We start from the raw sequence: 57,671 nt of genomic DNA, 5'->3' as shown, positions 1-57,671 counted from the left end.
TCGAACGGCTCGGGGTCGACGCCGCGCTCGCGGAGCCCCGCGATCGCGGCGCGGTTCTCCTCGCGGTCGAAGAACGAGCGGATCGACCCGGCCACTTCGGGGCCGACGTCGTCGACCTTGCGGAGGGCCGCCTCGTCGGCGTCGAGGAGGGCGTCGAGCGTCCCGAAGTGCGCGGCGAGCGCCCGCGCCGTCGTCGCGCCGACGTCCGGGATCCCGAGTCCGGCGAGGAAGTCGTCGAGCGGCGGGTCGCGGGTGGCGTCGAGCTCGGCGATCAGGTTCTCGGCGCTCGTCTCGCCCCACCCTTCCAGTGCGGCGAGATCGGCGGCGGTCAGGTCGTACAGGTCCGGCAGCGACTCGACGAGGCCGGCCTCGCGGAGCTGTTCGACGCGCTCCGGGCCGAGCCCCTCCACGTCGAGCGCGTCGCGGCGCGCCCAGTGTTCGACCGCCCGCTCCAGCTGCGCGGGGCAGCCGAGCCCGCCGGTACAGAACGCGAGCGGGCCGTCGCGCCCGACCGCGGCGCCGCAGACGGGGCAGTTCTCGGGGAACTGGTAGGTCCCCTCCGACCGCTTCTCGACGACCTCCGGGACGTAGGGGATCACGTCGCCCGCGCGGTAGATCCGGACCCGGTCGCCGACGTTCACGCCGAGCGCCTCGATCTCCGCGGGGTTGTGGAGCGTCGCGCGCGAGACGGTGACCCCGCCGACCGCGACGGGGTCGAGCTCGGCGACGGGCGTGAGCCGTCCGGTGCGGCCCACCTGGACCGTGACGCCCTCGACCGTTGTCGTCGCGGTCCGCGGCGGGAACTTGTGCGCGAACGCCCACCGCGGCGCGCGCGACGTGCTCCCGAGCGCCTCGCGGTGCGCTTGCGCGTCGACCTTGATCACGACGCCGTCGACCGCGTAGTTCAGCTCGTCGCGGGCGGCGAGGATCTCGTCGCGGTAGTCGATCGCGGCCTCGACATCGTCGACGACTTTCACGCGGTCGTTCCGCCGGAGGCCGAGCGACGCGAACGCGTCGAGCGCGTCGCGGTGGCGCGCGGGGCGCCCGGGGCCGTCGTCGCCCGCCTCCCACGCCAGCACGTCGAAGAAGAAGACGTCGAGGGGGCGCTCGGCGACGACCGCGGGGTCGAGTTGGCGGAGCGTCCCGGCCGCTGCGTTCCGAGGGTTCGCGAAGGGCTCCTCGCCCCGCTCCATGAGCGCCTCGTTGTACGCCTCGAATGCGTCGCGGGGCATGTACACCTCCCCGCGGACCGCGAGGCGCTCGGGGTGGTCGTCGCCCCGGAGCCGCGCGGGGACCGATCCGATCGTCCGGACCTGCTCGGTCACGTCGTCGCCCTCGCGCCCGTCACCGCGCGTTGCCGCGCGGACGTACGCGCCGCCTTCGTACAGCACCTCGACGGAGAGCCCGTCGAACTTCGGCTCGCAGACGTACGCGAGGTCGCCGGGGTCGAACCCGGGGAGGTCGCCAGCGTCGGCCGCGTCCGCCAACCCCTCGCGGACGCGCTCGTCGAACTCGCGGACGGCGTCGGCGTCGGTGTCGTTGTCGATCGAGCGCATCGGCGCGACGTGCTCGACGCTCTCCAGCTCGTCGAGCGGTTCGCCGCCGACTCGGCGCGTCGGCGAGTCCTCGGTCGGGAGGTCGAACGCCGCTTCGAGGTCCGCCAGTCGGGCGAACAGCCGGTCGTACTCCTCGTCGGTGACGAGGGGGGCGGCCTCGACGTAGTACCGGTGGTCGTGTTCGCGGACGGCCGCCCGGAGCAGGGCGGCCTGTTCGGCGGCCTCGTCCTCGGAGAGGTCGGCGGCCGGGTCGAAGTCGGTCGGCGGGTCTTCGACGTAAGGGTTCTCGTCCGGGTCCGCGTGCCGGGTCGACGAGGTCGTCATCGGTCGATCGTCGGGGCGCGACCCGGTAAAAAGGCCGGTTCGCGAGCGGCAGTCGGACGGTGTCCGGGTCGGCCGTCAGGCGACGCGCTCGCCGCGGGCGAACACCGCGTCCGGGTCCCGCCACGCCTCGACGTCCTCGGTCGGGTCGGCGTCGAGGACGACGAGGTCGGCCCGATACCCCTCGGCGACGAGCCCCACGTCGTCGAGTCCGAGCAGATCGGCGGCGTTAACCGTGGCGGCCTCCAGCGCGCGCTCCGGCGAGAGCCCGTAATCGACCATGTACCCCATCTCCTGCGGGATCTCCTCGAAGAAATTGAACGGCGTGCCCGCGTCGGTCCCCATCGCGATCGGGACGCCCGCGTCGAGCGCGTGGTCCCACGCGTCGCCGAAGCGCTCGGCGGCGTCCTCGGCCTTCGCGACGGCGTCTTCGGGGATCCCGGCCTCGATCCCGTTGTCGACGATGCCGCGGAGGGCGCTCGCGGTCGGCACCCAGTAGGTGCCGCGCTCGGCCATCATTTCGGCGGCCTCGCGGTCCATGAATGTCCCGTGTTCGATACTAGAGATGCCGGCCTCCACCGCGTTCTTGATCCCGACCTCGCCGTGAGCGTGGGCCGCGGTCGGCGTGTCCGTGGGCGCCGCGGCGTCGGTGAACGCGGCGAGCTCCTCGGGCGTCAGTTCGGGCGCACCCGTCACCGCGCCCTCGGTGAGCACACCGCCGGTGGCCATACACTTGAGCACGTCCGCGCCCGCCTTCAGCTGCTCGCGGGCCGCCTTCCGCACCTCCGCGGGGCCGTCGGCCTCCCGACCGAACCAGTTGCCGTGGCCGCCGGTCATGATCACGTTGCGGCCGCAGGCGAGCACGCGCGGCCCGTCGATGTCGCCGGCCGCGATCGCCTCGCCGGCGTCGAGCGCGAGCGTCCCGCGGCTGCCGAGGTCGCGGACGGTCGTGACGCCCGCTTCGACCGCGGCCTCGAGGTTGCTCGCGGCCCGGTAGCTCGCCGCGTAGTCGCTGTCGGAGACCGCCGTCGAGACGTCCGGTCGCCCGTCCATCATCGCGTGGACGTGCGCGTCGATCAGTCCGGGCGAGACGACCCGCCCGTCGGCGTCGACCTCCGTGACCTCCCCCGCGTCGCGCTCCGCGACCGCGTCGTCGACCGCCGCCGGCTCGCCGACCGCGACGATATCGCCGTCCGCGACCGCCACGTCGGCCTCGCGGGTCCCCTCGGCGTCCGCCACGCGACCGCCTCGCAGTACGTACATGCCACCACGAGGGAGCGTCAGGGTCGTAAACGCTCGGGTCGCGGTAGTCGGGGAGGCGAGCGCGCGCTCGTGTCAATCGCCACTACATATAACCGGCTAGCCGGAGTCAGCCGTCATATGGCAACAGATGACAAACAAGACGGCGGCGGACTGTACCGGCGGCGAATCGGCACGCCGACGACGACCGACGAGGTGAACGGCTACTGGCTGTTCGGCTTCGGCGTGCTGCTCGGCCTCGCCGGCGTCGCGGTGTTTCTCCTCACCGAGTCGGCGACCGTCGCCCGCGGTGTCGGGTACGCGCTGGCCGCGCTGGCCCCGCCGTTCGTGATGCTCGGGGCCGTGATCCGGTTCCCGCTCCGGCGGACCGGGACGTACCTCGGCTACCTCGGCACGGCGGTGAGCGTCCTCGGCGTCGTGTGGTTCGTGAACGTCTTCCCGGACGGGTGGCTCACCGCGTCGGGCGACCCGGCCGTGATCACCGTCTACGGGGTCGGGCTCCTCCTGATCGGGGTCGCGGGGACGGTCGTCCCCCTGCTCTCGGACCCCGTCTACGAGGACTACGAGCGCATGCGCGACGAGGCCGCCGCGGCGACCGCGACGGCCGAGAAGGCGGGTGAGGAGCTGGCGGTGACCCGCGGCGAACTGGCGTCGACGGAGTCTGAGCTGGAGGCGGCCCGTGAAGATCTCTCGGAGACAGAGGCCGACCTCGAAGCGACCCGTGACGAGCTGACGGCCGCGGAGGCCGTCGTCGCGTCGCTGCGCGAGAGCAAGGCCCGGTTCGAGCTGTTCGAGGACGCGAGCGGGAAGCCGCGCTGGCGGCTCCGCCACCGCAACGGCAACGTCATCGCGACCGCCGGACAGGGGTACAGCAGCCGCGGGAAAGCCCAGCAGGGCCTCCACAGCGTGCGCCGGAACGCGCTTGGCGCCGGCTTCCTCCGGATCGAGACGCCGGTCGAGGAGGCGGCGGCCGTGGCCGACGACGGCCCGGAGCCGACCGACGCGACGGACCCGGACGTGGCCATCCCGGACGAGACGGAGGGCCCGGAGAGCGACGCGACGTTCGAGCTGTACGCCGACGCCGCCGACGAGTGGCGCTTTCGGCTCCGCCACGACAACGGCGAGATCATCGGCGACTCCGGCGAGGGGTACGCCTCCAAGTCGAACGCGAAGCGCGCGCTCTCGAAGCTGCGCGACCACGTCGCGGCCGCGGACTACCTCCGGATCGACCCCGCCGCGTTCGAGGTGTTCGAGGACGCGGCCAGCGAGTACCGCTGGCGGCTCGTCCACCAGAACGGGAACGTCATCGCCGACTCCGGCCAGGGGTACGCCTCCCGGCCGAAGGCACAGCAGGGGCTCGACAGCGTCAGGTCCAACGCGGGCGGCGCGGGGCTCGAGTTCCCGGACGACGAGGAGTCGGAGGGCCGGGCGGGCGACGGCGAGAGCAAGGCGACGTTCGAAGCCTACGAGGACAGGGGCGGCAAGTGGCGCTGGCGGCTCGTCCACGACAACGGGAACATCATCGCCGACTCCGGCCAGGGGTACGCCTCCGAGTCGAACGCGACGGACGCGGTCGAGCGCGTCGGCGAGTACGCCCCCGACGCGAGCGCGCTGGCGGCCGGCGGGGCGGCGTTCGAGATATACGAGGACGCCGCTGACGAGTGGCGCTGGCGGCTCCGTCACCGCAACGGCAACGTCCTCGCGGACTCAGGCGAGGGGTACGCCTCCCGGTCGAACGCCGTCGAGGCCGTGACGGGCGTGAAGGCCAACGCGCCCGGGGCGGAGACGGTCGAGCAGTAGACCGGGCGGTAGAGCCGTGCGGTCCGTCGCGCGTTTTTACCCGGATCAGGTCGCCGCGAGGAGCTTCAGCCGCAGGTCGCGCTCGTCGACCTCGTACTTGAACGCTGGGTGGCCGTCGACCAGCACGTAGGGGACGCGCTCGCCGTACTCGTCGGCCAGTTCCGGGTCGGTATCGACGTCTATCTCGTCGATATCGACCGTCACGGGGTCGAGGTCGGCGGCGACCGACTCGATCGTCTCGCGGGCGACGACGCACAACGAGCAGTTCTCGCGGGTGTAGAGGGTGACCGGGACGGTCGTCGGGCCGTCGTCGGCCGAGGCTTCGTCCCCGGTCACGGCTCGGAGGAGCCGTCCGCGTCGTCGGCCGGTTCGGCGGGGTCGTCCGCGTCGCCGGTCAGCTCCTCGGCGACCGTCGCGGCGTCCAGCAGTTCGGGGCCGACCGCGAGGTCGGCGACCGTCGCGACGAACTCCGGCAGCGACCGGCTCGCGTACGTCACGATCTGGACCTCCGGATTCTTTTCTTTCGCGACCGGGATACCGGTCGCTTCCTCCACGTCGGTGAGGACGAAGTACGCGGCGTCGGCGATGCCGGCCTCGGCGAGCGCGTCGGCGGTGACGAGCCCCTCGATACGGTTGATCGCGACGCCGCACGCGGCGAGCTCCTCGCCGAGCCCGTGCTCGTCGGGGCCGGCGACGACGGCGAGTGGTTGGTCCGTCATCACTCGTACTCGATCGTCGCGGGCGGCTTGTGGGTCACGTCGTAGACGACCCGCGCCACGTTCTCGTTCTCGCCGGTGATCCGGCTCTGGATCCGCTGGAGCGTACTCCAGTCGAGCTCCTGCGCGCGGGCGGTCATCCCGTCACGGCTCTCGACGGAGCGCACGGCGACTACCCAGCCGTGGACGCGGTTGTCGCCCTTGACGCCGGTCGCCTTGCCGAGGACCGCGGCGAACGCCTGCCACGGGTCGTACTCCGCTAACTCCTCCTCGACGACGTGGGTCGCCTCGCGGGCGACCGCGGCCTTCTCGGGGGTCACCTCGCCGACGATCCGGACGGCGAGCCCGGGCCCGGGGAACGGCATGCGCTCGGAGATGATCTCCTCGAGGCCGAGCTCCCGGGCGACCTCGCGCACCTCGTCCTTGTAGAGGTCGCGGACGGGCTCGACGATCCCCTCGAAGTCGACGACCTCGGGGAGCCCGCCGACGTTGTGGTGCGACTTGATGTTTCCCTCCGACTCGATGCGGTCGGGGTAGATCGTCCCCTGAACGAGGTAGTCGGCGTCCACGTCGCGCGCGACCGCCTCGAACTCGTCGATGAACCCCTCGCCGATGACGTGGCGCTTCTCCTCGGGGTCGGTGACGCCTTCGAGCCGGTCAAAGAATCGGTCCTGCGCCTCGATGACGCGCAGCGACTCCATGAAGTCGAACGTGTCGCGTATCTCCGCGGTCTCCCCCTTCCGCATCAGTCCCGTGTCGACGTAGACGGGGGTGAGCTGGTCGCCGACCGCCTCGTAGGCGAGCGTCGCCGCGACCGAGGAGTCGACCCCGCCGGATAAGGCGATCACGGCGTTCGCGTCGCCGATCGCCTCCCGTATCTCCGCTTTCGCCTCCGCGATGAATTCCTCCGTCTCGACCATCTATAGCCTCACGTCCGCGTTCCGCTCGGTTGTGTCCGTCGATCCCAGCGCCGCCTCGACGAGGGAGACGAACGGCGGGCTCGCGCGGTCGGGCCGCGACCGGAACTCGGGGTGCGCCTGCGTCCCGAAGAAGAACGGGTGGTCCGGGCGTTCGAGTATCTCCATCCGGTTGTCGGCGCGCCCCGAGAAGACGAGTCCGTCGGCCTCCAGATCGTCGATGTACTCGGGGTTCACCTCGTAGCGGTGGCGGTGGCGCTCGGTACAGGCGTCGGCGTCGTACACCCGGGCGGCGAGCGTGTCGGGCTCGATGTCGGTCTCGTGGGCGCCGAGCCGCATCGTCCCGCCCATGTCCTCCGTCTCGTACTGCTCGGGGAGCAGGTCGATGACGGGGTGCGGCGTGTCGGGGTCGATCTCCGCGGAGTGGGCGCCGTCGAGCCCGAGGATGTTGCGCGCGTGTTCGACGACGGCCATCTGGAAGCCCAAGCAGAGCCCGAGGAACGGCACGCCGTTCTCGCGAGCGTAGCGGATCGCCTCGATCTTCCCGTCGGTCCCGCGGGAGCCGAAGCCGCCGGGGACGACGACCGCGTCGGCCTCGGCGAGCCGCTTCTCGTGTTCGGCCTGCGTCTCGTCGGCGTCGACCCACAGCACGTTCACCTCGGTGCCGGTCTGGATGCCGGCGTGTTTCAGCGCCTCGTGGATCGACATGTACGCGTCTTCAAGCGCGTACTTGCCCACGAGCGCCACGTCGATCTCCTCGTCGCGGTCGCGGGTGACCAGCTCGCGCCACTCCGTCGACCGCTCTTCCTTCGGGAGCGCCTCGTCGGCGAGGCCGAGCCGCTCCATCACGTACTCGTCTAATCCCTCGTCTTCGACCATCAGCGGAACGTGGTAGATGTCCTCGACATCGGGGTTCGAGAAGACGGCGTCCGTGGGCACGTCACAGAAGAGCGCGATCTTCTCTTTCGTCTCCGGGTCGAGCCGGTCCTCCGAGCGGCCGACGAGGATGTCGGGCTGGAGGCCGATCGAGCGCAGCTCTTTCACGGAGTGCTGGGTGGGCTTCGTCTTCTGCTCGCCGTTCTTCGAGTACGGGACGAGGGTGACGTGCGTGAAGAGGATGTCATCGTCGTCCTCCTCGTGGGCGAACTGGCGGAGGGCTTCGAGGAACGGCATCGACTCGATATCTCCGACCGTCCCGCCGATCTCGACGAGACAGACGTCGCTCCCCTCGGCGGCCTCCCGGATGCGACGCTTGATGTCGTCGGTGACGTGCGGGATGATCTGGACGGTCTTGCCGAGGTAGTCGCCGGCGCGCTCGCGCTCGATGACGTGCTGGTACGTCTTCCCCGTGGTAACGTTGTGGTCGAACGTCATGTCGGTGCCGAGGAAGCGCTCGTAGTTGCCGAGGTCGAGGTCGACCTCGCCGCCGTCCTTGAGGACGTACACCTCACCGTGCTCGTACGGGTTCATCGTCCCGGCGTCGACGTTGAGGTACGGGTCCACCTTGACGGCGGTGACGTCGAAGCCCGCGTTGGCGAGAAGGCGCCCGGTGCTGGCGGCGGTGATGCCCTTGCCCAGCCCGGACATCACTCCGCCCGTGACGAACACGAACTTCCGACCCAGCGAGGGGTCGTACCCCGTGTCGGGATCTGCTGGCATATCGACCGTCCGGCAGGCCGGGGCAAAACCGTTTCGGACCCCGCGGTTCGCTGGACGTTCGTGTCGTTTCGGGACGTGTCGGATCACCGTGGAGAACTGTGTGGTGGCGAGGTGATCGAGGCCGTCAGGTCGACCGCTTGTTCGGAAGTCGGTGACCGTGGATCATCGGCGAACATCGCCAAAGCCCCGGTCGCGAGGACTCGCGCGACTCGCTGTGGTCCTCAGTCGCTCACTCCGCTCGCTCCCTGCGGTGTTTGTTCGTCGTGCTTCGCCGTCGCGACCGCCCGTTTGAGTCCCGCCCCACACAGCAACCGCACCTCGCGCCTCCCCGGCCTCGTCAGTCGTCCTCGCTTCGCTTCGGACGACTGACTCCAGCGAGGGACCGAAGGTCCCTCTGGCAGCCGATTTGACAGAGCAGTCGCTCGCGGCGTTCGAGTGGATTTTGCGAGGGAAGAGCGCTCCGAGAGCGTCTTCCCGCATCACGGGGGGAGGACCCCGGCGATGCGAGGGGAGGGATTTGAACCCACGGACCTCTACAGGAGCGGAGCTTGAATCCGCCGCCGTTTCCGGGCTTGGCTACCCTCGCACGCGGACTGGCGTTGGATCGGCCTCCTCTTTATCCCGTCGGTTCCGCACCGACCAGCGTCGCCCGGAAGCCCCCCTCTGGGGACTCGTCGACTTCGAGCGTCCAGCCGTGCGCGGCCGCCACGTGCTCGACGATAGCGAGCCCGATCCCGGTCCCGCCCCCAGGAGAGACGCCAAAGTCGGTCAGTTCCACCCGGTCGCGCTCGTCATCCGGGAGCCCAGGACCGTCGTCGGCCACGTACAGCCCGCGGTCGTCGACGCCGACTCGAACCGTGGGGGCGTCCCCGCCGTACTCGAAGGCGTTGCCGATGAGGTTCCCGACGGCGCGCCGGAGCAGGGTCGGGTCGCCGGTGACGGCGCCGGCGTCCGCGACGACGAGGTCGGCGTCAGCGGGGATCTCTCCGAAGTCGCCCGACCCCAGGCAGTCGGCCGCGAGGTCGGCGAGGTCGACCGCGGCGTCCTCCGTCTCGATCGCGTCCGGATCGCGGGCCATTACGAGTGCCTCGTCGATCATCGACTCGATCCGACCGAACGCGCTCTCGGCGGCGGCTAACTGCTCGGTGTCGCCGGTCTCGCGCGCGAGGTCGATGTACCCCCGCGCGACCGACAGGGGGTTCCGGAGGTCGTGCGAGATGAACCCCGCGAGCCGTTCGAGCCGCTCGTTGAGGCGCTCCAGTTCGCGCTCGCGCTCGACCCGCGCCGTGACGTCGCGGATGACTCCCACCGCGCCGACGACGGCGCCGCCGCGCTCGATCGGCGTCAGCCGCGTTTCCGTCGTCACGTCGCTCCCGTCGTCGAGCGTCGTCGTGAGCTGGACGCGCTCGTCGTCGGCTTCGCCCCCGAGGACGCGCTCGACCGCGGCGCGGTAGCGCTCGCCCGCCTCCTCGCTCCAGCGCCCCTCCGCGACGAGTCGCTCGGGGTGTTTCGCGTGGAGAACCGCCTCGTCGAAGCCAGTCACCTCGCGGAGGCGGTCGTTGACGAACACGCGGTTCCGGTCGGCGTCGAGGACGTACGCGCCGTCGCCGAGGGCATTCACGATCGACTCGGCGTGATCGATCGGGACCGACTCCGGCGGAGTTTCCATACGGCCCGTACGGGCCCCAGAGACAAGTGTTACTCGGGTAGCGGCAGGCGTGGCGGCGAGCGGCCGACCGCGTCAGCCGGCGATCATCGCGACGCCGGCGACCGCGAGGACCGCCGCGGCGAGCCGGAGCCGGAAGTGCCGCTCGCCGAGCAGCACGCCCCCGAGGACCACCGCGACGATCGCCTGCGTGTTGATCACGGGGGAGGCGACGCTCGCGGGCAGCGCCGCGAACGCGACCGTCGTCAGGTGCTCGCCGAGCGCGACGAGCCCGCCGGCCGCGAGGAACTTCGGGAGGTCCCGCCGGGTGACCGCGAACGGGCTCCGGAGCGCCGCCGGAAAGAGGACGACCGCGACGCCGGCGAGCAGGAGCGGCACCCACAGCGTGCCGGGGATCGAGAACTCCTGGAGCGCGACCCGCTTGCCCACGTCGGCGACCGCGTAGCAGGCCGCGCTCGCGAGCGCCAGCTGCGCCGGCCGGGAGCGCGCGGCCCGCGCGAACGGCGCGAAGAAACCCCCCGGCTCGTAGTTCGCGACGTACACCGCGAGGGTGGTGACGACGACGCCGGCGACCTGGACCGGCGCGAGGACCTGCCCGAGCAGTCCGACCTCCAGCGGGAGGACGAACATCGGGACGATCTTGTTGATCGGCGCGACGTACGACACCGCCCCCTGGTCGATGGCGCGCAAGAAGAGGACGAAGGCGGCGGCCGTCCCGAGGGTCGTGACGGCGACGACCGCGGCCCGACGCGGCGCGACGAGCCCGGACACCCCCGCCGCGGCGTCGCCGAACCCGACCGTCAGCCCGGTCCCGGCGAGGAACCACGAGACCGCCGCGACGTTGATCGCCACCGTCAGCGCGGCGGGCGGGTATCCGGCGAAGGCGCGCTTCAGGACGAAGAGGTACGCGCCCCAGACGACGGCGGCGGCGACCGCGGCGAGGAGTCCGGCGTCCATGCGGTCGACCCGAGCGCGAGCGGGGGAAAGAAGGGTTCGGTTCGCGGGCCGGTCGGCTTCGCCGCCGGCGCCGCGAAACGGTTAGGTCGCTGCCGCGTGAACGGCACGCACATGGACGACCACACTCGGGACCCCGGCGTCGCCCCGCCGCTCGGGAACCCGACCGGATGGCACGCGGGCGACGAGTCGCGCGCGGCGTCCGGAGAGGCGGAAGCGTCGTCCGGCGACGCGGACGCGTCATCCGGCGACGCGGACGGGCTGCCAGACGCACAGGCGGTCGGCGGGTACTGGGAACACGCGACGCTCCGACGCGCGACCGAACACGGCGTGCGGCTTTTCAACGACGGCGCCTACCACGAGAGCCACGACTGCTTCGAGGACGAGTGGTACAACTACGGCAGCGGCACGGCCGAGAGCGCCTTCCTCCACGGGATGGTCCAGGTGGCCGCGGGCGCGTACAAGCGCGTCGACTTCGAGAACGACGCGGGGATGCGGTCGCTGTTCGAGACGGCCCTCCAGTACCTCGACGGGATCCCGAGCGACTTCTACGGGGTCGACGTCGACGACGTGCGAGAGACGCTCCGGGCCGCGCTCGACGACCCCGCCGCGGTCGACGGGTGGCAGATACCCCTCGACGGCGCACGTCAGCCGGCGTACCCCGCCGACTACGAGTACACTGAGCGCGTCGACGAGGGGCACTGAGCCCGGGCGTTGCCTGACGCACGGGGATCGGACCGCTCGCCGCGGATCCGAACGCCACTTATTCGCCGCCCGTCAGGGTGTGGTATGGAGATCCACGATCTGGGCGACGGGGAGCCCGAGGTCGCCGTCATCGGCGCGATCCACGGCGACGAGCCCTGCGGCGCCCGCGCCGTCGAGCGCCTGCTCGACGCCGACCTCGACCCCGAGCGACCGGTCCGCCTCGTCACCGCAAACGAGGCGGCGCTCGACGCGGGCGAGCGCTACCTCGACGCCGACCTCAACCGGGCGTTCCCCGGAAACCCCGACGCGGAGGCCCACGAGGTCCGGCTCGCGGCCGAACTGGTCGACGCGCTGGAAGGGTGTACGACCCTCGCGATCCACTCGACGCAGTCGTACGCGGAGCCGTTCGCGGTCATCGACTCGATGGACGAAGTGACCCGCGCTGTCGCGCCGCACCTCCCCGTGGACGCGGTGATCCAGACGGACGCGTTCACCGAGGGCCGACTCATCGAGCACCCGCACACGCTCGAAGTGGAGGCGGGGCTCCAGGGCTCCGAGGCGGCCGCTGACAACGCCTACTGGCTGTCGCGCGCGTTCCTCGCCGCGACCGGCGCCATCTCCGCGCCCGGCGCCGACGACGTGCTCGACGCTGGCGGTCGGGAGGACGTGTCGGTGTTCCGACTCCGCAAGCGGATCCCGAAGCCGGAGGCGGAGGCGTACGAGGTGTTCGCGCGCAACTTCGAGCGCGTCGAGCCCGGCGAGCGGTTCGCGGCCGCCGACGGCGAACCGCTGCTCGCCGACGAGCCATTCTACCCCGTACTGTTATCGCCGAACGGCTACCGCGACCAGTTCGGCTACGTCGCCGACCGCGTCGGCACGCTGGAGTAGGTGCCCGCCTCGCGGCGCGCGAGGCCGAGCCCGGACGCCCGCTACTCGACGAGTTCGATCGCGTCGTCGCCGTTCGGCACCGCACAGATGAACGCGCCGGGCTCGTCGCGCTCGTTGCGGTACCAGTGTTCGACCCCCGGCGGGATCAGGAGAGTGTCGCCGGCCGACACGGTGCGTTCCTCGTCGCCGATCCCGACGACGTACTCCCCGGCGAGGACGTACTGCTCGTGTTCGATCGCGTTGGTGTGGCGGGGGACCTCGGCGCCCGGTTCGAGCTCGAACCGGCGCATCGCGAAGGTCGGCGCGCCGTCCGACTCGTCGAGGAGGACGCCCTTCGAGAGCCCCTCGGCGGCCTCGACGGGCTCGTACGCGATGTCGTCGCCGCGCTTCACGACCGACTCGGCGTCGCCTGCGTCGCTCATACGCGACCGTGACGGGAGGCGCGTATTTAATTGCTCACCGCCCGGTCCCGGCGGCTCGAACGTCGACCGACCCCTGTGACTTAACCGCTCACCGGCCGAACGCGATGGCATGCGTGGAATCAAGATCGGGAGCGCGTTCGGGATTCCGATCCGGCTCAACTGGACGTTTCTGATCGTCTTACCGCTGTTCGCGTACCTGATCGGGTCGCAAGTCGGGATGATCGCGGAGGTGATGAACGAGACGGCCGGTCTCGGGATCGACGCGACCGCGGTCGCGAGCGGCACCACGCCGTGGGTACTCGGGCTGTCGGCCGTGATCGGGCTGTTCGTCGGGGTGCTGCTTCACGAGTTCGGCCACTCGCTGGTCGCCATGCGATACGGCTACGAGATCGAGTCGATCACGCTGTGGCTGCTCGGCGGCCTCGCCAGCTTCGCCGAGTTCCCCGAAGACTGGAGACACGAGTTCTGGATCGCGATCGCCGGCCCGCTCGTCAGCGTCGCGGTGGGGATCGCCTGCTACGGGGTCGTCCTCGTCGCGCCCGTCGGCTCGAACGCCGTCCTCTTCGTCTTCGGCTACCTCGCGCTCCTGAACATCGTCCTCGCCGTGTTCAACATGCTGCCCGCGTTCCCGATGGACGGCGGGCGGGTCCTCCGGGCGCTGCTCGCACGGAACCAGCCACACGCGCAGGCGACCCAGCGGGCCGCCTCCGTGGGGAAGGTGTTCGCGTTCCTGATGGGGATCTTCGGCCTGTTCACCTTCCAGCTGCTGCTCATCGTGCTCGCCTTCTTCGTCTACATCGCCGCCTCGGGCGAGGCCCAGCAGACGACCCTGAAGGCCGCCTTCGAGGACGTGACCGTCGGCGACGTGATGACGCCCCGTGAGGGGCTCCACACGGTGACGGAGGACACCTCGGTCGGCGACCTGATGAGCCGGATGTTCGAGGAGCGCCACACTGGCTACCCCGTCCTCGACGGCGACGAGCTCGTCGGGATGGTCACCCTCGAAGATGCCCGGTCGGTCCGCGAAGTCGAGCGCGACGCCTACCGCGTCGACGACGTGATGGTGACCGACCTCGTCGCCGTCGACCCGGACGCCGACGCCCTGACCGCCCTCCAGACCATGCAGGAACACGGCGTCGGCCGCCTCCCCGTAGTCGATGCCGACGGCGAACTCGTCGGCCTCATCTCGCGGTCGGACCTGATGACCGCGTTCAACATCATCCAGACGGGCGGGACGCCGGGCGTCATCAGCGGCCGGCGACAGCAGGCCGGCGAAGAGCCCCGAATCCTCTGACCGCTCGCTCCCGCGGCGGCGGTCCGCGACCGCCCCCGGCGTGGGGTATATACGCGGCAACGACCTACTCGGGATGTGACAACCCGGACCATCCGCGCCCGCGACCGGCCGGTGTTCGGCGTCGACGTCCACAGCGGCGACGTCCGCGGCGACAGCCCCTCCTACGCGCTGGTCATCCTGGACCCCGTCGACGAGGACGACCCGGACGCCCCCGACGCCGACGGTCCGATGGCCCGGATCACCCGCGACGTGGTCTCGTTCCGGAAGCTCTGCCGGCTGATCGACGACCGCGAGCCCCTCTACGTCGCCACCGACAACGCCTACGAGCTGGCGGCGGACAAGGGGGAGCTCGTCAACTTCCTCCGGTCGCTGCCGGACGGGACCCGCCTCGTCCAGGTGACCGGCGCGGAACGGCCGGAGCCGCTCTCGCGGGTCGCCTCCCGGCACGGCATCCCCTACGGCAAGAAGCCGATGAAGGAGGCGGAGGCGTCGGCGCGGCTCGCCGCCGCGAACGTCGGCCACGAGGTGACCGCGTTCACCGACGAGACGACCGTCAAGGTGTCCCGCGGGCGCTCGACCGGAAATGGCGGGTGGAGTCAGGACCGCTACACGCGGCGGATCCACGGTAACGTCCGCAAGCGGACGCGCCAGGTCCAGTCGAAGCTGAAGGATGCGAACCTCGACTTCGAGCGGGACGTGACCGAGAAGTACGGCGGCTACGCGAACGCGACGTTCACCGTCGAGGCCCGCCCCGAGGATATCCCGGTGTCGAACTCGCGGGCGGGCGACGTGCGCGTCGAGGTCGAGCGGGAACGCCGCGACGGGATCGAGTACGAGCCGCTGGTGAAGCGGCGCGACCGCGTCATCGTCGGGATCGACCCCGGGACGACCACCGCGGCCGCGGTCGTCGGCCTCGACGGCACGGTCCACGCGCTGTACTCCTCCCGCACCGGCGATACCGCCGAGGTGACCGAGTGGATCGTCGAGCAGGGGCGACCGATCATCGTCGCCGCCGACGTGGAGCCGATGCCGGAGACGGTCGAGAAGTTCCGGCGCTCGTTCGACGCCGCCGGGTGGCGGCCGACGACCGACCTCCCGGTCGATGAGAAGCTCCACCGCACCCGCGAGGCGAGCTACGCGAACGACCACGAGCGCGACGCGCTGGCGGCCGCGCTGTACGCCTACGACGACCACGAGGACCAGTTCGAGCGGATCGCGGCGAAGACGCCCCCGCGGCTCGACCGCGGGGCGGTGATCGCCGGCGTCGTCGCGGGCGGCTCGTCCGTCGAGGCCGTCATCGAGGACCTGAGCGAGGACGACGGCGGAGACGGAGACGAGGACGACGCGGACGAGGCGGACCCCACCGAGCCCGACCGCACCGAGGAGGAGGAGACGATCCGCCGGCTTCGCGAGCGCGTCGACCGGCTAGAGTCGCACGCCGAGTCGCTGGAGGAGGACTTAGAGGAGCGCGACGACCGGATCGCTGAGCTGGAGGGCGAGCTGGAGGAGGCGAAACGCGAGGAGCGCATCGAGGCGCGCTCGCGGCGCGCGGTCTCGCGGCTCGAACGCGAGACGGACCGGCTGGAGCGCGAGCGCGACGAGGCAGAAGAGCGCGTCGCCGACCTCGAACGCAAGGTGGAGACGCTGAAGGAGCTGTGGCGGCTCGACCACTCGAACTTCGGCGACGTGGCCGAGGGGCGGGGGCTGGTGAGCGTGAAGGTGGTCGAGCAGTTCACGCTCGACGCGCTCGACGCCGCGGACGACGCCTACGGGCTCGTCGCCGGCGACGTGGTCTACCTCCGGGACGCGTCGGGCGCTGGCCGGCGGACCGCAGAGCGGCTCGCGGAGGCGGAGCCGCGGGCCGTGATCCGCGGCGAGGGGAACCTCTCGGACGTCGCCGACGAGGTGCTGTTCGAGCGCGCCGTCCCCGTGGTGCCGGCCGACGCCGTGCCGGTCCGCGAGGTGGACGAGCTGGCGGTCGCGAGCGAGGAGGACCTCGCGGCCGCCGTCGAGGACTGGGAGGAGCGCGCCGAGCAGCGCCGGCGCGACGAGAAGGCCGAGCGGATCGACCGGATCATCTCCGAACACCGGGCGGGGCGGACGCTGCCCGAGACGGAGGAGTGAGCGCGCCCGGGGACGACCGGAACGCGAGTCAAAGCGGCCGACGGGCGCGCTGGCGGCGCTCCGCGTGAGTCGTCGGCACGCATCCAGAAGTCATATGTCCGGGAACGCACACTCGGAGGTATGGACGCTCACGAGCTGATCACCCGGAACGCGGCCGAGGTGGTCACCGAGTCGGAGATCGAGGCGCTGGCCGACGACCCCGAAGGAAAGCGGGCGTACGTCGGCTACGAGCCCTCGGGCGTGCTCCACATCGGTCACATGCTCACCGCGAACAAGCTCATCGACCTCCAGGAGGCGGGCTTCGAGGTTACGGTCCTCCTCGCGGACGTACACGCCTACCTCAACGACAAGGGGTCGTTCGAGGAGATCCGCCACACCGCCGAGCGGATGCGCGACCAGTTCATCGCCTACGGGCTCGACGAGTCGAACACGCAGTTCGTGCTCGGCTCGGACTTCCAGCTCGACGACGACTACACGCTCGACCTCCACGCCCTGGAGCTCGAGACCACCCTCGCGCGGGCCGAGCGGGCGATGGCCGAGATCAGCTCGGGCGACTCGGTGAAGGTGTCGCAGGCCGTCTACCCGCTGATGCAGGCGCTCGACATCCCGTACCTCGGCGTCGACGTCGCGGTCGGCGGGATGGAGCAGCGGAAGGTCCACATGCTCGCGCGCGACGTGCTGCCGAGCATTGACCGCGAGCCGCCAACGAGCCTCCACACGCCGCTGATCGCCGACCTCGCGACCGGCCGCGGCAAGATGTCCTCCAGCGAGGGCGTCACCATCTCGATGGAGGACTCCCGCGAGGACATCGAGTCGAAGGTGAACGACGCCTACTGCCCGCCGACGGCAGATCCGGAGCCGACCGACGACGGCGCGGAGCGCGAGAACCCCGTCCTCCAGGTGTTCGAGTACCACGTCTTCCCGCGGTTCGACGCGGTCACCGTCGAGCGCCCGGAGGAGTACGGCGGAGACCTGGAGTACGACGCCTACGACGCCCTCGAAGCCGACTTGGAGTCGGGCGAACTCCACCCCGCGGACGCGAAGGGCGCGCTCGCCGAGTACCTCGACCGCCTCATCGCACCGGGCCGCCAGCAGCTCGCCGAGTAAGCCACCCCGCCGGGCGGAGCGCTGTTAGCCGTCTCCTTTCCCCGTGACCTCCGGCTTTTCGCCCGTCGCGCGGCCGTCGACCTCGCAGGTCCCGTCAAGACAACCCAGTCCGGCCGCCGTCTCGAAGACGGGGAGCCCGCAGTCGCACTCGTCGACGGCGACCCCCGCGGGGAACGAGAAGGTGGTGTCGCAGTCGGGATAGCGCTCGCAGCCGAGGTAAACGCGACCCGGCGCGGAGCGGACCCGGAGGTCCCCCTCGCAGTCCGGGCACTCCCAAGCGCCGTCGAACCGGTCGCTGACGGCCGCCTCCATCGGGTCGCACGCGGGGTCGAGACAGAGGTGGAACGGCTCGCCGCGCTCGACGCGGATCTTCGGGAGCCCGCAGTCGTCGCAGGTCGCGTCCGTGACGCTCGCGCCCGCCGGGAGCCCCCAGCGCGCCTCGCAGTCGAGACACGCCACGTCGCCGCGCGACCGCACGAGCGGGCCGCCGTCGTCGGGGCAGGTGCCGACCGGGACGCCCGCCTCCGTGACGGGGAGCGCCCGGCTGGCTGTCGCCTCCTCGGCGACGACGCGGAGCCGCCGCGATCCGTCGCGAGCGGTGACAGTGAACCCGTCGCCGTCACCCTCGACGACGACGCTCTCGGGGCGGGTGAGCCACGCGACGGGCTGGTAGCCGTCAGCGTCGTGGACGAGCGTCGTGTCGTCGGGTTTGATCAGTACCACGACGCGGCCCCGATGGGTTCGGGTGCGGTCGCCGCGGTCGGTCACCTGACAGTCGCCTGCGAGCACGCGGAGTCGTTCCGGCATAGGGCGGGTGGCCGCGGAATGGGTGTTAAGCGGTCGTTCCGGGAGTTTAAGAGAGATGCCGGGCGGGTGGCGGTGAGAACGGGTGACGCGACGAGACGGCAGATCGCTCGAACGTCCCGGCCGCTCGTTGATAAGCGGATACCGACGGATCGCAAGATCGGATTCGGACGCCGGCGCGCCTACGCCACCCGGACCGTCCGCGTCGCCGTGACGGGCAACAGCGGGAGGTCCGGGAAGACGACCTCGACGACGAACTCCAGTTCGTCGGCGTCCGGCGGGCCGAACACGCCGACCGGGACCGTCGTCTCCCCGTCGAGGTACGTCGTCGTCGCGGTCATCTCCACGTCGTTGACGGTGACGCGGATCCCCGCGCGGGCGCTCCCCGAGACGGCCGCGACGGCGACCTCGCACATCTCGTTCTCGCCGACCGCGATGCCGTCGGGGAACTCACCCCAGTCGACGTCGATCCGGGGGCAGTCGCGGGCGGCGTCGACGATCCGCTCCGCCACGGAGTCGCTCATCCCGGCGTTCGCCAGTTCCGCCGGACCGGCGTCGACGACGTCGGCCGGCGAGGTGAGCCCGGCGTCCGCGAGGCGCTCCGCGCGGCCGGAGCCGACCCCCTCGATCGCCGTGAGCGCGACCGCCTCGCGGGAGACGCCGTGTTCGACGCGCGCCTCCACGCGACGGGCGAGGTTGGCGGCGCGCGGGCCCGCGAACCGGTCGAGGAACTCCGCGAGCGCGGCGAGCAGGCGGAGCGCGTTCTGCCGGATCACCCACGCGTCGGAGCGGAGGTCGGAGGGGATCGAGTCGGCCATCCCCGCCAGCAGGATGGCGAACACCTTGCGGTGACCGTCCTCCAGGTCGGTGTCGCGGCCGTCGAGGATGCGGTCGACCGCGTCGGCCTCGGCCGAGCGCGCGGAGACGGAGTCGAACTCGCCCGCCGACGCGACGGTCTCTAACACGGCGTCGGCAGTCAGCGTCTCGCGCTCGGCGAGGCGCCGGAACCGGCGGGCGGTGTCGAGCCGGAGGTAGTACTTCGAGGCCAGCCGACCGAGGGCGGTCGGCTCGATCGCGAGGTCGTCGTCGGCCGCGACGAAGCCGTCGTCGACGAGCGATTCGAGGGTGTTCCGCACCCGGTCGCGGAGCGTCGAGAAGTCGTACTGGTCGGGCTTCGACTGCGCGCGAACGTAGTAGAACGTCGTCTCCAACCACGCCATCACGTCTTCGAGCCCGCGGATCGTCCCCATCGCGATCTCGGCGTTGAGGTGCGACTCGAGGTCGGCGGCGAGCCGCGACTCGATCGCCTTCCCCTCGCGCAGCAGTTTCCGGTACTTGTCCGCGTCGGCGCGGTCGCAGACCACCCAGCCGTACCCGACGTCGTCGTACTCCGGCCGACCGGCGCGCCCGAGCATCTGGAGCACGTCCAGCGGCGAGATGTCCGTCTCCCCCTCCAGCGGGTCGTGGTACTTCGTGTCACGGATGACGACGCAGCGAGCGGGGAGGTTCACGCCCCACGCGAGCGTCGACGTCGAGAAGAGGAACTTGATCTTCCCCTGTTTGAACCACTCCTCGACTCGGTCGCGGTCGTCCTTCCCGAGGCCGGCGTGGTGGAACCCGACGCCGTCGGTGACCGACTGGCGGAGCGTGTCGTTGGTGAGCTCTTTCGCCTCGTTGTGGAAGTCGTAGTCGTCGCGCGAGTCGATCGGGATGTCGCGTTCGGTGATCTCGTCGCGCGCCTTTTTCGCGGCTTGGACGGTGTCCTGCCGCGAGGAGACGAACACGAGCGTCTGTCCGTCCTCGCGGACGTGCGGCTCGGCGAGGTCGAGCGCGCGGTAGAGCCGGCGGTACTTGTCCGCGAACGCGTTCGAGCCGTGCGAGTACGTCTTCACGCCGGTCTCGAGGTCGACGGGACGGTACTCGTCGCCGAAAGCGTACGTCGTCTCCGCGGGCGCGTCGAGCCACTCCGCCACGTCGCCGATGTTCGGCATCGTCGCCGAGAGCGCGACCACGCGGGGGTCTTGGAGCCGGCGGAGCCGCGAGACGGTGACTTCGAGCACCGCGCCGCGCTTCTCGGAGTCGAGCAGGTGGACCTCGTCGATGACGACGCAGTCCACGTCGGTGATAAAGGAGTACCGCGCCGAGTCGTGTTTCCGCGTCGCGCTGTCGGCCTTCTCCGGCGTCGTCACCAGCACGTCCGCGCGCTCGGCGCGGCGGGGGTTCAACTCGCGCTCGCCGGAGACGACGTACACGGAGTAGCCGAGATCCTCGAAGCGCTCCCACTCGCTCTCCTTCTCGTTCGTGAGCGCCCGCAGCGGCGCGACGAAGAGCGCGGTCCCGCCCGCGGCGAGCGTCTTACAGATGGCGAGCTCCGCGAGCGCCGTCTTCCCGGAGGCGGTCGGCGCCGACGCGACCACGTTGTGGTCGGTCTCCAAGATCCCCGGCAGCGCCTCCCGCTGCATCCGGTTGAACTCGTCGAACCCGAAGGCCTCCGCGAACTCCGGCACCGCGTCCGCGACCTTCACGGCACACCACACCCGTGCGCGAGTCGTCGGGAACCGCGGCTGTGTCGCATCGGATCGAGAGGGGGGCTTCGAGGGCAAAGGCGTTTCTCATGCGGGCGCGGCGGGACTCGGGCCGCGCGAGCGGCGAGATGTCGAGGTCGCCGAGCGCCGAAGCGTCGCCGCGGACCCACACCGTTTAGGCGACCGCGGTCGACCGCACGGGTATGATCCCCTCGTCGCCGCTCGTCGTCGGTGCGGGCGTCGCGGTCGCGCTGTTCGCGCTGTTCGCGGTCGCCCGTCGGCTCCGCGGCCCGTCGACGGAGGCGCGCGAGTCGAAACGCGCTCACGAGGCGGCCCAGGAACGCGAACCGCCGGTCGAGATCGGCGAGACGTACGAGTTCGGCGTCACCGAACTCACCGACCACCACTCGGGGAACGAGGTCGCCGTCGGCAAGGTGGAGGGATTCGTCCTCTTCACCGAGGACATCCCGAGCGGGCTCGAACCCGGCGACGTGATCCGCGCGAAGGTCCTCTCGTTCAACGAGGGGCGCACCTCCGCCGACGCGACCTTCGTCGGGCGGGCGTAGTTCGGTCGGTTGGGGCGCGGTCGCCGCCGAGTCGGCCGGCGCGACGACGCCGGACGCCGCACCCGAGGCGACCACGTCCGCCCCGAACCGGAGGTTGATACGTGATGGTGACGAAGAGGTGTCGCAATGGCTCAGGCCGGCACCCAGGACCTCACGGAGCGGTTCATTCAGTTCTATCGCAACTACTACCGGGAGGAGATCGGACAGCTCGCCCAACGGTACCCCAACGAGCAGCGCTCGCTGTACGTCTCCTACGACGACCTCTTTCAGTTCGACCGCGACCTCGCCGAGGACTTCCTGAACAAGCCGGAACAGATGCGCGAGTACGCCGAGGAGGCGCTACGGCTCTATGACCTCCCCGCCGACGTCAGCCTCGGCCGCGCGCATGTCCGCATCGAGGACCTCCCCGATAGCGTCGACATCCGCGGTATCCGCGTCCACGACGACCATATCGGGAAGCTCGTCTCGATTCAAGGGATCGTTCGTAAGGCCACCGACGTACGCCCGAAGGTGACGGAGGCCGCCTTCGAGTGCCAGCGCTGCGGCACCATGACGTACATCCCGCAGTCCGACGGTGGCTTCCAAGAGCCCCACGAGTGCCAGGGCTGCGAGCGACAGGGCCCGTTCCGCGTCAACTTCGATCAGTCCGAGTTCGTCGACTCACAGAAGCTCCGTATCCAAGAGTCGCCCGAGGGGCTCCGCGGCGGCGAGACGCCCCAGTCGCTGGACGTCGACATCGTCGACGACATCACCGGGAAAGTGAGCCCCGGCGACCACGTTACCTGCGTCGGTATCCTCCACATCGAGCAGGTCGAACAGGGCAACGAGAAGTCCGCCATCTTCGACCTGTACATGGACGGCGTCTCCATCGCCATCGAGGACGAGGAGTTCGAGGACATGGACATCACCGAGGCGGACAAACGCGACATCATCGAGCTCTCCGAGCGCGACGACATCTACGAGGCGATGGTGGGTTCGATCGCGCCCGCCATCTACGGGTATGAAGAGGAGAAGCTCGCGATGATCCTCCAGCTGTTCTCCGGCGTGACGAAGCATCTCCCCGACGGGTCGCGGATTCGGGGCGACCTGCACATGCTCCTGATCGGTGACCCCGGCACGGGTAAGTGTCTTAAATTTGATACCAATGTGACACTTGCTGATGGACGAGAAGTTCCGATAGGCGATCTCGTCGAGGACAATCTCGATGATCCGAAACCGATCGACGACGGCGTCTTCGACGAGGTCGATTTCGAAGTACCCTCGCTACAGTCGGACGGAACGATCGGATCCGCGCGAGCGACGAAAGTCTGGAAGCGGGAGGCTCCCGAGACAATGTATCGTGTCGAGACTGCCTCCGGCATGGAACTGGAGGTGACGCCGTCGCATCCGCTGTTCGTTCAGACTGGTGCCGGACACGTTCCGCGGCGTGCGGATGAACTCGACGTCGGTGACCGTGTGGCCGTCGCATCGCGCGCTGCCACAGATGGCGGTATCGCCGTGTCTGGTAGTCAGAACACCTCGGTCGTAGAGGAAGTCCGAGGGGACTCGATCGAGTCCATCGAACGGGTCGAATCCGATGAAGACTGGGTCTACGATCTCGAAGTGGAGAGAACGCACAACTACGTCTCGAACGGGGTCGTCTCTCACAACTCCCAGATGATTTCGTACGTCGAGAACATCGCACCGCGGTCCGTCTACACCTCTGGGAAGGGATCGTCGGCGGCCGGCCTTACAGCTGCAGCCGTGAGAGACGACTTCGGCGACGGCCAGCAGTGGTCGCTCGAAGCCGGCGCTCTCGTCCTCGCGGACAAGGGAATTGCGGCAGTTGACGAGCTCGACAAAATGGACTGCGTCACGGGCGACGCGCTGGTCTCGCTCGCGGACGGCCGCGTCGAGCGCATCGACGAACTAGCGCGGGAGGCCGCCGAAGACGGAGATGTCGAGGAACTCTCGAACGGACGCCATATCCGCGACGTCGACCTCGACGTCTGGTCGATGGACGAGGACGGGAACCTCGTCGAACGGTCCGTCTCCGCGGTCCACGAGTACGACGCGCCGTCGGAGCTGACCCGAGTGACGACGGAGACCGGCGAGTCGCTGACTGCGACCGCCGACCACCCGTTCTTCGTCCTCGACGACGGGGAGCGTGTCGAGCGCGAGGCGGCCGCCCTCGACGGGGGCGACTGGGTGTACGTCCCTCGCGAGATTCCGACGAAGGCGGCGGACGGCGGAGCGGTGGCTGCGAGCGGTGGAAATGGGCCAGCGGCCGAGCCCGGCGACGGGGAGAGCGTCGACGCCGCGATGGCGAGCGTCCTCGGATACCTCTCCGGCGACGGGAACGTCTACTACGACCGCGACGAGGGCGTCTACGGCGTTCGGTTCACCAACACGGACGACGACCTCTTAGACGACTTTGAACGCGCGGCGCGCGAGGCGTTCGACGCGGAGCCGGTCCGCCCGCCGAGCGAACGGCGCGACGGCGGCGTCGAGACGGTCCGCGTCACCGGGAAGGAACACGCCGACGCCGTCCTCAACGCGGGGATGAACCTCGGCCGGTACGACGAGAAGTGCTTCCCGACTCCCGTTTCGACCGGAAGCCGCGCGGCGAAGGCCGCGTTCGTCCGGGCGCTCGCCGACAGCGAAGGCCACGTCGACGAGTCGGCCGGAAACGTTCGGATAGCGTCGGCGAGTCGGGACCTGCTCCGCGGCACGCGGAACCTCCTCTTAGGGTTCGGCGTGTCGAGCCAGCTCCAGTACCGCGAGCGAGACGGCGGTCGCGACGTGTACTACCTCACGGTGACCGACGCGGATTCGCTCGCGGCGTTCCGGCGCTTCGTCGGATTCACGGCCACCCGGAAGGCCGAAGCCCTCGACCGCGTCGTCGATTCGGCCGACGGCGGCCGAACGATCCTCGACGTGGTCCCGGAGGTCGGCGACGCGCTCGCGCGGTCTCGCGAGTCGCTCCGGCTTCACCAGCGCGAGTGCGGGCTCGACGCGGTCACGTACCACGACTTCGAGAGCGGGACTGCGAACGTCTCGCTCCACCGCGCCGACCGGATACTCTCGGCGTTCGAGGATCGGCGCGAACGCGCGACCGAAGACGTGGACGCGCTCGACGCGACGGCGGCGTGGGAGACGCTCTCGGAGCTTCGGCACCGATACCACGTCTCGCAGTCCGAGCTTGCCGAAGGGACGGCGCTGTCCCAACAGCAGATTTCCCGCGAATGGGGCGAACGCGACGAGGTCCGCCGGACGGTGACCGAGCGGCTCCGAGAGATTCTCACCGGAGTCGGGGAGACCGACCTCGACGACCTCCGCGAGTTCGTCCGCGGCGACGTGAAGTGGCGTCGGGTCGAGTCGGTCGAAACCGTTCCGCCGGAGTCGACCGAACACCGCGGCGAGGTGCTCCGACAGCGGCTCGCAGACGTCATCGAGGGACCGGTCGAGACGGCCGAAGAGCGCGCTCGCGACCTGCTCGACCGCGGTCCGGTCGGCGAGACGCGATCGGAGCTGTCGGCGGCGCTGGACGCGTACGGCGTCGGTCAGTCGGACGTGGCGTCGAGGCTCGACGTGACGCAGGCGACCGTCTCCCGCTGGCTGTCCGGCGCCGTCGAGACCGACCGGCTCGACGACGTGCGTGAGGCGGTCGTGGAGGAGGTAAACGCCGTGAAGGCGGAACTGCGGTCGATACTGGCGCGGATCGAGGACGGCGAGCGACCCCGGGTGTACGACCTGACCGTCGAGGAGACGCACAACTTCGTCGCGAACGGGCTCGTCGTCCACAACTCCTCGGACCGCTCCGCGATGCACGAGGGGCTCGAACAGCAGAAGATCTCCGTCTCGAAGGCGGGGATCAACGCGACGCTGAAGGCGCGGTGTTCCCTGCTCGGCGCCGCGAACCCCAAGTACGGCCGGTTCGACCAGTACGAGCCGATCGGCGAGCAGATCGACTTGGAGCCGGCGCTGATCTCGCGGTTCGACCTCATCTTCACCGTGACGGACAGCCCGGACCCGGAGCACGACTCCCGGCTGGCGAAACACATCATCAAGACGAACTACGCCGGCGAGCTCAACACCCAGCGCGAGGAGCTGGCGAGCTCGGAGTTCACCTCCGAACAGGTGGCGGAGGTGACCGAGGAGGTCGCGCCGGAGATCGACTCCGAACTCCTCCGCAAGTACATCGCCCACGCGAAGCGGTCCTGCTTCCCGACGATGACGGAGGAGGCGAAGGAGGTGATAGAGGAGTTCTACGTCGACCTGCGCTCGAAGGGCGCCGACGAGGACGCGCCCGTGCCGGTCACCGCCCGGAAGCTGGAGGCGATGGTGCGGCTCTCCGAGGCGAGCGCGCGGGTACGGCTCTCGGACACCGTCGAGCGCGAGGACGCGGACCGCGCGACGGACATCGTCGAGTCCTGTCTCAAGGACATCGGCGTCGACCCGGAGACGGGCCAGTTCGACGCCGACGTGGTCGAGACGGGCACGTCGAAGAGCCAGCGCGACCGCATCAAGAACATCAAGGGGCTTATCGCCGACATCGAAGAGGAGTATCAGGAGGGCGCGCCCGTCGAGGAGGTGCTCGACCGCGCGGGCGAGATCGGGATGGACCAAGGAAAGGCGGAGGGAGAGATCGAGAAGCTCCGCACGAAGGGCGAAGTGTACGAGCCCAAGCAGGGCCACCTCCGGACGACGTAGATGGACCGGATCTCCGCGATACGGAACGTCGAGGACGCGCTCCGCGAGTTCGAGGACGGCGACGCCGACCTCGCGGCCACCGAGCGTCGCGTCGCGGCCGTGCTCCGGACGTACGCGACCGAGTTCGACGGTGAGGGCGACGTGTTCCGCGCGGTGGGGGACGACCCGGTCGACGGCACCGTGTCGTCGCGCCCTCTGAACCGGCCGCGCGCGAGCGCGTCCTCGCGGCCAGCGGGGTCGACGACGCACCGGACGGCGGGGAGGAGCCCGCGTTCGACGTCGAGCGGTTCTAGTTACTGACCCCGGCCCCGCGGACGCTGAATCGATCCGGCGTCACTGACGCCGACTGAAACGTTCCGGTCCGGAACGGATATATTTCAAAATCGACCACCGGCGGGCGTGCTGCTGGTCGTGACGTACTCGGCGGCCGCCAGAACCGGCCTCCGAAACCTCTGTCGTCGCCACGAGTCGGTCGTCGCGCGGCGGTTCGGTCGCGCCGCGCTGCTCGACGAGACGGAGTACGCGGCGTTCCTCGCGCTGCGGCTGCGGGAGTCGCACGGCGGGGACGTACAGATAGAGCGCACCGAGCCGTTCAACGAGTTCGTCGCCGTCGACGACGCGGTCCGAGAGGCGGCCACGGCCTACGCCGACCGGTCCGCGAAGTCGACGCCGTACGCCGCCTTCGCGGCGGGGACGGACCACCCGGACCCGGACGCGATGCGCGGCAGAGAGCTGTGACCGGGGCGAGGTCGACGCAGTCGGGGTCGAACCGAGAGGACAGCGAGGACGGGTCGGACGCCGTCAGGGGGAGTCCCGCTCCGGGCGAGGTTCTCGGACGACTCCCCGCCGACGCCGGGCTCCGGCGACAGCTCGCGGCGGCCGCGCGCTCGCGGGGGCGGACCGCGTCCGTCGCGGGAGAGATCGCGGACATCGAGGCGGAGCTCGCGGGGATCGAGGTCGAACCGGTCGACCTGACGGCGGCGCGGCGGCGGGTCGCCGAGGCGACCGGAGAGATCGAGCGGCTGAAAGAGCGGGTCGCGGCGCTGCGGGGCGACGTGCGAGCGCGCCGCGAACTCGCCGAGGCGATGTATCCCGAGTTCCGACGCGCGCTCGCGGTCGTTCCGAGCGGCGATCCGAGCGCGGCCGGGACGGGACCGGGCGCGTACGACGGAGACCCGGTCGCGGCGTCGCTCGCGGCCGTCAGGACCGCGGCGCTCGACGGACCGGTCGAGCTGCGCGGCAGCGCGGCGCGGCGGATCGAGGAGTCGGGGCGGAGCCCGCGGTCGCTCCTTCGGACGGCCGATGTTCGCTTTCGAGGCGCGCGCGACGGGCGCTGAACCCGACGGGGGCGGGTTCGCCTGAGCGTTAAATACGATTCCGCGGGACCCGGCGCATGGAACTCGACTGGTCCGTCGACCGCGAGGGGGACGCGTCGCTCGTCGGTTTTCGGGTGCGCAACGACGGGGCGGTCCCGCGGCGTGTTCGGATGGAGAGCCGGCTGAACGGTCCGCTGCTCTCGCCGCGGCGCGGCGGCGTCCCCGAAGCCGGGTGGGACGCAGCGGGTGTGACCGCGGTACTCGACCCGGGCGAGCGCGCGGCGTTCGGGTTCGCCGCGCTCGCCGACCCCGTCGACCCGCCGGTCGAGATCGCGAACGTCGAGCCCGTGTCGTCGGACGCCGACGAGGCCCACGAGACGGCCGCAGGCGGGACCGACCTCGCACGGGCGGCGGTCCGGGACCTCGAATCGTATCGGCCGCCGCGCGCCGCCGTGGACGGAGCGGAAGGGCGCCACGGGACCCCGGACGCGGGCGGCGACGCGGGGGCCTCCGGTTCGGAGGGGCACTTGCCGGGCCGGGAGGATGCCGAGGGCGACGGCGACGCGGAGAGAGTCGCGGCGCGAGTCGAGCGCGACCCGGACCAGTCAGCTACGCCCGAGTCACCGCGGCGAAGTGCGGCCGGTGGCGGCGTCGACGCGTGGTTCGTGGCCGTCGAGGCGCGGATCGAACGGGCGGAGCGCCTGACCGACGCCGACCTCGCGGCGGCGACGACGGTCGTCGAGGAGGTCGACGGCCTCGACGGGGTCGGAGCGCTCGACGAGCACGTCGCGGCCGACGCCGAGCGGCTGCGGGCGGTCCGCGACCGCGCCGCGGCGCTGGCGGACCGCGCCGAGGAGAGCGAGATCCGGGTCGAGGCGCTGGAGGCGCTGGCGTGATCCTCGCGGTTGCGGGCGGGAAAGGCGGCGTGGGGAAGACGACGCTCGCGTACAACGTCGCCGCCGCGCTCGACGCCGTCGTCGTCGACGCGGACCTCGGGATGGCGGACCTGCCTGACGGCCGCGGCCCCGACCTCCACGACGTGCTCGCCGGCGCGGCGGCCCCGACGGAGGCGCTCCGTCCCGGCCCGGTCGACATCGTCCCGTGCGGGCGGACGCTGGCGGGCGCTCGGGCGGCCGACCTGACGCGGTTGGCGGAGGCGGTCGCCGCGGTCGAGCGCGAGTTCGGGACGGTCGTCGTCGACTGTCCCGCCGGACGCCGCGCCGACGCCGGCGTGCCGCTCGCGGTCGCGGACGCCTGCCTCCTCGTCGTCTCGCCGCGCGCGTTCGCGCTCGCCGACGCGATCCGGACGCGAGAGCTGGCCCGGGAACTCGACGCCGGGTTGGTCGGCTGCGCGGTCAACCGCGTGACCGAGCCGCCGCCGGTCGACCCGATCGGTGACGCGCTCGGGGCGCCCGCGGAGGTCGTCCCGGCCGACCCCCGCGTCGGCCGCTCGGTGGCGACGGAGCGGCCGGTCACGACCGCCGCGCCCGAGAGCGAGGCCGCCGCGGCGGTCCGGGCGCTCGCGCGACGCGTTCCGGAGTGAACGCCGGAGGGGGGCGCCGCCGTCGCGACGGGCCCGGCGCGACATCGGGCCTTTTTACCTCGGGCGTGCCCTCAGCGAGGACGATGATCGGAGTCGCGTTCGTCGTCGGCGTCGCGGTCGTCGCCGCGCTCGCGGTCGCCGTGGGGCCGCTGTACGCGGCCGACCGGTTCCGCGACCTGCGGGAACCGACGGACGCGGAGCGAGCGCAGATCGTGGCGCTGGCGGAACCGGGCGGACTCGCCGTCGAGCGCGTCGCGATCGAAGCCGTCGACGGCGCGGGCGGGGACGGCGCCGCAGCCGACGGTCCCGCTGAGGTGTCGGTCCGGGGACCGCCCCGTAGACGGGTGCTGTTCCTCACCGAAGACGTGTTGACCGACCTCGACGAGGACGCCGCAGTCGGGCTGTTCGCGGCGGAGGCCGGCCGCGTGACGACGTACTACGCCGAGTTCCGCGCCGTCGCCGTCGGCGCCGTGCTTGGGGCGCTGGCCGCGGTCGTCACGACCCTCGTCCCCTTCGAGTCCGGGTTCGCCGCGCTCGTCGCCGTGGGGCTCGTTTCTTTCTGGGCCGGTCGGCGGGTCCAGTACGCGGCGGACGCCCGCGCCGCGGACGCGGTCGGCGCCGACCGCGTCGCCGACGCGTTCGAGCGCGTCGCGGAGCGCCGCGGCGTCGAGCCGGAGACCGGCGACTGGTCGACGTGGTTCGAGGTACAGCCCGCGCTCGGGGATCGGGTCGCGCGGCTCCGCGAGCGGGCTGCCGACGCGGAGTAACGAGTGAAGGGACCGAGGCGGCCGGGGTCAGTTCCCCGAGCGCTGAGCGACGGCGGAGTCGGGGCCGACGCGGACGTCGTAACCCGCGACGGTGAGGGAGACGTCGGCGTCGGACCGCCCGGCGACGAGCGAGTTCAGCGCGTCGGGGTCGACGTGTTCGTACAGTACCACGCCCTCCTCGGGGAGGTCCGCCGGATCGACGCCGGCGAGATCAGCTATCGCTTCGACGACGGCGAGACTGGGACTGGGACCGCTGCCCCCGTGACGGACGCGCGCCCGCTCCGGAACCGAACCGGAGCCGCTCGATTCGGCCGTTACGCTGCTCATACCCCCTAGAGGCGGATATCATACATAAATCAGTCGTTCAATTTATCATATATGATGCCTTGCCCGCGACAGAGTCACTGAACCGGGAGCCGGGCGCGTCTCGGTCCCGGAACCGTTACCAACCAGCCGCACGCGTGTAGAGACAACTCGAATGCGACTCCCGGAACGACAGCTCGCGGTCCTCGAGGCCGCGAGCGCGACGGACGAACGAACGGTGGCAGAGATAGCCGCGGAGACCGACCTGAAGCCGGAGACGGTGGCCGGCGCGGCCTTCGACCTCGCCGACGAGGGGCTCGTCGAGGTCGGCTCGGTGACCGACCGGACGCTCGCGCTCACCGACGAGGGGCGGCGCTACGTCGACGAGGGGCTACCCGAGACGCGGCTCTACCGCGCCGGCCGCGACGCGGGGGCCGACGCCGACTCGGTCTCGATGGGCGCAGTCATCGGTGAGGCGGCGTTGGACGGTCCGGAGGTCGACATCGCGCTCGCGAACTTCGCGCGGAAGGGGTACGGGAGCGTCGACGGCGGCGAGCTCTCGGTCGACCCCGACGCCGATCCCGACGACGCCGAGGCGACGGCGCTCGCGGCGCTCGCGGAGGCCGACGCCGACGGGGAGAGTCTCGACGGGGACGCCCTCGACGTTGACGAGGCCGTGATCGATCGGCTCGACTCGCGCGGGCTGATCGCGGTCGGCGAGTCCGTCACGCGGACGGTCCGGCTCACAGACGAGGGCGTCGACGCGCTGATGACCGGCGTGGAGGCGACCGAGACGGTCGGGGCGCTCACGCCTGAGCTCCTCGCCAGCGGCGAGTGGCGGGACGCCGAGTTCGCCGCGTACAACGTCGAGGCGGAGGCGGAGACGGCCCGCGGCGGTCGCAAGCACGTCCTCCGTCGGACCGCCGACCGCGTGAAGGACGTCCTCGTCGGCATGGGGTTCCAAGAGATGGAGGGCCCGCACGCCGACGCCGACTTCTGGATCAACGACTGCCTGTTCATGCCGCAGGACCACCCTGCCCGGACCCACTGGGACCGGTTCGCGCTCGACGTGGACCGCATGGAGTCGATTTCGGACGAACTGATGGCCCGCGTCGAGTCGGCCCACCGCGACGGGTGGGGCGACGACGGCGACGGCTACCACTCGCCGTGGTCGGAGGAGTTCGCCCGCGAGGTCGCCCTCCGCGGACACACCACGTCGCTGTCGATGCGATACCTCTCCGGGGTTGCCGGCGCGGAGCTGGAGCCGCCGCAGCGCTACTTCTCGGTCGAGAAGGTGTACCGCAACGACACCCTCGACCCGACGCACCTCCTGGAGTTCTTCCAGATCGAGGGGTGGGTGATGGCCGAGGACCTCTCGGTGCGCGACCTGATGGGCACCTTCGAGGAGTTCTACCGGCAGTTCGGGATCACGGACATCCGGTTCAAGCCGCACTACAACCCGTACACCGAACCCTCCTTCGAGCTGTTCGGGGAACACCCGGAGACGGGCGAGGAGATCGAGATCGGCAACTCCGGCGTGTTCCGGGAGGAAGTCACCGGCCCCCTCGGCGTCGACTGCGACGTGATGGCGTGGGGGCTCGCCTTAGAGCGGCTCGCGATGCTCACCACCGGCGCGGAGGACATCCGCGACCTCCACGGGACGCTCGCGGACATCGAGTTCCTGCGGGACGCGGAGGTGAGCTACTGACGCTATGAATACCGTATACAATACGTAAACAATTTGGCTGAGTTTGAAAAATCGAACTTGTAGTTTGAAAATCACTTAATCAATAAATCATCCATAGATTATGTTCGAGACACTGCTCATAGTCGAAACTCATCATCCTGTAAGTCTCTGAGCTCACGATTATACCGCTGGACCATCTCGTCAAGCTCATTCTCCTAGACGCCGTCCATATCGCGGTACTCAAGTGGAATAACCTAATCCCGATACCCCCGTAAGTACAAATTTGAGTAGTTCTTACTCATCACCTCTCAAACCTCAGACACCCTCTGCCTCTAATATCAGCTCAGACTTCTCAGTGAGCCTGCGTATAGTCCTTCTACCGTCCTCTTCAGATTCTAACTATTCATTCTCTTCCAGCGATTCAAGACATTCATAGATGGTGCTACCACAGACACCAAGACGGTCTACAAGACTGATATTACTACCAATCAAAGCAACCCCGCAAATGCTATTCATCCTATAGTTGTTCAAATAGATTAGAGAGCAATCTGAACACGCTCAGAGGGATAGAGGAACATAGACGAACAGGAATACAATCACTAGTGGTACTGCTAATATTGGAAGTAGACTCGTAATCCCAATAGCGAGAACAGAAATCAAGATGGCGATACCAACGATAACCACTGGTGACAAGATTAGCGATGAGATGATATCCAAGTCAAACGCACCCATCAGAGCAAATATCATAGCCACAGTCCACAGAATAAATATCCAGATCGGCAAAGATACCAACTTCGTCAATCACTATTCTATTCTAAACTCGTTCGCACGTGCGTCCTGTAAATCCTGTTCTATTCGCCTGATATGGTCATTTAGAACCTCGTCCTCCACATCGCAAAGTGCTGAGAACTCAGAAGGTATGATATGGTTGTGAAAGCACTCTAAGTAGTCATTAGCGAACGCTGTGTGTCTATCTTCATTTATTCTCTGAGCTTCTCGCAACCATTTGAGCCTCCGCTCTAACAGCTCCTCCTCTAACAACCCCTCTTCTTCTGTAGTCATAACATATATCAAATAGTCTAGGAGATCAAAGAAAGACGCGATATTGATTTAGTACATATAGAATCGTGAGATGTTATCGGAGCATACCTATACCCGCAGAGATTTTAATTGACGAGAGAATATCAGCAGAATTTTTTATTCGGCTAGTCCAACTCAACAACTGATGCCCTCCACCAACGCCAATATCCAGTCCCTACAGCAGAGTCCAGTTATACACGGTCTCCTGTGGTTTGTGGTCATCTCCATATGTGGGTATCTGTTCACCGACAGAACCCTAATTTCAGCCCTCTCAACGGCGACTGTGAGTGCGGTCTTCTACGGTGGACTGGTGTACCTCTGGAATGTATACTGAGCCTGTAAGTTGTGAAGGAGAGTCCGAGCTGAGTATATCCAGCAACATGGACTTTCTGTAAGTCACACTACTGAACCGATAGTCGCTAACTGCCCAAGTCAGTCAACGATAGCCAGAAAAGCAACTCCGAGAAGGACAAATACCGTCCAGAGGACGGGTAGTGGGGTCTGATTTAGTATCCCATACGACTGAATAAGAATCCCCAGTCCACCCCCGATAACAAGGAAAACTGGGAGGAGCAACTTCACCCGTTGCGGGTTGTTCCACGTCTCAAAATCCGTTGAGAGCAGGCGAGACTGGAGTTTGGTGCGTATATCCGACATACTGCGTTGAATAGTAATGAGTCCAAATTAAAGTTTACAACACGCATATAAGCAGGCTCGTTCTGACTGGGGATTCATCGACTTCCGCGTAAAATCAACTTCTTGCAAATCGCTGTATGACATCTTTTCAGTATTTAAGCAGTGACTTGACCTCACTAAAATCCGCGTTAGTCAATACTTGCTCCTCACCCCCATATACACGATACTCCCCGTTGCCATTACAGTCGATAGTGTACGTCTCGTCGAACAGTAGGAATACGCCACCTCCAAAATAATCTCCACGGAGTGTATTCTCGTCTATCGAATCTACAAGCGTCTGAAACTCCTCGTCATCAGTTTCATTCATCTCTGTCCCACCTGCTGTTAACGTCGACTATCTCAGTCACCATTCGTAAGTCTGGTCTTGCTCGCTCTCTTCTGGCTCGATGAACATATTCAGCGAGCAGTACTCACTCAACTTTTCGGCTACCTTGCTGGATCGGTCTATGTGTGTCGTTCCAAAAGCCTCGAACTCCGCCATTAGATGAGTGAACTCGTCAATTAATATGAGAGTTATCAGCTGAGTCCGACCAAAGCGGTTTCTCAAGCATCTGAACGTCGATATCCATAGACATCGCTTCGACGTTCTCAACGTGTGTGCGGGCGTGTTCCTCCTGCTCGTACACGGTGAACTCCTGCCACACGTCCTCTATCTCTCCGTCGTTGACAGCCTGCTTCCGCTCAAGTACCACGTAGACGTTCATCCTCCATCACCCCGCTCCATCTGCGGAATCTCCGAAAGCAACTTCTGCCATATCCTCTACAACCTCTTTATTCCATCCGATTATCTGTACTATATCTCTGAACGGATCAGGATTACCACCACCCTCGTTTGAATCGTCAAGCCAAAATCGCTCGCATCTGCAAGGAGGATTCGAGCAACGTGCGATATCTGGTCTGACTTGGATTGTCTCGTCAGAATCACAGAACGGGCAGGCAGGCGTATCAGCAGGGGTGTAGGCGTCTTCACTACTCATCGCCATCACCAGCCTCGCTTGGCTCACCACGTGCAAGCTCTTCCAATTCCTCATCCATCCTGTCCGCTTCTCGTATCTGCTGAGGATGGATGTTCAGCTCCGCGACCTCGCAGGAGCAGAATTGGAACGTAGGGTCTGTGTCCGCCCGCTCCCACAACTTCTCGAACTCCTCTGCTTCCTTCTTCGCTTTTTTCTTGGAGGTACGGAGGCAACGGATGTCTGTTGCAGGTTCGTCGTCGTCCGAGTAGTAGACGACCACCACGACCGCGTAGAGCTGGATAGGTCTCTCGTCGTGCTTCATTCCGCATCACCCGCTTCGTCACGGTCTTCGGTCTCTATCTTCACTCCTGAATTAACGTACCCATACAGTTCGCTTCCACACAGAGGACAGTAATTGAATTCCACGTCGCCTGCTTCGACTGGGTGTTTGACCATACACTCCTCGCAAATCATCGCGTCGTACCTCACAGTGAACCACCCGCAAGGTTACGGAGCTTTTCAACCACTTCCTCTACTGTCCCGAAACCGTCACCAATCTCCTTGCCCGTGTGGTGGTCGCCGATACCTCGTGCAGAAGTGTAGATACGGTAGTCCTCACGCACGTTGGTGATTACGAGGTCGTCCGCGGTAATAATCCAGAACCCGTGTTTGAGGTCTCCACGGAGTGTGTCGCTCTCCATATTCTCCGCTATCCAATCGCGTATGCGGTCGAAGTCGTCGGTGTCATAGTCACGGCTCATCTGTATCACCTTTACTTATCACTAGCCTGAGTTGTTCGTTTAGCTGTTCTGTCTGCTCGATGAGTTCGTTGCGAGTGTGGGAGACCGTCGCTTCCTCCATCAGAAACCGCAGATACTCCCCAGACGACATATCCCGCTCATCACGCCTTCTACGGAACATATCCGCAACTTTCTCATCCTGAATCGAAATGGTTGTTCTAAATGTCATCACGTGTTAGTATACGGATTAATTACCTAAATGTTCTTTGTCCTACCTGTATGATAGCTGATAAGATTAGTAGGGTAATGCGATAATTAGTTAGTACGATGTCACGCTACAGCAAGAACATCGAGAACCTCTGCCCTGAATACGGGCGGAACAGTAGGAGAGAACGAACCGAGAAAGAACCGAAGTACATCTGCCACAAGTACGGAGCTGAGTTCAACGAAGACGAGATTCACAGAGTATTGGAAGATAAGGATACAGGATAGACGCTGTACTACCTACAGTCAATCAAAGAGTTTGAAACTACGTTGATGACTGCTGACAAAATAGAAGAAATGGAGGCGTACAAATCAGAGGTGGAAGAATAAATGCTCGTAAGAGACAGGTCACTGGGATAGACGACTCTTGCTGTATTCAGGAACTTGACGCGAAGAAAGCGTGTAATTCAGAATGATGGCAGATACAGACTTTGCTGGGTCAATCTGGGTACTAATCCAAAACGGAGATCCAGAAATAGCGTATGGCAATCCTGTGCTAGCTGAAATGGCGAAGCAGAATTATACTGATGAGAGTGAGAATGTGACTGAAAGTGATATTGAAATCAAGGACGTTGTGCTTAGTTAACGCAACGCTAAACTAAATATTTTATAGTAACGAACTGTACTTATTGTCGCATCTTTGCGGTATCTACGATGAAATCTTTTAGGCGGATGTTGAGTTCGGTTTTAATATGGATTGGAAAATGGATGATTTTGGATCTGAACCTGAGTCTGATGCTTGGCAGTATGGATTCTCTGATGAGGTAGAAATTAATCTCGATATTGAACTCGGTGAAGAAGAGGAAGAGACTTTGATGTTCCTTTTCTGGCGTCACAAAAAGTACTGGTCTCGCTCCGAGATTCAAGATGAGCTAGGTTACAGTGATTGGGTTGCTCGTCGAGTCTGCGAGAATCTGGAATCCACCTCTCTTGTCGAAGTTGATGAGAGAGAAAATGACGGTGATATCCCAGACACAATCGTCTACACAATATCCTCGGACGGTATCCAGTACGTTCGTCAGAACGACCTCAAGACACCCACAGAAGTAGAGAATCGAGAAGAGATACAGGACATCAAGAACAAGCTCGTATCTCTTCAGAATCGGAACGACGAGCTTGAGAAGGAGAACGACTATCTACGGAAACGTACTGACGCTCTTGAGTTCTACATCAAGCAACTCCTAGTGATAGCTGAGGACGAAGGATACGATATCCAAGATTGGTCAGGACAAGGCTAAGAAGGAAATTCAGGCTCGTAATCGTATCTGTCTTTGTTCTCGTTCCAGACCTCCACGGCTTCGTCTAACATCTCCACATCGTACACCTTGTCATCAGATTGCTTGTAGTAGTCTCGATTGTTCTCATAGTACTCAACAGCGTTCTCGACCTTCTCTATCTCCAGTTCCCAGTAGTACAGTTGCTGTAACGGGTCTGTCTCATCAGTCCAGTAGAAACTGTACAGAATATCGCTAACACAGATTCTGTGCCCCTCGATACGTGGGTCATCTCTAGGTGCTGATTCAAGATCTTTCATATCATATTGTTTCTGTTCCAACACTAAATATTCAAGATAAATACGAGCATTTATTTTGATCTGATAGTTAATCTGACATATGACGTGTCCAAAATGCGGTTCAAATCGAACAAAATCGCCTGTTGACCCGCTTGCATCGAAGACGTACTGTAAGGACTGTGGTCATTACTGGAGATGATGCAGATTCAAATCAAAAATCACGTGTGGCAGATGCTGATGAAAGACGAATATCTGGTGGTGCAGAAAGAGTACGAACAAGAAGAAGAGCAGTTCTGGGAGACAGAACTAACCGTAGAGGTGACTGAGGGTAACACTCACCAGCTGTACTCATACTTGTCTGAATACATCGAACACAAAGACCTCGCACTAGATCTGACCAAAGATATCTGGATGTACGGGAAAGGAAGAGTTTGAATTAGTTCAGGTCTGCTTCAGCCATCATATCGACCGCAATTGAATCAGGAATTCGACCGAGGTAGTTGTTGTAGAACGTCTGCTCATCACACCATCCACCCCAAGTCATCACTGCTTTCTTAGATCTGCTACTATTGAGCTTTCAGTAAGTGTCGTAGCCCACGTTCTGCGTAGGTGGTGTGTCGTAAGGTGTCCCTAGTGTTTCTCTGATTCAAACTCTTCAGAAACGACGATTGGTGAGCTTGTCTGTAGATTCTATCTTGAAAACGAATGTACTGGTTTGATTCCCGATTTTCTTCCATCTCTGTGTATCTCTGTCGTCAGAGAGACTTACTCAAATCCGACAATCTGGATTGTGAGTTACTCCGCATTTACCTAGCGTCGAATATTCGAATTGTGAGCGACTCCTGTGGGAGTTGGATATAACACGTATAGAGACTCCTCATACCCGAGATAGATATTGTGAGTCCTGTAAGAAACGTCCTATTCCTGAGCTGTGTTGCGTGCGTTAGTCGAAACTGAGACGAGGATACTCTGGTTTGCGTGTCTCCTTCGCTTTCTCAAAGACTTCATCCTGCACCTCAGGCGGGATCTCCACGTCGCTCGATGCTTTCGCTTGTAGGATTCCAAACGCGGAATAGTCAATCGCATCTTGGATACTGAATGCTTCAATATACTGTGGATTCTCTAGGATAACTTTCCTATCGCGGACTGTGACTTGCCAGTTTTCCATACGAATTCTATTTGACTCATATGGCAAAAAAATGATGTGAATTCTCTCTTTTTACGCCCCCTGCACTCGGCACTTCTCCCGTACGCCTGCCCCCGCAGAGCGGGCGGTCGGACGACACACGTTCGGTTTACCACGTAAGTATAGTAAAGTAATTTACACACTAGTAGGGGGAGGAAGACATACACACGTGCGTGCGGGGGCGGGCGGTCGGAACAAGACCCGAATGTGAAGGGTGTAAAAAGAGAGCCGACTACTCGAATAACTGTTCCAACTTCTCAACATCTGGGTCATCTTGGTCAACTTCAGCAAATATCTCTTCGCCTGTCTCATTCAGTTCAACACCTGTGTACTCCCCAGAGCCATCAGTCCCACCGTATGATGTGTGACTGACGCCTGTCTTAGAGGTGAGCGTTTGTGTGAGGGTTTTTTGACTTGCACTTGGCATCCCTCGGGTGTCTGTGTAAAGCCTGAAGGCATCCATAACTAGTTCCTTGGCTAAGATGTCCTCATCATCCTTCGTAACTCTGAGACACTCGTGAATGTATCTCTTCACCGAACTTGACCAGTTTTGCCACATTTGCTCGGTCTCACTTGTAGACATATCACCTGTGAAGCCCCCTTGCTCCATCAGTCGATGGAGTCCTTCAATAGCCCAATTCAATAGACGAGACCTCTCTCGTTTGATCTTGTCGAGAAGTTGTTTGTCTTGCTCTTCACGCGGGACTGTCTGAGGGAGTGCAACCAACAGAATCCGCTCATAGAACGCTTCGTCATCGACTGAAGCAGACGGGAGCTGATTACCAGCAAACGCGTGCTTAACGGTGGGTTCGATTTCATACGGGTCTTGTCCCTTCTTCTCAACCTTCACATCATCACCTGCGATAATCTCCTTGAGATGCCCAACATTCTGGACGGTCTCTGACGGGATATCATTCCGAATGTTGACCATCGCATTCTCAAGCATCTGCGTGTCAAATCGATTGTCGGTCATCTCCTGTGGTGTGATATGGGAGATGGTATTCTCATCGTGAATGAGCTGTAATGCGTCAAGAAGGGTTGACTTACCAGAGTTGGTTGCCCCGACGAGGAACAGAGCCTTGTGATATGGAAGAGACCAGTGCATCAGCGTGTACCCGAAAAACTCCTGAATTTTCTGTGTGTCCTGCTGTGAGACGACCACATCATTCAGGAACTCAAGAAATCGGTCAGGAGCTTCTACATCGGGATCGTACTCAACTGGAAGCTTCCTTGTCGCTCTGTACTCAGGACTCCACTCGTGTAGTTCGCCCTCGATAATATCGAGAGTCCCATTCTGCGTGACAACCATCCCCTCATCACATCCGACGCTCTCCCTGCTGACGCTACACCGTTTCATCATCATATCGTAAATTCTGCCTTTCCGCTGTCTGCTGTACTCCCAGTCCAACCCATCCACGATTTTGTTTTTGAAGATGTCTTTGTTGATATCTCGGTTGAAGACACCATCAGCGTAGTACATCAGGGTATCCTCGCCTAGAATTTTCAGCCAGTCGTCCTCTCGACATAGTTTTCGGGCAGAGTTCGTCGCACACTTGCCAGTTTCAGTCTTGTCGTGTGCTTCAGCATACTGCTCTCTAATGTCTTTCCAACTCAGAGACCCTCCGACTGAGAGACTCTTGTCTTCATCCAGCTTCGGGAGTTGGACGCCTACATCCTCACACTTGTTTCTAAAGTTTCTGTACGCGTTCACCCACTCCTGCCCAGAGAGTTCATCTTCTGGGCTGTCAATCCTCCCTCGTTCAGCGGAGAATAGTTTGAGTGTGCCAAACAGTTTGTCTTCGTCCTGACCGTCGTTGTTATGTTTGAAGTCGAACCACGACCCAGTCTCCGTGTTATAGATGAGTGATGTGCCAGACTTCGACTGTCGATAGTCTGGATTCCATTCTTCAAACGTGTCGTTCCTGTTCTGTTGGTACTCAGACCAGATGACTGACTCAATCTCGTGTGGATCAAGTTTGTCAAGTGCATCAAAAACATCTCCTTCGTACTTTTCAACAACCTCTGTCGTCGCTCTCTCCTCAGCAGTCCGTTCAATCGCATCAGGTGCTTTGTTCTCGACTTCTTGATACAGTCGGAGGAGTAGTGTGTTGAAGTCAACGGGAAATTCCTCTGTCTGTTGAATCCTCTCTGTTCCAATCACATCACCAGTGAAAATACACAGTCGGGAGTCAAATATCTCAATTCCCTCGTGTTCGTCGCCCGTCTCTGCCTGCTCCCACCAGTCAGGCACACTACCTTTCAGAATAGTGTGAACACCAGTCCCGCTAGAGCTAAACTCACAGTAAGTCGATTCAGCTAATCGCTCTATGTCTGGACACCATTCCTTCGTAGTTTTAATCCTGTACTCCTGCTCAAAACACCCATCAAAATCGATGTAAAAGAGGTCGTCTTCGGTCGTGAATCGATACCCTATCGTATCGAACTGAGGAACTTTCTTGACCGCGTTCACAGCTCTCTGAAAACCACATCCGTCGTCACCAGATCTCCAACTTGCGGGAGTTCCATCTGGACTAAGTGGTTGCTTCGGGCTTTCAGAGTCAAAATCGTAGAGATACCATCCGCTGTCTTTCAGTTTCAATTCATCTGGTATATTTTTAAACTCGCTACTACTATCGGCTGATTGGTTTTGGTTTGCCATCGCTACCTTATTTCTTAGAATTAATATGTTAAATTAATTCCCCACTTTTGCGAGATGTCTCTCAATAGCAGTAGAAAAAGTTGGAAAAGGTGGCAAACCAAACCCATCATATACTACATTTGGCATTCATTAAATATTTTATCCAATTTCGTTACTATCAAAATTTAGTAATTCAACACACGGGTCTTACTATTATTTGATAGTAATATACCAATCTCTCACGCGATCAGCGTCGTGATAATAATAGTAGTAGTACTGAACCAACTGAGGGCTATTGCTGATATTGGGCTCTCGAAAGCTAGTGCTGTGAGGAGAATCGACGAAGTGGCTAGAGTCACGACAAACGTATGAGTCGGTGAAAGTCTCATAGGTGAAACCAAATCAAGACCCCGTTATTAGTCTTAGTGTGGCTATCATAACGACGTACAGTCGGACAGCCCACTCTTGTGGCGTTTGATCTGAAGATTACTCTACCTGCTATGCCACAGTTACTGTAGCTTCAGAGACACTACACGGAATATTGCGTTGTCTCTCTCGTCCGAAAAACTGAAGTCTGATGTCAGGTGTACCGAATTGCTCCTACTGTGATTTCCCAGCGTAATCACCGTGACTTCACCGCCAATTACGCTATCTGAGACCTCGTCCACCTCGCATTCACATACATCCGTTCACTTATTGATTCTTGCATCGTCCATCTGTAATCATTCGCCTCTCGACGAGAGGCACAGAGAGAATTGAACTCTCGTTCTCGTACACCAGTCGTGCCTGAACCGAATTGGTTGCCTGCCGATGCCGTGAGATACAGTCGTGATATTTCGGTGCTGTCCTGTGACTCATCATAGAGAAACTCCGATTAGCGTTGTACCTCGAAATCGACTTCGATGCCCCTGTTCCTGAGACATTCAACTGCCTCCCGAGCAATCTCGATAAGACCCTCTTCGCGTTGATCTGCTTCTTGCTCGCGGAGTAATCGCCGTGCTATTTTGACCTGCTGGTCTAATTTCTCGTTTGCTCTATACCGATATGTCCCCACAGTTGTCTCTTCGATTCCGAGATTGTCAGCGACTGTGGCATAACTGTTATTGCGAGTCCGTTGGATAACTTCTAGTTCTTTATTTGAGAGAAGTACCCTCTCGTGCTGTAATTCCCAAGAGTCTGGGTGAGCGACCCTTCGAGTCATCGTGAATCACCATCGGGATTTGAGGGGCTCTCAAAAAGAATCAGGTTAACAGCCCTGATTTGAGTGCGGAGGAATCGGAATCCTTCGTGTTTATCAAATCCTGTATCAAATATTTTGTCTGAGTCGTCCTCCCGTATCCAGACGTTCCACCCATCAGACCACGAACTCAGGTCAGCAACGACATCCTCTCGCTTCCACCGATAGCACCCCTCTTCGGGATTCTCAAACTTCCACTCGTCAAACGCTGGCGAAATAAACTTAGAGTTCATTTTCTTCACCTTTTGTGGTCGGAATTGTATACCGCGTGAACTCTCCTACGTAGGACGCTTCATACTGTCCACAACCATCCTCAGACTCTCTGTAACAGAAGCTGGATTCCCACCGTAATTCGTCGAGTACTATCTCTACCACACCAGCACAGTCCGAATCAGCGACATCAACAAAGAACAGCCAGCCCGCATCGTCATAGTCAGTTCGAACCTCGCAGTCCAGTTCATCCAAGACGCTCTCCGTACGTCGGACGAGCTCGTCTGGACTAGATACATCAGCAAACGGCTCATCCACTACAAGCTCACACGCTCTGTGGATATTCTCATCTTGCTTCTCTATTGTGCTATACTCAAGCCACGAATCATCTGATAGGAGTTTTCGAGCATCCTCAGCAAGACCGTCGTACCCGTACGTGACTGCTACGCTGGTTGCCAGTCTAATTGCCTTTGAGAACGACTGGCTAAATCCATATGTACGTACCTTCTGACCCGCCCGAGCTATATGTGACCGTGCCAGTTGTGGAGAACTATCGTCTCCAGTCTGCTCCTCTAATTCCGAGACTACTGCCAGCCCTGACTGTAGCAACTCCAATCGATGTGTGAGCAATTCGTCTTCGTTTCGATACGCTGTCTGTCTTGACATTCCGTTTATTCCTTGCATTCTACATTCGACAGTTTGACCGTCAGATAATAAAAATTTCCCATAACCTGTATAATATTCCATACTTTTGGACGGCATTTATGAGTAGAAGTCTCATATCTAAACAAATGAGAAGAGGGGCAGGGTCTACGAGTGATACTCCACATCTTCTACAGAGACTGTAGCTCGCCAACGCTTAACGGTAAAAAGACTCCTCCTCACACCTACGGGAGTTGCTCTGTATATCGGATTAATTTATTATGCGAGGGAGGGGTATCACCTCGCTGTGACTGTAGATCTTCTACAGAAAATCAGCAGAAGCGTACTACCTCTGTTGCTCCTCATCATCGGCGTAGCACTTCTTGTCGACCCGATTATGGGCTTCTCGCAACTGCTCCCTAATGAACTGCTTCCTGATGGCGTGTTTAGCCTGATACTTGGAATCGTTCTTATTGCTGGTGGTGTCTTCCTGTACTGGTCTAAAACAGGCTCAGACGGTTGATACACAGGTGAACTCTCAGGACTAATCTTCAACAGGAAGGCAGAACGTCGTGAGACGAGGTTAATGACAGTCTGAACGTAGTTATAATAACCCGCACCCACAATCATCCAACTGAGGAATGCCCACGCTCATAGACAGGCTCAGTTCTCGATTACTGTCCACGGACTATGCTGAGTGGCATCGTCCACGAGTGGCGAGGAGGCTCGTAATCGTCCTTACACCCCTCTTTATCCTCGGTGGGTTCGGCATCGGTCTGGTCGCCCAGCACTCTGTGGTGTTTAGTACAATTCCACCGCTCCTCTTCGGATTCATAGCTCTAATACTCGGACTCATCACTCTCGCTTTTGTTGACTCGATAGTGGAGGAACACCTGAGGCATCGTCATCAGGAATAACACGTCTTGGTGCGAGACTTATGTCGGACGCCCACGAAGAGAAAGAAGAATTAGCCACAGTAGTTGTGGATACGATTAGTATGTGAAGTTATCATACAAATTAGGAAAGATTGAGTAACTAAGCGGATTTGAGGCTAAGATATGGCTGAAAATGTTAGTGAAAACGAGTTGTCGTCGTTGACTGAGAATCAGCAAGCGGTACTCAAAGTATTGGCTGACGCAGATGGTGAGACCCTACGCGGAAAGGAGGTACGTCAGCGTTTGAACGAGGACTACGGTGTAGAATTAAATCGGCAAGGGATGAATGCTGTCCGAAGAAAAAATTCCAGATATCCAAATTATATGACAGATGCAAATTTTCGAACGACCGACGAGGAGAATGTCGACACACAGCACTCTACGCACCGCCTCAAGGACGAATATATTGAATTAGTGCGTAGGCAGTTATCTTAGCCGTTCAACAGCTCCGTACAGACGAGAATCCTCGTACCGAGCTGACGCAATATTAACAGGAGAGAGAGTCTACGAGTGAACACCCGATACCGAGACTCCACAAGTACTGTGGCAGAGAACAACCCGTTTACACATCCTGATTTTATAATACGCCCGCTCGTGTGTTGGCACTATGCGGGCACGTTACAAGAAGGTCAGAGACCTTCTCGGAGACAAGAGAGGTGCTGTCTTTGCCGTTCCCGAGTACCAGCGGGGGTACGAGTGGAAAAAGAAGCACTGGCGAGACCTGTGGACTGACGTAAACCGCATCGGTGACCAAGTTGACCAGCACTACCTCGGTAATATCATTCTGCTTGAGAAGGACGCGGGACGAACGTATGAGATTGTAGACGGTCAACAGCGGATAGTAACTATCTCGATTCTTGCGATGGCGATTCGTGACGTGGGCGACTTTGAGGTCGACGAGGATGGTGGGTTGAACGACGTGCGGATGAAGGATATTCTGGAGGTGAACAGGGGCGGGAGTCCTGAGACGAAGGTTAAGCTTGCAGACGAGGACGCGAAGGAAGAGTTCGACAAGCTATGGCAAGGTGATATTGAAGAGGCAAACGGGCGTGTGCGGAACGCGTACGATTACTACGTCGGTGAGGTTAGCGGACTCAGCGAAGAGGGAATAGGAGACCTGCTCAACGACATCTGCGATTACCTGAAAGTGGTCGAAACGAAGGCGACGGACTCCAGCCTTGCGTACGCGATCTTCCAGTCTCAGAACGAACGTGGAAAGGATGTCTCACCACAGATTCTTGCGAAGGCTCGAATCCACGGCGAAGCTAACGACATAGACGACGTGGAGAAAGCTCACGAAATCACTCGCAAGTGGGACTACACCTACCAGCTTCTCGAAGAGAATTTGGGCGGTCCGAGATTCCAGCAACGTCTCCGTATTCGCCGTCCGATGACGCAAATACTCATCAACTCCGACGTGCCCACTCCACGCCAGATAGACAAGAGCGAACTGTACCGCTACTTCGAGAAGGTTCTGGAGAACTACGATGACGTGTACGACTTCGTGCAGTGGTTCAAACACCAAGTCGACATCTACCTACAGCTCACCAGTGACAGCTACGAGGTTGACGGACACGATATCCCTGACGACGCTATCCGCCACCTGCAGTACCTCAACTCCGCCTCTACGCACTCAGAAGCTCTCTCACTCGCCATCTACAATAACATCGACAGAGACATCCTGTTGAAAGAGAATTTCAGACTCGCTTCGATTCTGGCGATGCGGATGCGGTTGAGTTCTACTTCGTCCGCAGATGCTCGGGATGCTATCTACAGTACGTCCGCGGAGGTTCGACAGACAGAGGACGAGAACGAGATTCGGGACACGCTCCGCGAGGCTGTCAGAGAATACACGCCGACCGACGGTGAGATAGAGGAGTACCTGAAGGCGAACGGGATGAGCGTCTTTGGTTCGTGGAAGTTCCGAACCACCCTTACCCTCGTTAGCATCGAGGAGGAGCGACGTGGTCCGTGGCGGATGGAACTAGACAATCTCCACGTTGAGCATATCGCCCCTCGCAGGACGTACGAGAAGCCTGAGTATCGAGAATGGCGTGAGAAGTTGGACGACGACCGCTTCGAACAGCAAAAGAACCTCATCGGTAACCTCACGCTGTTACTCGACGGTGACCACGCGTCGATTGATGAGACATCGTTCGCATCGAAGAAGCGGACGTACGACGGCTCAGACGTGAAGATTGCCGAGGAGGTATTGAGGTACGACGACTGGACAAGCGAGCATATTGATGAACGCACGAGAGAGTTAACGAACGAGTTGATTGAACGCTGGTCACTCTAACCTCGACACGAAATACTATATCCTTACCAGTCGCTGATGCTTGATTGTCCACCGTCGCTGATTCGAGTAGCACCTGCAAGGTCGAACTCGTCCACCTCTTCTTCTTCCTCACGCTCGTCGCCAATCAGAACCTCCGTTTCGAGTCCTGCTCCTTGCTCACGACGCTCAAGTAGATCCTCAACCGCCTGTTGAATCTCTTCAACACGTTCATCGAGTAATTCCTCGTCCAACTCACCATCTTCGTCTTCACCGAACCCTATGGCGGGAAGGACGGCTCTGTCCAGCTTCTGCTTGAACTCGTCTTGTTCGTCTTCGGAAGCCTCGCGTTCTTCCTCCAGCCACTCGGATATTGCTGAGCGAATTGAGTCTGCCTCTCCTTCTGAAAAGTCGCGGATATCGGGTATTCGCATATCCTCAGCGTCCCCAACCGTCAGCTCGTTACGGTTCATCGCCATACCTTGTTGTTCGCGTCCTTCCATCTCCCGAATCATAGCCATCAGAGAGGAGTTCAGGACGCCAAGCAGAACCAAGTGGTCGATACCGTCGTGTGGTTCGACAGGGTAGTTTCGCTGGTCGAGTGCGATTCCAGAGGTGTTACGGAGGACACGTGCGTCCCGCCAGTACTCTTTAGCGAGGATGAGTGGAGGTTTGTCAGGTTCACCGATATCGAACCACACACGTCCTTTCTGCATCACGGTCGGGCTTTCATCCGCGTCGTTCAGGTCTTGATTCTCACCGTGTTCCAAGTACGCTATGACACCGTCGTACCCGTCTTCTTCGAGTTGTTCTTTCACCACTTCCGCATCGTCACGGTCTTCGAACCCTGTCTGAGCATCCAGCACATCCTCGACATACTCAGTCGCATCGAGGTAGTACCACGTCGGGTCTTCTTCCTTGAGGTCGATGTACTCAGTCGGGGAGATATGCTTGAGTAGCGGGGAGATAAATTCCTCTTCGATACCCCATTCCTCGTACTCGTTCTGCTCTTGGAAATAGAAGTAGTCGTTATCTCCTGACGTGAATCCACGCGACACGTCCGCAAGGTCGTCAACCGAGCAAAGTTGGTCTTCGTATTCGGAGAGGAGTTCGAAGTAGATTTTCGGACCGAACAGGTATCTATCCCACCTCTCCATATCCCGCAGAGTATCCTGACGGAAGGTCGCTCGACGGAATCGGGAGTTGATGTTCATCGTCCCAAATTCTTGGTCGTCGTCACGGACTACGTCCACCAGCTCTTCGAGGTCGTCAAATCGGTCTTTGATATGGACGAGATTGGTGCGGTTCTCTCTTCGCTCCTCTGGGTCGTTGCATTTCTCTAAGATAGTAATACAGGTAGAGATGAGCGGGATTTCGAACATCTGCTGACGGAAGTCGATAACAGAATGGATTTTGAAATTGTCGAACAGGAACTCTTGAAGCTCCTCACCGTAATCAGCAGAAAGCCACCTGTTCGACGTGAGGAAGCCCATCTTCCCTTCTTCCTCAAGGAACTCGTAGGCGTGCGTGAAGAAGTAGCAGTAGATGTCGGAATTTCCGTCCAACTCATAGCCGAGACCTTCGAGGTGACTTCCAGCGTTCTCAACGTCGTCAATCTGACCTGAGCGAATGTACGGAGGATTAGCTACGACAGCATCAACGATCGGCGGGAAATCCACTTCATACGAACCATCGTCGTCCTCATCGTCTCCCACCGAAGCTCTATCAACAGTTACGCGGTCCTGTCCGTGAATGACGTTGAAGAAGTCTGTAACCTCGATATTCGTGTTGTGTGTCTCGGTGCTGAGGTCTTGAACGGCAAGGTTGATTGCTGAGAGGTGAGCAGGGAAACGGTTGATGTCGATACCGTGTACCTGCGAGAGGATGTCTTCGTGGTCGTCCACTCCCAAGCTACTCAGTCGGTTGTATGCTCCCACAAGGAAGCCTCCAGAACCACACGCAGGGTCAAGCACGTCGTCAGTCTCGTCGTCAATAGTGAGGCGAGTGATGAGGTCGACTACACGTGGCGGGGTGTAGTACTGACCGAGGTCGTGCCGTTCCTCAGCAGGAATAATCTCCTTGTATATCTGCCCGATAACGTCGTAATCGAACTGGTCGTCTAAGTCGTAGGATTCCAGTTCATCAGTGAGAAGGTTAACCTCCTCTTGTGCCTTTTCTGTGAGGGGCAGACTGTCGAAAATCTCCTCCTGCTCGTAGATAGCCTCGAAGTCGACGTTCTCCATCAGGTCATCAAACGCCTGTCGTCGAGCCTCTGGTTCGGCTAAGTCGCCGAGGTCAACATCAGGAACATCAACGTACGCGTCCGCGTCTTCCAGTAGCTTCAGGAAGACGAGCTTGTTCATAAAGAGATACGAAGCCTGTGACGTGTACGCGGTGTGAACTTCCTCAGGGTCGTCCTCGTAGTCCTCAGTCCACCCTTGGTCACCGATCCACTCCTCGTACTCCGAGACAAACGAATCGTCGTCCAACTTGGACTCTAAGCTGTCTCTGAACTCATCCTGAAGAAGAGAATGGAATGAGTCGAGTCGGCTGATGAACGTGTCCGAGTGAGGATTCCATTCGACCTCGTCGTTGTCGACGCCTGCTACCTCACCAAGCAACGCACCTGCGAACTCCGAGATATCCTCAACCTCATAGTCTCGGGACTTACGGTCAAGAAGAGAGACACCCCGTTCGAACGTCTTGAAGAGGACGAGTTTTCGACCGTTGTAGGTTGCGAAGTACGGAGCTCCGAGACGGGTTGCGTACCGTGAAGCTTGGTCTATGACTTGCGTGGAGTATGGGTCGATACCACGGTCAGGGTCGTCCACAGGCTCTCGCTTGGCTTCGATAATGAAGAACGGGTCTCCTCTCTCGGTTTCCACGACGAGGTCGGCGTACCCGCCTTCCAAACTCTGCTCAGGTTCGACGTTCGTGTACGTGATACCGTAGTGTGACGCCCCTTCCTCTATGGCGTTCATAAGATGCCGATATAACTCAAAATGAATCTCGGCTTCTGAAGACATAGAGTCTCCTTCCTCCTCTCGGTTAATCAAGGTAATGTATCGGCTGACGCCAGTAGAAATCTACTACACGCAGGAACACGTTCGAAATTATAATGGGACAACTTGCGTCGCTGTACATCCGCAACAATCTGGGTGAACTCAGCACCTTACCTCCACCAACAGAGACGTGGTTGTTCCGCGACGTAGATATTGACCAAGGTACTCTCCACTCGTTGCGACAGCACGAGCTAATAGAAGAAGTCGGCAGTCAACGCATTAGCGGTGGGTCAGACATCACGGTTTGGCGTACCACTCCGTACGCGTGGCAAAAAGTTCGAGAGTATCAGCAGGAATAGCTTAGAGTGGTCGCAAATCTCTCCAGCGAAAATCGTGGGGTTCGTTATCCACCTCCACCCTGTAGATGAGTGAATCACGCTCGTCTCCCGTGTTCGCTCCTGCGTCGTCCTGAAGTACGTCGGGAAGTATCCTCCAGTAGTTCCGTAACCTCTGGAGAACACCACTAGGGAACGGCTCAACTCCTCCTACCGACCACAGTATTAACCAACAATATCGGGACTATCGGCAGTATGTTGGTTAAGCCAGTTCTACTGATACGATAACGCAGGAGGGAAGCGGTATGGGCACGCTTGGACTTGAACCAAGGGCTTTCCAGCGTCTCGGGCGATGACGCAAATCAACAGAAGAATCCCGAAGGATTCCCCGACCGTCATCACCGTCGATGCTGGCTGTTCTTCCAGACTGAACTACGTACCCGTAGTGGAGTAGTATAGATACTACTGATATAGTTCCCCGTATTATCCCCGTATTATCCCCGTGTTATGAGACTGTGGTGGGTTTCGGTTTATATGACTTGAGAAAGTACCACAGAGCCGTTTCCAAGGATTCATTTCAAACTATTGGGTCTGAGTCGCTCATCATAACGAACGTACGTACTGAGACACACAGCGTGGAGACATAGCAAGTTGCGGAAGCACCACAACCGTAGCCATTATTGGAACGAGTCCTGCTTTCTACCTGTATGCCCTCTGAGAAACAGTGCCCAGACTGTGACGAGTCATTAGAGCGGATGAAGCTGAACGAAAGTCACGGACAGCCGTCAATAGTTCCAATCGAAGAGGGCTTTCTCGACCAACTGATGTCGGGAAGCCTCACACCAGTTCCATATGTCTGCCCTCAGTGCCAGCGGACGTTAATATACGCAGAAGAGTAAACTGCTCACCCTGCTGTTTGTTGGTCTCATATCGAATAGCCCGTGTTTCCCTGTACGCCTCACCGACCCATCACCGTGTAAAGTACGTGAAGCGACAGTACAAAGCTTCCTGCGAGTAATCCAGCTATCCCGCCGTAAAGAGGGGTAATACCAACCGAGGGGGCAATTGTATACCCAGCGATGAATCCGAGCGGGTCAAAAACTACTGCGAGGATGATGAGTTGAACCGCGAAGTCCTTGGATTGAAACCATCTGAACACAGCTTCAATCTAAACGATTATAAGATAATTCTTGTGAAACGGATTCAAGCTGTCCCCTCATCGTATTAGATGGAATTCATTCGCGTGTGAGAAGTCTTCTGGAACAACGATCTACGAATCCGAGTGTATTTGAGGTCACCCCCGTGGACGCTATGATTACTACCCGTCTCCTCGTGATACCGACAGGCAGGTAGTTCGTGTTGAAACAAATAAAAAGCGACTGCGAGTAGCCTTGCTGTCGGCTCTGTGTTGAGAGTATAGTGTTAGACCGCGTTGAATCCTACAAGTCCTGTGGCATCACCGTACTTCGGTCATTTTCCTCAGCACGTCGAGAGGCGTCCTCCAGCAGTTCTGCGACCTCCCCGTCAAGAGCCTCGTAGAAATCCGACGAGATTGGATGCTCGGAGAGTGCGTCCTGTACGCCAGATTTGATTATCAGGTCAACCATACGCGAGTACTGAAAGCTCAAACTGCTAAATATTATCGAAATAGTTCCTCTATCCCCCGTTGAGTATCTTTAATATCACAGAGTTAGGTCAGCAATTTCCCAGTCGTTAGAGAGGTCGTCGTCAATTCCGTGTTCTGCGACGAGCTGTCGAATCCGTTGCTCTACGTCGTCATCCAGTTTAAATTCGTAATCCAACTCCTCCTGCCACTCCCAATATCGCGGTATCGTTGGTTCGAAGTCGCTGACTGCCCCCGCAGGTGCATCCAGCAGGTATCGTGTTCCCGAAATCTTACCAGACCGATATGGGAGTGTCTGTTGAACCGACTCGTCATTAACCAGTTTTTCTAGCAGTTCTACGGCTGAATGCTGGTCGGCATAGAACGCGTGTTCGAGCATCGCATTCACGAGCGGGAGACTCGACGAGGCGTGCTGGTGGATATCGTCCGCAACCGAATGGTCGGGATGCCCAACTGCCCAGCCGTACGGGTGGAGTGCTTCTCTGACGAAATCGTATCCGTCTTCCTCAAGCTGATTAAGAATCGAACTGAAGAACTCTAATATCGGAACGGGGACGGCTTCAATACCGTCTGATAATCGGGTACGGATGAGATAGCGACTGGAGACGTTCTGGAGGACTGTCGTAACGTGCGGGAGGTCGTCGGCTGTCTCTGGATGGTATGCGTCAAGAAACTCCGCAAGAAACACAAATCCTTCCGTCTGTGTTGCGTCGTCAAGTACGGTAATCAGTTCCTCTCGATACGCTCTGGAGATGTTCCGATAGTTGTCGGAGTTTCCTGATTCGTGTGCCGACGCCAACCGTGTCTCGTACGTCGCCATCGCCTGATGAAGGGCAGTTGAGTCTCCGTCGCGTACCGTCGCCAGTAGGTCGTCTAGCTTTCCAATTCGTTCCTCGTTGGAATGCTCTTCAACGTCTTCCTGCTTTCTCTCGTCAGTATGAGTTAGGCTACTGCTCTCAAAACTCGTGTCCGTGGAACAGTCGTGGAGACGGAGTCGAGAAAGTGTCTCAAACTCTTCTCCACAGTCGTCACACTCGTGGCTCATTACGCGTCTCTACAACAGACGTGGGCGTAATATTTGTGACCTGAAACGATGATGGTAGCATATGAGCCATACGTATGCTCTCAGCATCCGAGTCGAATCATACGAGTTCAGCGGTGAGTTCTATCTCGTCGGAGAAGGATATGGGACGGGTGAAGAGGTACTCAAACACGTCGCAAGCGACCATATCTTAGCGATGAAGCAACGTCCACACGTCGCTGAGTACCTGCTTGAAACACTCCAAGCGGGCGAAACTGTGAGCAAGTCCGACTACGAGCAGGCAGACCCCACCGTTTCGTGTGGACTTCACTTCGACGTTGACCATCACCAGTTTCGGTTTTGGGCTGGGGATGAGACCGTCGAGATTGGAAGTCATCCGACTAAGAGTGAACTTCGCTCAATAGCTAACGACCTCTCAACGTAACTCCCCTGTCGACGTGCCTACCCCAGCACAGACAAGTATCCTACCCACATAGACAGGGTTGAATGCGTCTCGCCTTTGATGACGGCACGATTCTGCTTGAAGACGCTCCTGATGCTGTGCCGTATGCTGAGTGGGACGAGCGTGTCGATGAGTATCGGGCACGGGCACAACACTACTGCGACATCTGTGACTGGCTGGCTGACCCCAACGAGCAAGCAACGACTGAACCATCCACAGCGACTGTAGCCGATGTTGAAGATGATGCCCGTGCGTACTCAGAGCTTCATCTCACTCCCTCGGTTGCTATCGAACCGCGGGACTATCAGCAGGAAGCCCTCTCAGCGTGGCAGGACAACGACCGTCAGGGAAGCGTTGTTCTCCCGACTGGAAGCGGAAAGACGTTTCTCGCTGTACAAGCGGTTGCTGACGCAGGTGTGAGTACGCTTGTTGTTGTGCCCACCATCGACTTGATGAACCAGTGGCACGCGACGCTCACCAACGCGTTCGGCGACCAACTCCCTGATGGGGTCGGTGTTCTCGGTGGCGGAAGCCACAATATCACAAACATCACGGTTACGACCTATGACTCCGCCTACCGCTATATCGACGAATACGGCGACAAGTTTGGACTCCTTGTGGTCGACGAGGTACACCACCTACCAGCTCCGACCTACCAGCAGATCCCTGAGATGACGATTGCCCCGTATCGGCTCGGACTCACAGCCACCTATGAGCGTGCTGACGGCAAACACGAGGAGTTGGAAAACCTACTCGGTACTGTCGTCTATCGAGAAGAAGTTGACGAGCTTGCTGGCGAGTACCTCAGCGAGTATGAGACCATCCATCTCGGGGTAGAGCTAACAGAAGACGAGCGGGAACAGTATGATGAAGAGTACGGGATTTACCGTGACTACGTGGACAGCCACGATTTTGACCTCTGGAAAGAAAACGGGTATGCTGAGTTCCTCAAGCGGACTTCGTATGACCCACAGGGGCGACGGGCTCTCATCGCCAAGCAACGAGCGGAAAACATCGCTCGTACTGCCGACAAGAAGCTTGACACGCTCGACAACCTCTTAAAACGACACTACGACGACCGTACTATCATCTTCACCGCCAACAACGAGTTCGCCTACGACATCTCCCAAGAGTTCGTCGTCCCGTGTATCACACACCAGACTGAGACTGACGAGCGAACGGAAATTCTGGAGCGGTTTCGGACGGGCGAATACTCGATGCTGGCTACGTCACAGGTCTTGGATGAAGGTATCGACGTTCCGTCTGCGAACGTGGGCATTATATTATCTGGGAGTGCCTCGAAACGGCAGTACGCACAACGGTTGGGTCGGATTCTCCGTCCGACAGATAACCAAAAGCCAGCTCGCCTGTACGAAATTATCGCAGAGGACACGATGGAGACCTACGTTTCCGAACAGCGTCGGAAGGGGGTGTGACCTCAGATGTTAACAGCTGACCTCGCACGCTCACGTACGGACGAAGACAGCATTACCCCGCTGTTCATCGATACTGACGAGCAACAGTATCGAGAGACAGCCGAGAAACTCATCAAGATTTTCGACGAGCATCTTGGTGAATCGAAAGGAGAACTGGAGGATACGATTGACCAGCTCACGGTTTCGGATACCGACTACAAAATTGTCCAAGGGCTGGCAAAACTGCTGAAAGACGAGTGTGAGTTTGAGACGGTTGCTCCAGTTGACCCGCAAGAAATTCGAAAAGAGCTTTTCGAGAAGGCAAACGACTCGTATCCGATTGTCCGCCAGCCGACGCTCGGTGAAGACACACAGAAGCTAGAAGTGTACAGTTCCGTTGCTGACCAACTAGGTATCACCCTCGAAGAGTGCTATCGGGGGATGTACGCGGACTTGGAGGAGAACAAACGTCTCGTCCAATTTGGACACCGTGTTTCTGATGGATACGAGGAGACGGACGGCTCATCAACGACGACGCGACTCACAGGCGATAGCGAGGAGTCCTACGCTGAGGACACCATCACGGTTGACTGGCTTCTCACGCGGTACAATCTGGCTCTGGCACAAGCCGTCCTCTACGATGCGACCGAGATGCGAATACGGGTCTGGGACTCGTTTGCAACTGTTTTTAGTTATGTAAAATTGTTTGGACTTATACACCGCATCTATCCGATTGATAGCGACGGCAACCGCGTCTCCAGTACGGACGTTGCTGACGGGTATGAGGCAATTCTGGATGGAGCAGTATCTCTTTTTTCAAAATCACGGAAGTACGGGATACGGATGGCGAACTTCCTGCCCGCACTCCCGTTGTGTGACCGCTGGGAGATGGAGGCGGATATTCTCGATGATGAGGGTGGTTCACCTAATCGCACGCTTTCGTTCGAGCTTGACCACAGAGAAGGACTGTCCTCGCACTACTCGGCACAGGATGAGTTTGACTCGGACGTAGAACGAACACTTGCCCAGAAATGGGAGCGGGCAAACACGGACTGGGAGCTGGTTCGAGAGGATGACGTGCTGGACTTGGGTGCGGAGGTAATGCTCCCTGATTTCGCTATCGAACATCCTGATGGACGGCGGGTGGTGTTCGAGATCGTCGGCTTTTGGACGCCTGAGTATCTCGATGAGAAGTTGAGGAAGATACGGGAGGCTGACCGTGATAATCTCATTATCGCCGTCTCCAAGCGATTGGACTGCTCATCGGATGAGTTTGAGGGGATGGACGACCGCGTACTATGGTTCAAGTCTGGGATTCACGTCTACGATGTCGTTGAGTTGGCTGAAGAATATGCGATTGAAACATCACTGACCCAGTAACTTTGACTTTCATATGTATTTGATTGCGTGGTTGTACAATCGCCTATGAAATATACGTTGATATCTAGGAATATCAAATATCGTATAATCTGTCAGTATCGGATTTATCTTACAATATCTGACAGCTAACTCTTAAACAACTTGGCGTATAATGTCTGTGTATGAAAAGAAAGGGGGTTGAAACAAGCGACCCCATTCGTATCCTTCACGTCGATGATGAGATTGATTTTGCTGAGATGGCTACCGCCTTCCTTGAGCGTGAGGATGAGCGATTTGAGATCGAGACCGCAGGTAGTACAAGTGACGGTCTAACTCGCCTTGCTGATTCGACGTTTGATTGTGTTATTTCGGATTACGATATGCCTCGTCAAGATGGAATTGAGTTCCTCAAAGCCGTTCGAGAAGACTACCCTGAGCTCCCGTTCATTCTGTACACAGGAAAGGGGTCTGAGGAGGTTGCCAGCGACGCCATTTCGGCTGGGGCAACCGACTATATGCAGAAGGAGAGTGGCACAGACCACTTCTGTGTGCTTGCCGAGCGTATCAAAACGCTCGTTGAGCGAACACGTGCGGAGCGACAACGCCAGCAACTAATCGAAGCGGTTGAGACAGCTCGTGAAGGAATCGGCATTATTGATTCGGATGGCTACCATACCGCTGTCAACCAAGCATATGCCGACGTTTACGACACTCGTCCTTCCGAACTAATTGGCAAACACTGGGCAAAATTATACCCAGAGTGCGAGGCTGAGCATATTCGTAGCGAGGTTCTTCCGACTGTCGACAAGGTCGGCTACTGGCGTGGGCGGACGACTGGTCTCCGTGCTGGCGGAGAGACATTCGTTCAGGACTGTGTCGTATCCACCACGGAACAGGAGATGACGATTTGTGTCGTCCAAGACGTTTCTGATGAGGCTGAATCCGAGGAACAACTCAGCCGTTACCAAGCACTTATTGAGGTGCTGAAAGACCCCGTATACGTCCTTGACGAGGAGGGTCAGTTCGATTTCGTCAACGACGCATTTACTGAGACGTTTGGCTACGAGAGGCAGGAGCTGTTAGGAAATGGTGTCTCAGTGATTAAAGACGAGCAGGCGGTAGAACAGGGACTGAACAATCTCAGACGAGTCTTGTCATCTGATGAGCCAGATAGCGTGTATTTTGAGACGGAGATTCAGCCTAAGAGCGGTGAGTCAATCCCGTGCGAAGACCATATGACCGCACTCCCGTACGAGGGGGACAAATTTGATGGCTCTGTCGGAATATTGCGGGACGTTTCCAGACAAAAAGAGCGAGAACGAGAGCTAAAGCGACAAAATAGACGGCTTGATGAGTTCGCAAGCATCGTCAGCCACGACCTTCGCAATCCACTCAACGTCGCGGAAGGGAACGTAGAACTCCTCCGTGAAGAATGTGAGAGCGACCGAATCGACACTATTGACCAGTCACTGACACGGATGTCTGACCTGATTGATGACCTTCTCCAGTTGTCCCGTGTCGGCGACGATACCGAGAGTATGGAGTCAGTCAGTCTCGCTGAACTCCCTAACAACTGCTGGCAAAGTGTTGAGACGGGCGACGCAACGCTCCAGATGAAAACCAGTCGTACTATTCGAGCTGACCCGAGTCGGACTTCACAACTCTTCGAGAACCTAATGCGGAATGCAGTTGAGCATACGAGTCAGGATGTTACAGTCACGGTCGGTGAGTTTGAGGGTGGGTTCTATGTTGAAGACGACGGCTCTGGGATACCTGAGGATAGTCGAGATGATGTGTTTGAGGCAGGACACACGACTATCGACGAGGGTACTGGATTTGGACTCTCGATTGTCAAGGAAGTTGCCGAAGCCCACGGGTGGGACATCAGCATCACAGAAGGTTCTGAGGGTGGGGCACGTTTCGAGATAACCAACGTAAATTTTGAAATGTCGTAGCGTCTCTCCTGCGACGTAAGGTGGGCAGTTCTGCCAACTCTGTGGCTTCGCTCCGTCTACCAGTTTCACCGTGCTTCCCTGAGAATTTTAAATGTTGAATGAGGATACACACGTGGAACTTGGAGGATTGTCGCACGCTCCAAGTTCTTCCCCCTATGTCAGACACAGCGTCTCAGATCGGTGTGTGCCCATTCTGTGAGGCGGTTATTCAGACAGGAGCGGTGCTACTGGAGTACGAGGTCAACGGTGAAACGCGGATTTTTGCTGAGTGTTACGAGTCCGATGAGCCTGTTCAGCCACAGTAACTGTGGAGTTTGAGTCAGTTCGGGTATTTACTGTCGGCGTTCCCAAGCGGTGTGTACTCAACAGGGGGAGGCGTGTATCGGAACGAAGAGCGTCTTAGACAGGGTCTATCGCGTAAATCGAGAGTCGTTCAAATCCACGTTTGAGCGTCCCGAACTGTTACAATATGTTGGCAGTAATGTGGTGATGGGTAGTCGAATTGGACTATCCACCTCCCCACCTGCCCCGCT

The 57,671-nt window shown here is 61.2% G+C and carries 53 protein-coding genes, 2 tRNA genes and 1 pseudogene (1 of these 56 running past the window's edge); 26 read left to right on the top strand and 30 right to left on the bottom strand.

Annotated features, from left to right (window positions below):
* Together ligA and Z052_RS03095 are read right to left on the bottom strand one after the other, a co-directional pair.
* Positions 1-1,880: the 5' portion of an NAD-dependent DNA ligase LigA gene (gene ligA, locus Z052_RS03100; protein ID WP_094520345.1), read on the bottom strand. Its footprint begins 286 nt before the window's first position; 1,880 of the gene's 2,166 nt are visible here — the first part of the coding sequence; the start codon lies at positions 1,878-1,880; the stop codon falls past the left edge of the window.
* 75 nt (positions 1,881-1,955) lie between these two features.
* Positions 1,956-3,140 (bottom strand): amidohydrolase family protein, encoded by a 1,185-nt coding sequence (locus tag Z052_RS03095; RefSeq protein WP_176450643.1) that lies wholly within the window; start codon positions 3,138-3,140, stop codon positions 1,956-1,958.
* Between the two features lie 117 nt (positions 3,141-3,257).
* On the opposite strand from Z052_RS03095, the gene Z052_RS03090 reads away from it, so the two are divergent.
* Entirely contained in the window at positions 3,258-4,937 is a 1,680-nt protein-coding gene (locus Z052_RS03090; protein ID WP_094579665.1) for a DUF1508 domain-containing protein, read from the top strand.
* A gap of 45 nt (positions 4,938-4,982) precedes the next feature.
* Here the strand turns inward: Z052_RS03090 and Z052_RS03085 are convergent, their stop codons facing one another.
* The 7 genes from Z052_RS03085 to Z052_RS03055 form a co-directional block, all read right to left on the bottom strand.
* Positions 4,983-5,273, bottom strand: a complete 291-nt coding sequence (locus Z052_RS03085; RefSeq protein WP_049932718.1) for a glutaredoxin family protein — start codon at positions 5,271-5,273, stop codon at positions 4,983-4,985.
* Entirely contained in the window at positions 5,270-5,656 is a 387-nt protein-coding gene (locus Z052_RS03080; protein ID WP_049932720.1) for a CTP synthetase, read from the bottom strand. Before Z052_RS03080 ends, Z052_RS03085 begins: the two co-directional genes overlap by 4 nt.
* Positions 5,656-6,573, bottom strand: coding sequence for a glutamine-hydrolyzing GMP synthase (gene guaA / locus Z052_RS03075; protein WP_094579664.1), 918 nt, complete (start codon positions 6,571-6,573; stop codon positions 5,656-5,658). Before guaA ends, Z052_RS03080 begins: the two co-directional genes overlap by 1 nt.
* On the bottom strand, positions 6,574-8,229 hold the full coding sequence (locus Z052_RS03070; protein WP_049932723.1) for a CTP synthase: 1,656 nt from the start codon (positions 8,227-8,229) through the stop codon (positions 6,574-6,576).
* A 502-nt stretch (positions 8,230-8,731) separates the two neighbouring features.
* Positions 8,732-8,815, bottom strand: a tRNA-Leu gene (locus tag Z052_RS03065).
* Between the two features lie 30 nt (positions 8,816-8,845).
* Positions 8,846-9,898 carry a PAS domain-containing sensor histidine kinase gene (locus Z052_RS03060; protein WP_049932725.1) on the bottom strand — a complete coding sequence of 351 codons (1,053 nt, stop codon included), beginning with the start codon at positions 9,896-9,898 and terminating at the stop codon, positions 8,846-8,848.
* 72 nt (positions 9,899-9,970) lie between these two features.
* The gene (locus Z052_RS03055) at positions 9,971-10,852 is read right to left on the bottom strand and encodes an EamA family transporter (protein ID WP_049932727.1); all 882 of its coding nucleotides are present in this window, start codon (positions 10,850-10,852) and stop codon (positions 9,971-9,973) included.
* Between the two features lie 111 nt (positions 10,853-10,963).
* Between Z052_RS03055 and Z052_RS03050 the strand changes: the two genes are divergently transcribed.
* Positions 10,964-11,554: a DUF309 domain-containing protein gene (locus Z052_RS03050; protein ID WP_086220063.1), complete on the top strand. Its 591-nt coding sequence runs from the start codon at positions 10,964-10,966 to the stop codon at positions 11,552-11,554.
* A gap of 84 nt (positions 11,555-11,638) precedes the next feature.
* On the top strand, positions 11,639-12,442 hold the full coding sequence (locus tag Z052_RS03045) for a succinylglutamate desuccinylase/aspartoacylase family protein (protein WP_099288810.1): 804 nt from the start codon (positions 11,639-11,641) through the stop codon (positions 12,440-12,442).
* Positions 12,443-12,483: 41 nt separating this feature from the next.
* Here the strand turns inward: Z052_RS03045 and Z052_RS03040 are convergent, their stop codons facing one another.
* Entirely contained in the window at positions 12,484-12,864 is a 381-nt protein-coding gene (locus Z052_RS03040) for a cupin domain-containing protein (protein ID WP_049932736.1), read from the bottom strand.
* A gap of 109 nt (positions 12,865-12,973) precedes the next feature.
* On the opposite strand from Z052_RS03040, the gene Z052_RS03035 reads away from it, so the two are divergent.
* The 3 genes from Z052_RS03035 to Z052_RS03025 all read left to right on the top strand — a co-directional run bounded on the left by Z052_RS03035 (position 12,974) and on the right by Z052_RS03025 (position 17,389).
* Complete coding sequence (locus Z052_RS03035; RefSeq protein WP_049932738.1) at positions 12,974-14,158, top strand: CBS domain-containing protein; 1,185 nt, start codon at positions 12,974-12,976, stop codon at positions 14,156-14,158.
* Between the two features lie 75 nt (positions 14,159-14,233).
* Complete coding sequence (locus Z052_RS03030) at positions 14,234-16,282, top strand: DUF460 domain-containing protein (RefSeq protein WP_094495183.1); 2,049 nt, start codon at positions 14,234-14,236, stop codon at positions 16,280-16,282.
* Between the two features lie 120 nt (positions 16,283-16,402).
* On the top strand, positions 16,403-17,389 hold the full coding sequence (locus Z052_RS03025; RefSeq protein WP_049932743.1) for a tyrosine--tRNA ligase: 987 nt from the start codon (positions 16,403-16,405) through the stop codon (positions 17,387-17,389).
* 24 nt (positions 17,390-17,413) lie between these two features.
* On the opposite strand, the gene Z052_RS03020 is transcribed toward Z052_RS03025, so the two are convergent.
* Together Z052_RS03020 and Z052_RS03015 are read right to left on the bottom strand one after the other, a co-directional pair.
* The gene (locus Z052_RS03020; RefSeq protein ID WP_176450642.1) at positions 17,414-18,196 is read right to left on the bottom strand and encodes a topoisomerase DNA-binding C4 zinc finger domain-containing protein; all 783 of its coding nucleotides are present in this window, start codon (positions 18,194-18,196) and stop codon (positions 17,414-17,416) included.
* 179 nt (positions 18,197-18,375) lie between these two features.
* Positions 18,376-20,718 (bottom strand): DEAD/DEAH box helicase, encoded by a 2,343-nt coding sequence (locus Z052_RS03015; protein WP_094579663.1) that lies wholly within the window; start codon positions 20,716-20,718, stop codon positions 18,376-18,378.
* 203 nt (positions 20,719-20,921) lie between these two features.
* Between Z052_RS03015 and Z052_RS03010 the strand changes: the two genes are divergently transcribed.
* From Z052_RS03010 to Z052_RS02975, 8 genes and pseudogenes are all read left to right on the top strand, one after another.
* Positions 20,922-21,284: a TRAM domain-containing protein gene (locus tag Z052_RS03010; protein ID WP_049932746.1), complete on the top strand. Its 363-nt coding sequence runs from the start codon at positions 20,922-20,924 to the stop codon at positions 21,282-21,284.
* Positions 21,285-21,410: 126 nt separating this feature from the next.
* Positions 21,411-25,976, top strand: a complete 4,566-nt coding sequence (locus Z052_RS03005; protein ID WP_099288809.1) for an LAGLIDADG family homing endonuclease — start codon at positions 21,411-21,413, stop codon at positions 25,974-25,976.
* Positions 25,977-26,269, top strand: a pseudogene (locus Z052_RS03000) (hypothetical protein). It begins immediately after the preceding gene.
* A 106-nt stretch (positions 26,270-26,375) separates the two neighbouring features.
* Positions 26,376-26,714, top strand: a complete 339-nt coding sequence (locus Z052_RS02995) for a hypothetical protein (protein ID WP_099288808.1) — start codon at positions 26,376-26,378, stop codon at positions 26,712-26,714.
* The gene (locus Z052_RS02990) at positions 26,711-27,313 is read left to right on the top strand and encodes a hypothetical protein (RefSeq protein WP_099288807.1); all 603 of its coding nucleotides are present in this window, start codon (positions 26,711-26,713) and stop codon (positions 27,311-27,313) included. The genes Z052_RS02995 and Z052_RS02990 overlap by 4 nt, the downstream gene beginning before the upstream one ends.
* Positions 27,314-27,369: 56 nt before the next feature.
* Entirely contained in the window at positions 27,370-28,188 is an 819-nt protein-coding gene (locus Z052_RS02985) for a hypothetical protein (protein ID WP_094520353.1), read from the top strand.
* Positions 28,185-28,835, top strand: coding sequence for a chromosome partitioning protein ParA (locus Z052_RS02980; protein ID WP_049932764.1), 651 nt, complete (start codon positions 28,185-28,187; stop codon positions 28,833-28,835). Before Z052_RS02985 ends, Z052_RS02980 begins: the two co-directional genes overlap by 4 nt.
* An 83-nt stretch (positions 28,836-28,918) precedes the next feature.
* Positions 28,919-29,602 (top strand): peptidase, encoded by a 684-nt coding sequence (locus tag Z052_RS02975; protein WP_094520354.1) that lies wholly within the window; start codon positions 28,919-28,921, stop codon positions 29,600-29,602.
* Between the two features lie 27 nt (positions 29,603-29,629).
* Here the strand turns inward: Z052_RS02975 and Z052_RS02970 are convergent, their stop codons facing one another.
* The gene (locus tag Z052_RS02970) at positions 29,630-29,929 is read right to left on the bottom strand and encodes a HalOD1 output domain-containing protein (RefSeq protein ID WP_049932767.1); all 300 of its coding nucleotides are present in this window, start codon (positions 29,927-29,929) and stop codon (positions 29,630-29,632) included.
* 151 nt (positions 29,930-30,080) lie between these two features.
* On the opposite strand from Z052_RS02970, the gene Z052_RS02965 reads away from it, so the two are divergent.
* Complete coding sequence (locus Z052_RS02965) at positions 30,081-31,613, top strand: phenylalanine--tRNA ligase subunit alpha (RefSeq protein ID WP_049932768.1); 1,533 nt, start codon at positions 30,081-30,083, stop codon at positions 31,611-31,613.
* A 783-nt stretch (positions 31,614-32,396) separates the two neighbouring features.
* Here the strand turns inward: Z052_RS02965 and Z052_RS02955 are convergent.
* Positions 32,397-32,654, bottom strand: coding sequence for a hypothetical protein (locus Z052_RS02955; protein ID WP_099288805.1), 258 nt, complete (start codon positions 32,652-32,654; stop codon positions 32,397-32,399).
* Positions 32,655-32,817: 163 nt separating this feature from the next.
* On the opposite strand from Z052_RS02955, the gene Z052_RS02950 reads away from it, so the two are divergent.
* Positions 32,818-33,006 carry a hypothetical protein gene (locus Z052_RS02950; protein WP_099288804.1) on the top strand — a complete coding sequence of 63 codons (189 nt, stop codon included), beginning with the start codon at positions 32,818-32,820 and terminating at the stop codon, positions 33,004-33,006.
* Positions 33,007-33,456: 450 nt separating this feature from the next.
* On the opposite strand, the gene Z052_RS02940 is transcribed toward Z052_RS02950, so the two are convergent.
* The 8 genes from Z052_RS02940 to Z052_RS02920 are packed head-to-tail and all read right to left on the bottom strand — an operon-like array spanning position 33,457 to position 35,293.
* Complete coding sequence (locus Z052_RS02940; protein ID WP_099288802.1) at positions 33,457-33,675, bottom strand: hypothetical protein; 219 nt, start codon at positions 33,673-33,675, stop codon at positions 33,457-33,459.
* Positions 33,676-33,711: 36 nt separating this feature from the next.
* Positions 33,712-33,849 carry a hypothetical protein gene (locus Z052_RS20130; RefSeq protein WP_158228665.1) on the bottom strand — a complete coding sequence of 46 codons (138 nt, stop codon included), beginning with the start codon at positions 33,847-33,849 and terminating at the stop codon, positions 33,712-33,714.
* 16 nt (positions 33,850-33,865) lie between these two features.
* The gene (locus tag Z052_RS02935; RefSeq protein WP_099288801.1) at positions 33,866-34,072 is read right to left on the bottom strand and encodes a hypothetical protein; all 207 of its coding nucleotides are present in this window, start codon (positions 34,070-34,072) and stop codon (positions 33,866-33,868) included.
* A gap of 6 nt (positions 34,073-34,078) precedes the next feature.
* Entirely contained in the window at positions 34,079-34,345 is a 267-nt protein-coding gene (locus Z052_RS19680; RefSeq protein ID WP_144049995.1) for a hypothetical protein, read from the bottom strand.
* Positions 34,338-34,646: a hypothetical protein gene (locus Z052_RS02930; RefSeq protein ID WP_099288800.1), complete on the bottom strand. Its 309-nt coding sequence runs from the start codon at positions 34,644-34,646 to the stop codon at positions 34,338-34,340. The genes Z052_RS19680 and Z052_RS02930 overlap by 8 nt, the downstream gene beginning before the upstream one ends.
* Positions 34,643-34,813: a hypothetical protein gene (locus Z052_RS20125; RefSeq protein ID WP_158228664.1), complete on the bottom strand. Its 171-nt coding sequence runs from the start codon at positions 34,811-34,813 to the stop codon at positions 34,643-34,645. The genes Z052_RS02930 and Z052_RS20125 overlap by 4 nt, the downstream gene beginning before the upstream one ends.
* Positions 34,810-35,085: a hypothetical protein gene (locus Z052_RS02925; RefSeq protein WP_099288799.1), complete on the bottom strand. Its 276-nt coding sequence runs from the start codon at positions 35,083-35,085 to the stop codon at positions 34,810-34,812. The genes Z052_RS20125 and Z052_RS02925 overlap by 4 nt, the downstream gene beginning before the upstream one ends.
* Positions 35,075-35,293 (bottom strand): hypothetical protein, encoded by a 219-nt coding sequence (locus Z052_RS02920; RefSeq protein ID WP_144049994.1) that lies wholly within the window; start codon positions 35,291-35,293, stop codon positions 35,075-35,077. Before Z052_RS02920 ends, Z052_RS02925 begins: the two co-directional genes overlap by 11 nt.
* A 98-nt stretch (positions 35,294-35,391) precedes the next feature.
* Between Z052_RS02920 and Z052_RS20120 the strand changes: the two genes are divergently transcribed.
* The 3 genes from Z052_RS20120 (at position 35,392) to Z052_RS02915 (ending at position 36,566) form a co-directional block, all read left to right on the top strand.
* Complete coding sequence (locus tag Z052_RS20120; RefSeq protein ID WP_158228663.1) at positions 35,392-35,556, top strand: hypothetical protein; 165 nt, start codon at positions 35,392-35,394, stop codon at positions 35,554-35,556.
* Between the two features lie 187 nt (positions 35,557-35,743).
* Positions 35,744-35,914 carry a hypothetical protein gene (locus Z052_RS20115; RefSeq protein WP_158228662.1) on the top strand — a complete coding sequence of 57 codons (171 nt, stop codon included), beginning with the start codon at positions 35,744-35,746 and terminating at the stop codon, positions 35,912-35,914.
* Positions 35,915-36,020: 106 nt separating this feature from the next.
* A complete protein-coding gene (locus Z052_RS02915; RefSeq protein ID WP_099288797.1) occupies positions 36,021-36,566 on the top strand; it encodes a hypothetical protein in 546 nt (181 codons plus the stop codon).
* On the opposite strand, the gene Z052_RS02910 is transcribed toward Z052_RS02915, so the two are convergent.
* Positions 36,563-36,862 carry a hypothetical protein gene (locus Z052_RS02910; protein ID WP_099288796.1) on the bottom strand — a complete coding sequence of 100 codons (300 nt, stop codon included), beginning with the start codon at positions 36,860-36,862 and terminating at the stop codon, positions 36,563-36,565. The genes Z052_RS02915 and Z052_RS02910 overlap by 4 nt on opposite strands.
* Before the next feature lie 216 nt (positions 36,863-37,078).
* Between Z052_RS02910 and Z052_RS02905 the strand changes: the two genes are divergently transcribed.
* A complete protein-coding gene (locus Z052_RS02905) occupies positions 37,079-37,276 on the top strand; it encodes a hypothetical protein (protein WP_144049993.1) in 198 nt (65 codons plus the stop codon).
* Positions 37,277-37,784: 508 nt separating this feature from the next.
* Here Z052_RS02905 and Z052_RS02900 read toward each other — a convergent pair.
* The 3 genes from Z052_RS02900 to Z052_RS19675 all read right to left on the bottom strand — a co-directional run bounded on the left by Z052_RS02900 (position 37,785) and on the right by Z052_RS19675 (position 42,796).
* Positions 37,785-38,009: a hypothetical protein gene (locus Z052_RS02900; RefSeq protein ID WP_099288794.1), complete on the bottom strand. Its 225-nt coding sequence runs from the start codon at positions 38,007-38,009 to the stop codon at positions 37,785-37,787.
* A 250-nt stretch (positions 38,010-38,259) separates the two neighbouring features.
* A complete protein-coding gene (locus Z052_RS02895; RefSeq protein WP_099288793.1) occupies positions 38,260-40,686 on the bottom strand; it encodes a phage/plasmid primase, P4 family in 2,427 nt (808 codons plus the stop codon).
* Positions 40,687-42,124: 1,438 nt separating this feature from the next.
* Positions 42,125-42,796 (bottom strand): hypothetical protein, encoded by a 672-nt coding sequence (locus tag Z052_RS19675; protein ID WP_144049992.1) that lies wholly within the window; start codon positions 42,794-42,796, stop codon positions 42,125-42,127.
* A gap of 265 nt (positions 42,797-43,061) precedes the next feature.
* On the opposite strand from Z052_RS19675, the gene Z052_RS02890 reads away from it, so the two are divergent.
* Positions 43,062-43,277: a hypothetical protein gene (locus Z052_RS02890; RefSeq protein ID WP_099288792.1), complete on the top strand. Its 216-nt coding sequence runs from the start codon at positions 43,062-43,064 to the stop codon at positions 43,275-43,277.
* 1,019 nt (positions 43,278-44,296) lie between these two features.
* Positions 44,297-45,988 carry a DUF262 domain-containing protein gene (locus Z052_RS02880; RefSeq protein ID WP_099288790.1) on the top strand — a complete coding sequence of 564 codons (1,692 nt, stop codon included), beginning with the start codon at positions 44,297-44,299 and terminating at the stop codon, positions 45,986-45,988.
* A 23-nt stretch (positions 45,989-46,011) separates the two neighbouring features.
* Here Z052_RS02880 and Z052_RS02875 read toward each other — a convergent pair whose 3' ends face one another.
* The 4 genes from Z052_RS02875 to Z052_RS02850 form a co-directional block, all read right to left on the bottom strand.
* Entirely contained in the window at positions 46,012-48,990 is a 2,979-nt protein-coding gene (locus Z052_RS02875; protein WP_099288789.1) for an N-6 DNA methylase, read from the bottom strand.
* A gap of 617 nt (positions 48,991-49,607) precedes the next feature.
* A tRNA-OTHER gene (locus Z052_RS20110) sits at positions 49,608-49,743 on the bottom strand.
* A gap of 997 nt (positions 49,744-50,740) precedes the next feature.
* The gene (locus Z052_RS02855; protein WP_099288786.1) at positions 50,741-50,908 is read right to left on the bottom strand and encodes a DUF1931 domain-containing protein; all 168 of its coding nucleotides are present in this window, start codon (positions 50,906-50,908) and stop codon (positions 50,741-50,743) included.
* A 75-nt stretch (positions 50,909-50,983) separates the two neighbouring features.
* Positions 50,984-51,970 (bottom strand): hypothetical protein, encoded by a 987-nt coding sequence (locus Z052_RS02850; protein WP_099288785.1) that lies wholly within the window; start codon positions 51,968-51,970, stop codon positions 50,984-50,986.
* Positions 51,971-52,031: 61 nt separating this feature from the next.
* Between Z052_RS02850 and Z052_RS02845 the strand changes: the two genes are divergently transcribed.
* The 4 genes from Z052_RS02845 (at position 52,032) to Z052_RS02830 (ending at position 57,138) form a co-directional block, all read left to right on the top strand.
* The gene (locus Z052_RS02845) at positions 52,032-52,391 is read left to right on the top strand and encodes a hypothetical protein (RefSeq protein WP_099288784.1); all 360 of its coding nucleotides are present in this window, start codon (positions 52,032-52,034) and stop codon (positions 52,389-52,391) included.
* A 62-nt stretch (positions 52,392-52,453) separates the two neighbouring features.
* A complete protein-coding gene (locus Z052_RS02840; protein ID WP_099288783.1) occupies positions 52,454-53,845 on the top strand; it encodes a DEAD/DEAH box helicase family protein in 1,392 nt (463 codons plus the stop codon).
* 6 nt (positions 53,846-53,851) lie between these two features.
* On the top strand, positions 53,852-55,204 hold the full coding sequence (locus tag Z052_RS02835; RefSeq protein WP_099288782.1) for a DUF790 family protein: 1,353 nt from the start codon (positions 53,852-53,854) through the stop codon (positions 55,202-55,204).
* Positions 55,205-55,365: 161 nt separating this feature from the next.
* Positions 55,366-57,138 carry a PAS domain S-box protein gene (locus Z052_RS02830; protein ID WP_099288781.1) on the top strand — a complete coding sequence of 591 codons (1,773 nt, stop codon included), beginning with the start codon at positions 55,366-55,368 and terminating at the stop codon, positions 57,136-57,138.
* The last annotated feature ends 533 nt before the right edge of the window (positions 57,139-57,671 follow it).

It is taken from the genome of Halorubrum sp. C191 (assembly GCF_002727095.1).
In the GTDB taxonomy this organism is placed as follows: Archaea; Halobacteriota; Halobacteria; order Halobacteriales; family Haloferacaceae; genus Halorubrum; species Halorubrum ezzemoulense.
Note: the sequence above shows the minus strand (reverse complement) of the source record. Positions and strands in the feature narration are given on the sequence as shown.

Coding starts and splice junctions, on each gene's coding strand:
- Z052_RS02830 (WP_099288781.1), top strand. CDS start 55,366: ATGAAAAGAAAGGGGGTTGAAACAAGCGACCCCATTCGTATCCTTCAC.
- Z052_RS03005 (WP_099288809.1), top strand. CDS start 21,411: ATGGCTCAGGCCGGCACCCAGGACCTCACGGAGCGGTTCATTCAGTTC.
- Z052_RS19680 (WP_144049995.1), bottom strand. CDS start 34,345: ATGAGTAGTGAAGACGCCTACACCCCTGCTGATACGCCTGCCTGCCCG.
- Z052_RS03060 (WP_049932725.1), bottom strand. CDS start 9,898: ATGGAAACTCCGCCGGAGTCGGTCCCGATCGATCACGCCGAGTCGATC.
- Z052_RS02895 (WP_099288793.1), bottom strand. CDS start 40,686: ATGGCAAACCAAAACCAATCAGCCGATAGTAGTAGCGAGTTTAAAAAT.
- Z052_RS03080 (WP_049932720.1), bottom strand. CDS start 5,656: ATGACGGACCAACCACTCGCCGTCGTCGCCGGCCCCGACGAGCACGGG.
- Z052_RS02975 (WP_094520354.1), top strand. CDS start 28,919: ATGATCGGAGTCGCGTTCGTCGTCGGCGTCGCGGTCGTCGCCGCGCTC.
- Z052_RS02920 (WP_144049994.1), bottom strand. CDS start 35,293: ATGACATTTAGAACAACCATTTCGATTCAGGATGAGAAAGTTGCGGAT.
- Z052_RS03010 (WP_049932746.1), top strand. CDS start 20,922: ATGATCCCCTCGTCGCCGCTCGTCGTCGGTGCGGGCGTCGCGGTCGCG.
- Z052_RS02845 (WP_099288784.1), top strand. CDS start 52,032: ATGAGCCATACGTATGCTCTCAGCATCCGAGTCGAATCATACGAGTTC.
- Z052_RS02875 (WP_099288789.1), bottom strand. CDS start 48,990: ATGTCTTCAGAAGCCGAGATTCATTTTGAGTTATATCGGCATCTTATG.
- Z052_RS03050 (WP_086220063.1), top strand. CDS start 10,964: ATGGACGACCACACTCGGGACCCCGGCGTCGCCCCGCCGCTCGGGAAC.
- Z052_RS02940 (WP_099288802.1), bottom strand. CDS start 33,675: ATGAATGAAACTGATGACGAGGAGTTTCAGACGCTTGTAGATTCGATA.
- Z052_RS20130 (WP_158228665.1), bottom strand. CDS start 33,849: ATGGCGGAGTTCGAGGCTTTTGGAACGACACACATAGACCGATCCAGC.
- Z052_RS03020 (WP_176450642.1), bottom strand. CDS start 18,196: ATGCCGGAACGACTCCGCGTGCTCGCAGGCGACTGTCAGGTGACCGAC.
- Z052_RS02970 (WP_049932767.1), bottom strand. CDS start 29,929: ATGAGCAGCGTAACGGCCGAATCGAGCGGCTCCGGTTCGGTTCCGGAG.
- Z052_RS02855 (WP_099288786.1), bottom strand. CDS start 50,908: ATGGTTGACCTGATAATCAAATCTGGCGTACAGGACGCACTCTCCGAG.
- Z052_RS02935 (WP_099288801.1), bottom strand. CDS start 34,072: ATGAACGTCTACGTGGTACTTGAGCGGAAGCAGGCTGTCAACGACGGA.
- Z052_RS03035 (WP_049932738.1), top strand. CDS start 12,974: ATGCGTGGAATCAAGATCGGGAGCGCGTTCGGGATTCCGATCCGGCTC.
- Z052_RS03045 (WP_099288810.1), top strand. CDS start 11,639: ATGGAGATCCACGATCTGGGCGACGGGGAGCCCGAGGTCGCCGTCATC.
- Z052_RS02965 (WP_049932768.1), top strand. CDS start 30,081: ATGCGACTCCCGGAACGACAGCTCGCGGTCCTCGAGGCCGCGAGCGCG.
- Z052_RS02910 (WP_099288796.1), bottom strand. CDS start 36,862: ATGAAAGATCTTGAATCAGCACCTAGAGATGACCCACGTATCGAGGGG.
- Z052_RS02930 (WP_099288800.1), bottom strand. CDS start 34,646: ATGAAGCACGACGAGAGACCTATCCAGCTCTACGCGGTCGTGGTGGTC.
- Z052_RS20115 (WP_158228662.1), top strand. CDS start 35,744: ATGGCAGATACAGACTTTGCTGGGTCAATCTGGGTACTAATCCAAAAC.
- Z052_RS03095 (WP_176450643.1), bottom strand. CDS start 3,140: ATGTACGTACTGCGAGGCGGTCGCGTGGCGGACGCCGAGGGGACCCGC.
- Z052_RS03070 (WP_049932723.1), bottom strand. CDS start 8,229: ATGCCAGCAGATCCCGACACGGGGTACGACCCCTCGCTGGGTCGGAAG.
- Z052_RS02950 (WP_099288804.1), top strand. CDS start 32,818: ATGCCCTCCACCAACGCCAATATCCAGTCCCTACAGCAGAGTCCAGTT.
- Z052_RS02850 (WP_099288785.1), bottom strand. CDS start 51,970: ATGAGCCACGAGTGTGACGACTGTGGAGAAGAGTTTGAGACACTTTCT.
- Z052_RS20120 (WP_158228663.1), top strand. CDS start 35,392: ATGTCACGCTACAGCAAGAACATCGAGAACCTCTGCCCTGAATACGGG.
- Z052_RS02880 (WP_099288790.1), top strand. CDS start 44,297: ATGCGGGCACGTTACAAGAAGGTCAGAGACCTTCTCGGAGACAAGAGA.
- Z052_RS02835 (WP_099288782.1), top strand. CDS start 53,852: ATGTTAACAGCTGACCTCGCACGCTCACGTACGGACGAAGACAGCATT.
- Z052_RS02840 (WP_099288783.1), top strand. CDS start 52,454: ATGCGTCTCGCCTTTGATGACGGCACGATTCTGCTTGAAGACGCTCCT.
- Z052_RS02900 (WP_099288794.1), bottom strand. CDS start 38,009: ATGGAAAACTGGCAAGTCACAGTCCGCGATAGGAAAGTTATCCTAGAG.
- Z052_RS19675 (WP_144049992.1), bottom strand. CDS start 42,796: ATGCAAGGAATAAACGGAATGTCAAGACAGACAGCGTATCGAAACGAA.
- Z052_RS03025 (WP_049932743.1), top strand. CDS start 16,403: ATGGACGCTCACGAGCTGATCACCCGGAACGCGGCCGAGGTGGTCACC.
- Z052_RS03090 (WP_094579665.1), top strand. CDS start 3,258: ATGGCAACAGATGACAAACAAGACGGCGGCGGACTGTACCGGCGGCGA.
- Z052_RS02905 (WP_144049993.1), top strand. CDS start 37,079: ATGAAAGACGAATATCTGGTGGTGCAGAAAGAGTACGAACAAGAAGAA.
- guaA (WP_094579664.1), bottom strand. CDS start 6,573: ATGGTCGAGACGGAGGAATTCATCGCGGAGGCGAAAGCGGAGATACGG.
- Z052_RS02985 (WP_094520353.1), top strand. CDS start 27,370: ATGGAACTCGACTGGTCCGTCGACCGCGAGGGGGACGCGTCGCTCGTC.
- Z052_RS02925 (WP_099288799.1), bottom strand. CDS start 35,085: ATGAGCCGTGACTATGACACCGACGACTTCGACCGCATACGCGATTGG.
- Z052_RS03055 (WP_049932727.1), bottom strand. CDS start 10,852: ATGGACGCCGGACTCCTCGCCGCGGTCGCCGCCGCCGTCGTCTGGGGC.
- Z052_RS03040 (WP_049932736.1), bottom strand. CDS start 12,864: ATGAGCGACGCAGGCGACGCCGAGTCGGTCGTGAAGCGCGGCGACGAC.
- Z052_RS02915 (WP_099288797.1), top strand. CDS start 36,021: ATGGATTGGAAAATGGATGATTTTGGATCTGAACCTGAGTCTGATGCT.
- Z052_RS02955 (WP_099288805.1), bottom strand. CDS start 32,654: ATGACTACAGAAGAAGAGGGGTTGTTAGAGGAGGAGCTGTTAGAGCGG.